A 53666-nucleotide genomic window follows, 5' to 3' on the forward strand; every position below is an offset into this window, starting at 1 on the left:
TTAGAAGAATCCCACTTTGACCTCATCGCCGCGAAACGGTTATCCACGCGCAAAAAAGCCTGTGAAAAGAGTCCAAGAATGTGACTTTTCCAGATACCAACAGGACCATCTGAATCATCAATCTTTAATTCTTCTTTAATTTTAAGATTAAGAGACTAAGGGTAGCGCCCATGACCGAACTCCTGAGCCTCACTTATCCCTGGGCAAAAGCCCTCCACATCATGGCCGTCATTTCGTGGATGGCTGGCATGTTCTATCTGCCGCGTTTGTTCGTCTATCACGCCGAACGCGGGCGCAGCGGCACCGAGCCGACGGCCTCTTTCGTCATCATGGAAGAGAAACTTCTGCGCATGATCATGAATCCGGCGATGATCGTCACCTGGATCGCGGGGCTGTGGCTCGTCGCGACGCCCGGAATCGTCGATTGGTCGTCGATCTGGCCCTGGACGAAGGCCGCGGGCGTCCTTGCAATGTCGGGCTATCACGGTTGGCTGTCGAAACAGCGCAAAGAGCTGCTCGCCGGGCGAGGGGCCTCTGGTCGGACCTATCGGATCGCCAATGAAGTGCCGACTTTGCTGATGATTGTCATCGTTCTCTCGGTGATTTTGAAGTTCTGAACCCTGAGTCGCGTTGACTCACCGGGTTTGAGTCCCTATCTGGGCAAAAACCGCCGTCCGGCGGGGATTCTCCATGCACTGATCCGACGCGCATCTTTCTGGGTGATCGCGCATATATGGGCGGAATGATGAGCGAAGAACGTTTGAACCTGTCCGATCTCAAGGCCAAGAGCCCGGCCGACCTGCTGGCGATGGCCGAGGAATGGGAGATCGAGAACGCTTCGGCGATGCGTAAGGGCGAGATGATGTTCTCGCTTCTGAAGGAACATGCCGAAGACGGGTTCGAAATCGGCGGCGATGGCGTGCTCGAGGTCGTCCAGGACGGTTTCGGCTTCCTGCGCTCGCCCGAAGCGAACTATCTGCCGGGTCCGGACGATATTTACGTCAGCCCGGACATGATCCGGCAGCATTCCTTGCGCACCGGCGACACCGTCGAGGGCGTGATCCGCGCGCCCGGCGAGAATGAGCGTTATTTCGCGCTGACCAAGGTCGAGAAGATCAACTTCGAAAGCCCGGAGAAGGCGAAGCACAAGGTTGCCTTCGACAACCTGACGCCGCTTTATCCGAATGAGCGGCTGAAGATGGAAATCGAGGATCCGACGATCAAGGACCGCTCGGCCCGGATCATCGACCTGGTCGCGCCGATCGGGAAGGGCCAGCGCTCGCTGATCGTGGCGCCGCCGCGGACCGGTAAGACGGTTCTGCTGCAGAACATCGCCAATTCGATCGAACGCAACCACCCCGAATGCTACCTGATCGTGCTTCTGATCGACGAGCGGCCGGAAGAGGTTACCGATATGCAGCGGTCAGTGAAGGGCGAGGTTGTGTCCTCGACCTTTGACGAACCGGCAAGCCGTCACGTCGCAGTCTCGGAAATGGTGATCGAGAAGGCGAAGCGGCTGGTTGAGCATAAACGAGATGTAGTCATCCTGCTCGATTCGATCACAAGACTTGGTCGTGCCTTCAACACTGTGGTGCCGAGCTCGGGTAAAGTGCTTACTGGTGGTGTTGACGCCAATGCCTTGCAGCGCCCGAAGCGTTTCTTCGGCGCCGCGCGAAACATCGAAGAGGGCGGCTCGCTGACGATCATCGCGACTGCACTGATTGACACCGGCTCGCGCATGGACGAGGTCATCTTCGAAGAATTCAAAGGGACCGGTAACTCGGAGATCGTACTTGATCGGAAAGTTGCGGATAAACGCGTCTTCCCGGCGATGGATATCCTGAAATCCGGCACCCGGAAGGAAGAGCTGCTGGTCGATTCGAAAGATCTTCAGAAAACCTACCTGTTGCGCCGCATTCTCAACCCAATGGGAACGACCGACGCGATTGAATTCTTGATTTCGAAGTTGAAACAGACCAAGTCGAACGGCGAATTCTTCGATTCCATGAACGCCTGAGGTCCGGGAGACTGAATTGGACACGATTTTTGCAGAAGCAACGCCTCCCGGCCGGGGGGGCGTTTCTGTCATTCGTGTAAGCGGGCTGCGCGCGCGCGAGGCGCTTGAATATCTGGCGGGCGAGGTTGCGGAAGCGCGCCGCGGCTATCTTCGGACCTTGCGCGACGGGGATGACGTGATTGACCAAGCGCTGGTCATCCGCTTTGAGCAAGATGCGAGTTTTACCGGCGAGAGCGTTGCCGAACTTCAGCTGCATGGCGCGCCTGTTATCGTTCAACGTGTTGAAACTGCACTGCTTTCTTTGGGATTGCGCCGTGCCGAGGCGGGTGAGTTCACGAAACGGGCGTTCATCAATGGGCGGATGGATCTTGCCGAGGCAGAGGGGCTCTCTGATCTCTTGGCCGCGGAAACAGAGGCGCAACGCAAGTTGGCAATGCGCGCGACGAGCGGTGAAATCGGGCAGTTTTCTGAACGGATGCGAGCGCTGCTAATTCGCGCCGGCGCTTTGGTTGAGGCGAGCATTGACTTTGCCGACGAGGATGTTCCGGAAGATATTCCCGCCGAGACGTTCCAGCTTTTGGCCGAAGTGCGCGCGGAGCTGGAACGGGTGTTGGCCCAGTACCCGGCGACAGAGCGGCTTCGCCAGGGTTACGAGGTCGCGATTATCGGGCCACCGAATGCCGGAAAATCAACGCTGCTAAATCAGATCGGTAAACGCAAGGTTGCGCTGGTATCAGATATTGCTGGGACGACTCGAGATGTGATCGAGTTACGCACGGATCTGAAAGGGCTCCCAGTTACATTCCTCGATACGGCCGGTCTTCGTGAAAGCGATGATCAGGTTGAGGCGATGGGCGTTGCTTTGGCACAGGAGCGCGCGGATGCTGCAGATCTGCGAATCCATCTCTCGCCAGATGGGGGTAAGCAGGCCGGCTTCCGTGACGGCGATCTTCTTGTCCGGGCCAAGAGCGATCTATCTGGCGCGGGGATCTCTGGCTTGACCGGGGAGGGGGTCGCGGATTTGCTCGAATCGGTGTATAGCGTGTTAAGGATGCGATCCTCTGGTGTCGGACTTGTTAGCCATCTTCGCCAGGCAGATGCACTAAGGCGGGCAGTATCGTCTTTGGAAATCGAGCGAGGGCTGTTACCGGAGTTTGTCGCGGAAAAAATTCGCCAGGCGATTCATGAGATGTCCTCGATGGTAGGGAAGATCGGCGCAGAAGAATATTTCGATGAGATCTTCTCGTCGTTCTGTATCGGGAAATAGGTGTTTCACGTGAAACAATATGATGTCGTAGTTATCGGTGGAGGCCATGCGGGATTGGAAGCCGCCATGGCATCAGCACGGATGGGCGTGAGTACTGCGTTGGTAACTCTCAAAATCGACGATCTCGGGACGATGTCGTGCAATCCGGCAATTGGAGGTCTCGGGAAGGGGCATCTTGTTCGGGAAATCGACGCCCTTGACGGTGTCATGGGTAGGATCGCGGACGAAGCTGGCATTCAGTTTAGGTTGCTGAACCGTCGAAAGGGGCCAGCGGTACAGGGACCGCGAGCGCAGGCTGACAGGGCGCTCTATCGTGCGGCGGCCTACAGAATGGCAACTGCGCAAAGAAATCTGGATCTTATATCCGGTGAAGTGGCCGAAATTGTGTCGGAAGGCGGCCAGGTCCGCGGTGTTCGCCTTGCAAATGGCGAGGAGATCTCGGCTCGATCCGTCATTCTCACTACGGGAACATTTCTTAACGGCGTTATTCACGTCGGCGATGTTAGCCGTCCGGCTGGACGCTGGGGCGATGCCGCCTCGGTAAGATTGGCGGAATCTTTGGCGCCCTTGGGGCTTACGCTCGGACGATTGAAAACTGGAACGCCGCCTCGATTGGATCGTGCGAGCATCGACTGGGATTCCTTGGATAAGCAGCCTGGCGATGACGATCCTGTTCTCTTTTCCTATATGAATGACCAGTTTTCCGGCCAGCAGGTCGATTGTGCCATAACCCACACGAATGAGCGGACCCATGACGTCATCCGCCGGAACCTCGAGCGTTCGGCGATGTACGGCGGGCATATTGCCGGGGTTGGACCTAGATATTGTCCCTCCATCGAGGACAAGGTCGTGCGCTTCGCCGATAAGCTGTCTCATCAGGTTTTTCTCGAGCCCGAAGGGTTGAATACCAATCTCGTTTATCCGAACGGCATATCGACGTCTTTGCCCGAGGATATTCAGCGAGAGTATGTGAAATCGATTCGAGGTCTGGAAGAGGTAGAAATTGTTCAACCAGGTTATGCGGTCGAATATGACTATGTCGATCCGCGCGCATTGAAATCGACGCTCGAAGTAAAGGCGATTGACGGTCTTTACTTCGCAGGGCAGATCAACGGTACCACTGGTTATGAGGAAGCTGCTGCGCAAGGTTTGATTGCGGGTCTGAACGCCGCGCTTTCTGCTCAGGGACGATCACCGCTGGCGATGAGCCGTTCGCAGAGTTATATCGGTGTTATGATCGACGATCTTGTCACGCGTGGGGTGAGCGAGCCTTACCGGATGTTTACCTCGCGAGCTGAATACCGGCTGTCGTTGCGCGCTGATAACGCGGATCAGAGGCTTACACCGCTTGGAATCGAAATCGGCGCCGTGTCGGAGGACCGTAAGGCGCGCTTTTCTGACAAAATGAGCCGCTATGACGCCGCGCGGCGCATTGCCCAGGGCTCCGCCTTTTCGCCATCCGAGCTTCTGTCCAGAGGCATAGAGGTTCGGCAAGATGGCGTAAGGCGCAGTGTATTTGGTCTTCTGGGACAGGGCGGCATTGCGCGCGATGAGGTCCTTAGGCTGGATTCGCGTCTTGCAGATTTCTCTAAGGAGACAATTGAGCAAGTCGCGACTGACGCGTTGTATTTTCAGTACACGGATCGGCAAGAGCGCGACGCGGAAATGCTGAGGAAGGAGGAGGGTGTAAAGATCCCGTCCGACTTTAGCTACGAAACTATTTCAGGGCTTTCTAACGAATTGAAGGATAAGCTTCAGCGTTATCAGCCGACGACATTGTCCGCTGCCGCTGTGATAGAGGGCATGACCCCAGCAGCGCTGACGCTTTTGTTGGCCGTTTTGCGCACCAGCGAGCGGCGCTCAGCATGATCGATGTTTCACGTGAAACAGCGCGTGCGCTCGCGCAATACTGCGAGCTTGTTCGAAAATGGAACCCTCGGATCAATCTCGTAGCCGCAGGTAGCCTGCTGGAATTTGAAGAGCGGCATTTGCGGGATAGCCTGCAGCTCGTCGACTTGTCCGCAAAAACAAATACGAACTGGGTGGATCTTGGTAGCGGGGGCGGCTTACCCGGCTTGGTCGTTGCAATTTCACGGCCCGATCTTGAGGTAAAACTCATCGAAAGTGATCGGCGCAAAGCAGAGTTTTTGCGGACGGTTTGTCGAGAACTTGGGCTGAAGAATTGCGCAATCGTTGCGCAGCGGATCGAAGCTGTAGATCGGCTTGATGTCGCCAACATTAGTGCACGCGCTCTTGCGGCGCTTCCGCTTCTCATGTCATATGTGAGCAGGCATCTGGCAGAAGACGGGACCGCGTGGCTGATGAAAGGTAGAAATTGGCACGCCGAGGTCGAGGAAGCGCGGAAAACATGGCGCTTTGATCTGATATCACATCCAAGTCTGACCGACGAAAATGCCGCGATCCTGGAAATTAGAAGGATAGAACATGTCTGAGGCCCGGATCATCGCGGTCGCAAACCAGAAGGGCGGGGTGGGAAAGACCACAACAGCCGTCAATCTTGGGGCATCGCTTGCGGAACTTGGCCATTCGGTCGTTGTGATTGATTTGGACCCGCAGGGAAACGCGTCTACCGGCTTGGGTGTTCCTCCTGAGGCGCGAGAAGTCAATTCGTTCGACCTGCTTCTGGGAGAAATGGCTTTCTCTGATAGCATCCAGAGTACCGAGATTGAAAACCTTCGAATTGTCCCCTCGAGCAGCGATCTCGCCGCCGCTGATTTGCAGCTCGCGTCGATTCCGGGGCGCACTCAGTTACTCCGCAAGAAGCTGCGCGCAAGCAGTGAAGCCAGCTATATCTTGATTGACTGCCCACCAGCTCTGGGATTGCTGACCGTGAATGCGATGGTCGCAGCCGATAGCGTTTTGGTTCCGCTACAGGCAGAGTTTTACGCGCTTGAAGGTCTGTCGCAATTGCTCATGACCGTACGCGAGGTCAGGCAAGGGGCCAATCCAGATCTGCGCATTGAAGGTGTGTTGCTGACAATGGCAGATAATCGTAACAATCTTTCGCAGCAGGTTGAGGCCGACGCTCGAGCGACTTTGTCCGATCTGGTTTACTCGACGGTTATTCCGCGAAATGTCCGTCTTTCTGAAGCGCCGTCGCATGCGATGCCGGTGTTGAGCTATGATTCCACGTCCAAGGGGAGCGGCGCTTACCGCGCGCTCGCCCGAGAATTTCTGAGCCGCCAGCTTGTATCTGTTTAAGAAGGAAAAAATGACGTGTCGGAAGCGAAACCAGAGAAGCGGGGACTTGGCCGGGGGCTTTCTGCACTGATGGCCGATGTCGACTTGATTCCTTCCGAGCGTCCGGCGCAGCGCCAGACGCTTCCTGTTGAACAGATTACGCCCAATCCGGACCAACCGCGGCGGAGCTTTGAGCCGGAAGCTCTGCAGGAATTGGCGCAATCTTTGCGCAGCAGGGGCATTCTTCAGCCGCTCATCGTGCGCCCGCATCCGCAGGATAAGGGGCTCTATCAGATTGTCGCCGGTGAGCGCCGCTGGCGTGCGGCGCAGATCGCGCAGCTGCATGAAGTGCCGGTGATTGTCAGCAATCTGAGCGATACCGAAGTTCTAGAGATTGCAATTGTCGAGAACATCCAGCGTTCGGATCTGAATGCGATCGAAGAGGCGGGCTCCTACAAGCAGTTGATGGAGCGGTTTGGTCATACGCAAGAGCGGCTCGCTGAGGCGTTGAACAAGAGCCGCAGCCATATCGCGAACCTTTTGCGCCTTTTGAACCTGCCGGAGCAGGTTCAGGCCTGGCTAAAAGAGGGTAAACTGACCGCGGGTCACGCCCGTGCTTTGATTACCGCGCCAAACGCCGTCGAGCTAGCCCGCAAGGTGATCGAGCGCAATCTGTCCGTTCGTGAGACGGAAGAGCTCGTTCGCCGGCAGGCAGAGCCTAGCCAGGCCAAAGCGCGGCGTCCGCGCGAAGTTGAGAAGGACGCGGACACCCGGGCTCTGGAAGGGGATCTGACGGCGCAGCTGCGGATGCCGGTGAGCATTAACCACGCTGGCCTTGATGGCGGCGAGATCGTCGTGCGCTACAAAGACCTCGATCAGCTTGATCGTCTGTGCCAACTGCTGGGCGCGGGCGCCTAGGGGTTTACGTTATCCGATCTGAGTAAATTACGCCGGAGATGTTACATCTCCGGCTTTTTTGTTCCCCTTTTTGTGCCTCTTTGCGAATGCCGCAACGAGATCAAGCGCGGAATCCCGCGTCTTTCCCTGAACATGCACCCGTTAAGGAAAAATGTCCTATTTTTTGGCGTCAGCGAATTAATATCTACCAATCCAATCGTCTTTTGGTATTATCATTTTTGCCAACGAACGAATCTGCAAGGCAAAGGAGTAGAATCATGGCTGAACTTGACCTGATCGACCGCAAAATCGTTGCCTCGCTGATGCAGGACGCGTCGCTTTCCGTCGCGCGCCTGGCCGAGCGGGTCGGGCTGTCGCAAACACCGTGCTGGAAGCGCATCCAGCGGCTTGAGAGCACGGGGATCATTACTGGCCGCGTCGCTCGGGTCGATCCGGTGAAGCTTGGGCTGGGCCTGACGGTCTTTGTCGCGGTCGAGGCCGCCGATCACAGCGCCGACTGGCGCGAGCATTTCCAGACGGAGCTCGCGCGTCACCCAGAGATCATCGAGGCGCATCGCCTTGCCGGTCCGACCGACTATCTGCTGCGTGTCGTGGTGAAAGACATGCCCGCCTTTGACGACTTCTACCGTCGTCTGACCAGCGGTGTGCCGATGCGCAATGTGACCTCACATTTCGCGATGGAGCCGGTCAAGAACGAGAATGTTCTGCCGATCGACACCCGCAATCACTGAAGCTCGTCACGCGCCGAGCCGTCGGGATGAACGTGAAGGTAATAGTCCTTCAGCTTCAGATCCTGGGCGGCGGCGCGGTCGAGAATGACCGTCGCTTTCGGATGCAGCTGTAATGCCGAGGCAGGGCAGACGGCAGCCAGCGGACCCTCGACCATCGCCGCGACCGGCGCGGCCTTGCCCGCGCCCACAGCGAGCAGAAGGCAGCCTCTCGCGTCGAGGATCGTGCCCACGCCCATGGTGATCGCAAGGGACGGGATATGCTCGTCCGCACGAAAATAGCGGCTGTTTGCCTCTCTGGTTTCGCGGGTCAATGTCTTGATCCGCGTTCTGCTTTTGAGGCTCGAGGTCGGCTCATTAAAGCCGATATGCCCGTTGTGCCCGATCCCGAGCAGCTGCAGATCAAGGCCGCCGCATTGGGCGATCGTGGCCTCATAGCGGGCGGCCTCGGCTTCGGGATCGCGGGCATCGCCGCGCGGCAGGTGGGTGCGCTGAAGGTCGATGTCGACCTGCGAAAACAGCACCCGGTTCATATAGCTGCGATAGGATTGCGGATGGCTGGGCGCGAGGCCGACATATTCGTCGAGGTTGAAGGTCGTGACCCCAGAGAAGCTGAGTTTGCCCGCGCGGTGGCACGCCACCAGCCGCTCATAGACCGGCAGCATGGTGCCCCCAGTCGCCAGCCCCAGCACCGTGCGGCTGCGTTCGCGGATCGCCTCTGAAATCATCTCTGCCGCGCGTTCCTGCGCGGCTTCTGCGGTGTCGAGAATCAGGATTTTCATGGCTTTGCCTTCCTTGGGTGCCGGGATGGTGCCGGTCTGCCCCGCAGCGTCAAGCCCCTGAATGAATTACGTCTTCGCCCGCTCGATCGCACCCGAAATGCGGGCGATGCCTTCCGCGATCCGCTCGCTTGGGATCGAGGAATATGCGAGGCGGTAGTGTTGGGGCTGGGGCTCGGGGTCGAAGAAGAAATCGGGGCCGGGCTCGATAACCACGTCCTGCGCCAAGAGATCTTGAGCGAGGCGGGTCGTATCGATCCCGGGCGGAGTGCGCATCCAAAAGCTCGATCCGCCCGCGCCACTGCCTGCGCCCGCGATCTCAAGTCGGTGCCGGGCGATGGCTTCTTCCATGACGGCGCGCCGCTCGGCATAGACCCGGCGCATGTGCTCCATCTGACGATCGGCATGACCGAGCGAGAGGAAATAGGCGACGGTGCGTTGCAGATGGCCGGGCGGGTGGCGCAGCACCAGCGCGCGCAGGGCGCGGGCCTCGGCCAGAAACTCGGTTGGCCCGACAAGGTAGCCCAGACGCAATCCGGGAAAAAGCGACTTCGAGAACGAGCCGACATAGATCACGCTCTCGGCCCGATCGAGCGATTTCAGTGCGGGCGAGGGCGCATTGGTGAAGGACATTTCGAATTCGTAATCGTCTTCGACAATCGCAAATCCCTCGTGCTGCGCGCGCTCCAGCAGATCGCGGCGGCGGGCCAAAGACATGGTGGTGTTGGTCGGGCATTGGTGGCTGGCGGTGGTGAAGACGACATCGGTGCCTTGCGGGATCTGGTCGGGCGGCAAGCCTTCGGCATCGACATCGAGCGGGCGGACATGGCAGCGGGTCTGCTCGACGATCTGGCGCAAGCCGGGGTAACAGGGGTTCTCGATCACCGCCGTCCGGCGCTGGTTCAGCAGGACCTGCGCCGAGAGCCACAGCGCATTCTGCGCGCCAAGCGTCAGCAAAACCTCCTCGGGGCGGGCGTGAATGCCGCGCCGGGGCAGAAGGTGCCGGGTGATATAGAGCACCAGCTCGGGGTCGTCGGCTTCGTAGAAATCAGCGGTCAGCAGGTTGAAATCGCTTTGACCAAGCGCCTGCCGCGAGCATTGCCGCCAGGCGGCAAGATCGAAGAGCGCGGGGTCGGCTTGACCGTAGATGAACGGGTAGCGGTAGCTCCGCCATTCCGGATTGCGAAAGCGCCCGCGGCTGGTGCTGAAGCGTTGACCGATCAGCCGCGACCAATCGGCCCTTTGCTCGGCGTCGTTGGTGGGGGGCGCGGCCGGGCGGCTCTGGACACCCTCGGCGATGAAATAGCCCGAGCGGTCGCGCGACGACAGAAAGCCTTGCGCCATCAGATCGGCATAGGCGGTGGCCACGGTCAGCCGGCTGATGCCCAGATGGCGCGCGAGCTCTCGGCTTGAGGGCAGGCGCTCGCCGGTCAGGAAGCGACGGTCAAGAATGGCCTCGACGATCTGCTGGCGCAGCTGGTGCTGCAGCGTCGCGGCGCTGGCGGGATCAAGGAAGAACAGCTCGGCTGCGATTGCCATCTTGCCCTCATCTGGCCCGGTGAGCGGGCCGGTCTGGACGTGGCGCTATCATGGCAGAGGCCCGGCAGACAAGCTACCGGGCCTCTTTGTCACACGTGAAACAATTTGTCGTTTAGATCGGCTCAGCCAAAGACGCGGGTCAGGGCCACGTCGATCGCATTGGTGATCGCGTCGATGTCGTCCGCTGTCGCGATCAGCGCGGGCGAAAGGCAGAGCGTGTTGTTCATCCCCGGCAGTGAGCGGTTGGTCACGCCAATGATGACGCCCTGCGCCGAGCATTCCGCCACGACCTTCTGCGCCAGCTTCTCATCGACCGGCTCTTTGGTCTTGCGATCCGCGACCAGCTCGGCGCCTTGGAAGAGACCGATGCCGCGCACGTCGCCGATGACCTCGTGCTTCTCCATCAGCGCCTTCAGGTTCGCGGTCAGCCGCGCGCCCATGCGCTTGGTGTTGCCCAGGAGATCCTCGTCGATGATGATGCGCATGTTTTCCAGCGCCGCTGCCGGGCCAGCCGCGCAGCCGCCAAAGGTCGAGATGTCGCGGAAGTAGCTGAGCGGATCGCTCGGGTCGTCCTTGAACTGATCGAAGACCGCCTCGGTCGTGACCATGCAGGAAATCGCCGCATAGCCCGAAGCGACGCCTTTCGCCATGGTCACGAAATCCGGCTTGATGTCGAAGTTCTGATAGCCAAACCATTCGCCGGTCCGGCCAAGGCCGCAGACGACCTCGTCGATATGCAGGAGGATATTGTACTTCTTGCAGATCTCCTGAACCCGCTCCCAATAGCCTTCCGGCGGGGTGATGACGCCGCCGCCCGCCGTGATCGGTTCGAGGCAGAGCAGGCCGACCTCGTCCGGGCCTTCGCGCAGGATCACCTCTTCGATGGCATCGGCGGCGCGGCGGCCGTAATCCTCGACATCCCATTGCTTGCGGTATTCGAGGCAATGCGGGACCTCGACGAAACCGGCGGGCAGGGGGCCGTAAAGCGCGGCGCGTTCAGGCTGGCCACAGGCGGCGAGGTTCGCGAGTGTGGTGCCGTGATAGTCGCGCTCGCGATAGAGGATCTTCCATTTCTTGCCGCCGTGATGGCGCGCCGAGATCTGGCGGACCATCTTGAAGACCTTCTCATTCGCCTCAGAACCCGAGTTCGCGTAATAGATCCGGCTCAGCCCCGGCATCTTGTCCAAGAGCGCCTCGGCAAAAAGCGAGCCGGGGATCGAGCCCGCCGATTGCGCGAAATAGTTCATCTGGATCAGCTGGTCGCGCACGGCATTGGCGATGCTCTCGCGGCCATAGCCGACGTTGACCGTCCAAACCCCGCCCGAAACCGCGTCGATGAATTCGCGCCCGGCGGCGTCCCAGACCCGGATGCCCTTGCCCTCGACGATGATGCGCGGATCGGTGGTTTCCAGCGCCTTGTGCTGAAGCAGGTGGTGCCAGATATGCGCGCGGTCGGTTTCGATGATATGGGTGAGATCATTGCCGCGAGCGGTGAGCGGATTGGCGATGTTCATGGCGGGGCCTCTTGGACGGAAGGACGGTTGTGTCGGCCACAGCCTCTCATGTCCCCGCACGCGGCAATAGTGCCAGATGCCCTGAATCGATAAGGCCAGTTGCGGGGATTTCCGACAGCTGGCCAAATCATCTTTGCAGGTCTGATCTTCTGGGATCAGCCGGGGTTCGAGCTGACGCCGACCTTGGCCGGGCGCAGCAGGCGATCGTGCAGCATGAAGCCGTTGTCCATGGTCTGGATGATCGTGCCCTTCACTGTGCCCGGGACCGGAGCCTCGAACATCGCCTCGTGCAGCTTGGGATCGAAGGTCTCGCCAAGGGCCGGGCTGATGACGGTAATGCCGTGTTTGGTGAAGATGCTTTCCAGCTCGCGCAGGGTCAGCTCGACGCCTTCGATCAAGGCGCCCGCGACAGCGCGCTGCTCTTCGGTGGCATGGGTCAGGGCGCGGGTCAGGTTGTCATGGACCGGGGCCAGATCGCGGGCGAGACGAGTGCCGCCATATTGCTCGGCATCGCGACGTTCGCGGTCGGCGCGTTTGCGGGCATTCTCGGCATCGGCGAGCGCGCGCATGAAGCGGTCGCGATATTCGTCACGTTCGGCAATGATGGCTTCGATCTCCGGGGCGGCGGTCACATCCCCAAGGTCAACATCTTCCCCGAAGATATCCTCTGGGAGATCGCTCTCGGGCAGGCGCCCGTTTTGGTTGTCTTTCGTCATCATCTCATCCTTTTCTGCCGGAGAGGACCCGCCCGACCAATTGGGCAGTGTAATCCACGATAGGCACGATGCGTCCATAGTTCAGTCGCGTCGGTCCAATCACCCCCACGGCTCCGACAATTTTCCGGTCAGCGTTCATATAGGGGGAAACCACCAGAGAGGAACCAGAAAGTGAAAAGAGTTTGTTTTCAGAGCCGATGAAGATGCGCACCCCCTCGCCATCTTCCGCCAGTTCAAGAAAACGCGCGATGTCGCGCTTTCGTTCAAGGTCGTCGAAAAGCACGCGGATCCGTTCGAGATCCTCGACCTCGTGATCCAGCAGATTGGCGCGCCCGCGCACGATCAACCGCGAGTCCGAGCCGTCGCCTTCCCAAAGCGCCAGCCCGGTCGAGACCAGCTCGGCTGCGAGCCCGTCCAGCTGCTGACGCGAGGCGGTGATCTCTTTGGTGATCGAGGCGCGCAAGTCGGTCAGCGTCCGGCCCTCGCCGATGGCGTTCAGGAAATTCCCGGCCTCGCGCATCGAAGAGGGCGTCTGTCCCAGCGGCGGGGTAAAGACGCGGTTCTCGACGCGGCCGTCGGCGAAGACCAGAACGACCAGCGCGCGGTCGGCGGCGAGGCTCACGAATTCGATATGGCGGATCGGCGCTTCCTGTTTGGGCGTCAGCACCAGCGAGGCGCCATGGGTCAGCGCCGACAGCGCGCCGCCGATCCGGTCCAGAAGCAGGCCGGTGTCCGAGGTGTCGTGACCCACGGTCTCGTCAATAGCGCTGCGGTCGGTCTCGGTCACCGGACCGGCCTCCATCAGCGCATCGACGAAAAGCCGCAGCCCGATCTGCGTCGGCAGGCGCCCGGCGGAAATATGGGGGCTGTTCAGAAGGCCCAGATGTTCGAGATCCTGCATGACATTGCGGATCGTCGCGGCACTGACCCTTTCGCTCATGTCGCGGGTCAGCGTGCGCGAGCCCACCGGCTCGCCCGTGTCGAGATATGCCTCGACCACGCGCCGGAACACCTCGCGAGAGCGGTCGTTGAGTTCGGAAAGCAGGCTGTGTTCGGGCATTTCGTCTCGGATTGGCCTTCATGGGTCGGGGCGGGGGCTGCGGTGACGGGTTGCGAACCAGGGCCGCTGGCCTGTAATTGGCAGCAACCTATCCCGAAAGGAATGTCAGATGCGCCCGTCAGGACGAAATTTAAGCGATATGCGCCCGATTTCAATTGAAACCGGGGTTATGCGTCACGCCGAGGGCTCTTGCCTGATCCGTTGCGGCGGCACCGAAGTGCTGTGCACGGCCTCGCTCGAAGAAAAATGTCCGCCCTTTCTCAAGGGTTCTGGGCAGGGCTGGGTGACGGCGGAATACGGGATGCTGCCGCGTGCGACGAACAGCCGCAACAAGCGCGAAGCTGCGCTTGGCAAGCAATCGGGCCGCTCGCAGGAAATCCAGCGCCTGATCGGTCGCTCGCTGCGCGCAGGCGTCGATCGCCGCGCGCTTGGTGAACGCCAGATCATCATCGACTGCGATGTCATTCAGGCCGATGGCGGCACCCGCTGCGCCGCGATCACCGGCGGTTGGGTCGCGCTGCGCCTTGCGGTGAACAAGCTGATGAAGGCCGGGCTGATCAACATCGACCCGATCATCGACCATGTCGCCGCGGTCTCTTGCGGGATCTATGCCGGGCAGGCGGTGATGGATCTCGACTATGCCGAGGACAGCGAAGCGGGCACCGATGGCAATTTCGTTCTGACCGGGGCGGGGCGTCTTATCGAGGTACAGATGTCGGCAGAGGGCTCGCCCTTCTCGCGCGATCAGATGAACCAGCTCATGGATCTGGCCGAGGCGGGTGTGGCCCAGCTCGTGGCTGCGCAGAAGGCTGCCATCGCATGAGAAAGCTGACTGAGAAGAAGCTGCTGATCGCGACCCACAACAAGGGCAAGCTTGACGAGATGCGCGCGATGTTCGCGCCGCATGGCATCGAGGTCACCTCGGCGGGCGAGCTCGGTCTGGCCGAGCCGGTCGAGACCGAGGACAATTTCGTCGGCAATGCCCGGATCAAGGCCCGCGCCGCGATGGAGGCGACCGGCCTGCCGGTTCTGGCCGATGACAGCGGCATCACCATCGACGGTCTGGGCGGCGCGCCCGGCGTCTATACCGCCGATTGGGCCGAGACCCCGAATGGCCGCGATTTCGATCTCGCCATGACCCGCGCCTGGACCGAGCTTGAGGCGCTGAACGCGCCCGAGCCGCGCACCGCGCAATTCCGCGCCACGCTGCTTTTACTGTGGCCGGACGGGCATGAGGAAATCTTCGAGGGCGTCGCGCCGGGGCATCTCGTCTGGCCGACGCGCGGGGCGCATGGTCACGGCTATGATCCGATGTTCATCCCGGATGGGCAGGATCGCACCTTCGCGGAAATGACCGCAGAAGAGAAAAACCAGATCAGCCACCGCGCCGATGCCTTCCGCAAATTGGAGGCCGTCCTTGCGTAAAATCTCGGGTGGATCGGCCTTCGAGGCCAAACTGGGCTACAGCCGCGCCGTGGTCAAAGGCCCGTGGTGTTTCGTGTCGGGCGTGACCGGCTATGACTACACCGCCATGGCGATGCCAGACGCCGCCGCCGATCAGGCGCGCAACTGCTTCGAGACCATCGTTGCGGCTTTGACCGAGGGCGGCTTTTCGCTCTCGGATGTCGTGCGGGTTCAATACACCGTGACCGACGCCGGGTTGGTGGATGAAATCGCGCCGGTGCTTGCCCATTATCTGGGAGAGATCCGGCCTGCGGCGACCATGGTGGTCGCGGGGCTGATCAAGCCCGAGATGAAGATCGAAGTCGAAGTCACCGCTTTGAAGGAGTGACGGCGGTCGCAGACCTGCCCTCATCCAAGACCGACCGCGTGGGCAAAGCCTGCTCTGCCCACGCCCCGCCAGCCCGTCCTCAGCCCGCCGCGTAGAAGTCCCAGATGATCCAAGACCAGATTTCGCCCGATCCGGCCGCCAATGACTGGCGCTCGGGCGGTTTCGGCCTTTACGTCCATTGGCCGTTCTGCGCCTCGAAATGTCCCTATTGCGACTTCAACAGCCATGTTGCGGGGGCGATCGACCAAAGCCGTTGGGCGCGCGCCTATGAGGTTGAGCTGGCGCGTCTGGGCCAGCAGGCGCCGGGGCGGGTGCTCAATTCGATCTTCTTCGGTGGCGGCACGCCCTCGCTGATGGCGCCGGAAACCGTGGCCTCGGTGATCGAGGCCGCGCGCGCCGCCTGGCCCTTCGCCAATGACATCGAGATCACGCTGGAAGCCAACCCCACCTCGGTCGAGATGGGGCGTTTTCGCGCCTATGCCGAGGCCGGGGTGAACCGGCTGTCGATGGGCGTGCAGGCGCTGAATGACGCCGATCTGCACAAGCTCGGGCGGATGCATTCGGTGGCCGAGGCGCAGGCGGCGTTCGACATCGCGCGCTCGGCCTTTGACCGCGTGAGCTTCGATCTGATCTATGCCCGGCAGGATCAAAGCCGCGAGGCTTGGCGCAAAGAGCTGACCGAGGCGCTGGCGATGGCGGTCGATCACCTCTCGCTTTACCAACTGACGATCGAGCCGGGCACGGCTTTTGGCGCGCGCCACGACAAGGGCGGGCTGAAGGGCCTGCCCGACGACGATCTGGCGGCCGATATGTATCTTGAGACGCAGGACATTCTGGCCGAGGCCGGGATGCCCGCCTATGAGGTCTCGAACCACGCGCGCGACGGCGCGCAAAGCCGGCACAATCTGGTCTATTGGCGCCAAGGCGACTGGGCCGCCGCTGGCCCCGGCGCGCATGGCCGCCTGACGCTCGACCGCACCCGCTACGCGACTGAGGCCCATCGCGCCCCCGGCGCATGGCTGGCCGCGCTTGAGGCCGAGGGCACCGGCGAAAGCCTGCGCGATGCGCTGACGCTCGAAGACCGCGCGCTCGAATATCTGCTGATGTCGCTGCGTCTGGCCGAGGGCATGGAGATCTCGCGCTACGAGGCTCTGGCCGGGCAGGCGTTGCCCGCCGACAAGCTTGCCGATCTGAGCCAGATGGGGCTGGTCACCCGCCGGGGCGACCGGCTGGCCGCGACCGATCAGGGCCGTCCGGTCCTCAACGCCATTCTGCGCGAGCTCGCGGCCTGATGCGGATCGTCTATCTGGGCATGGGCTGGCTGGGCGTCATCCTTGGCGCAATCGGGGCGCTTTTGCCGGTCATACCGACCGTGCCCTTCCTGATCGTCGCGGTCTGGGCGTTTTCGCGCTCCTCGCCGGAACTGCGCGACCGCATCCTGAACCACCCGACGCTCGGCCCGCCGATCCGCGCTTGGCGCGACGATGGCACGATCAAGCGCCGGGTCAAATATTTCGCGACGGCGGCGATGATCATGGGGCTCGGCTGGTCGATCTTTCTGGACCTGCCGCTTTACGTGATCATCCCGCAGGGGCTGATCTGCACGGCCATCGCTTTGTTCATCGTGACCCGGCCAGAGCCCGCCGCAAAGCCCTGAGGGCAAGGGCAGGGCGTGCCCGGCCCGCTTCCCGGCCTGGCTTCCTGCCGGGCTTGCCGCCGCCTGCCGCGCGGCTATTCTGCTGCCCGGGCAAAGGGAGCGCAGATGAAGACGATTGGCATTCTGGGCGGCATGTCCGCCGCCTCGACCCAGATCTATTACCGGACGTTGTGCGATCTGACGCGGGACCGTCTGGGCGGGCTGCATTCGCCGGAGCTGCTGATCCGCTCGCTCGATTTCGCGCCGATTGCGGCGTTGCAGGCGGCGGGCGATTGGGCCGGGGCCGGGCGGATCCTCAACCGCGAGGCGCTGGCCTTGCAGCGCGGCGGGGCCGATCTTTTGCTGCTCGCGACCAATACGATGCACAAGCTTGCGCCTGAAATGATGGCGGGCGTGACGGTCCCGCTGATCCATATCGCCGATGCGACCGCCGCCGCGATCCGCGGGCAGGGCCTGCGCCGCCCCGGCCTGATGGCCACGGCCTTCACGATGGAGCAGAGCTTTTACACCGACCGTCTGGCGGCGGCAGGGCTGGCTCCGGCGATCCCGAAGCCAGAGGACCGCGCCCAGATCCACCGCATCATCTATGACGAGCTTTGCCGCGATCTGGTCACCGACGAGAGCCGCGCGCGCTTTGAAGAGATCGCCGCAAGGCTGGTCGCGGACGGGGCGGATAGCCTGATTCTGGGCTGCACCGAGGTCGGGATGCTACTTCATCAGGGCAATGTCGTGGTGCCGGTCTTTGACACGGTCGCGGTCCATTGTCAGGCCGCGCTCGAGGCTGCCTTGGCGGGTGACCCCGCCTGAGCGTGCCGGTCCCCGGGGCGGCGCGCGCGGAATAGTTCAAGACAAAATACTGTTTATGCGGCATAGTCGGGCCTGCGACGCTCTGTCAGAGCGCGATGTCTCAGGGAACCGACGGGGGAAATCCCCTTGCGTCCGCAGGTTGAGCCCCTGCGCCGATCTTCTCTGTTTTGCAGCAATTTCAGCAGTTTTATCTTCGGGATACAACCTTTTGACCACTTGCGCCCGGTGCCCGGCACGCGTGATTTTGCGAACAGATTTAGTCCTATCGGAGGATGGACCATGGTTGATACTTCTGGCGTGAAAATTCACCCCGCCGTTGATAATGGCATCAAGCCGTCGAAGCCCGGCTTCGCTGGTGGCGAGCTTCAGTGCAAATGCGCATCGAACCCGGTCAAAGTGAAAGTTGCTTCGCAGACCGCCCACAACCACGTCTGTGGTTGCACCAAGTGCTGGAAGCCGGAAGGCGCAGTCTTCTCGCAGATCGCCGTCGTCGGCCGTGATGCCGTCGAAGTGGTTTCGGGCGCCGAGAAACTCGAGATCGTCAACAAAGACGCTCCGATCCAGCGCCACAAGTGCAAAGATTGCGGCGTTCACATGTATGGCCGCATCGAGAACAAAAACCATCCGTTCTACGGTCTCGATTTCGTGCACACCGAACTGTCGAGCACCGACGGCTGGGCCGCTCCGGAATTCGCAGCTTTCGTCAGCTCGATCATCGAATCCGGCGTCGAGCCGAGCCGCATGGACGCGATTCGCGCCCGTCTGAAAGAGCTCGGCCTCGAGCCCTATGACGCGCTGTCCCCGCCGCTCATGGATGCGATCGCGACCCATGTCGCGAAACGCTCCGGCGCCCTTCCGGCCTGAGCTGGTATCATTTAGACTAGACAACGTCGGGGGCCGGGAAACTGGCCCCCACCGCTATCGAGACCTCGACAGCAAGACATGACGAACAGGCTGGCCGGCACGGCCCGCAACATCAAGGAGAGCCCAAAATGAGAACACGCGCAGCTGTTGCCCTTGCACCCGGCCAACCTCTGGAGGTCATGGAGGTCAATCTCGAGGGCCCGAAGAAGGGCGAAGTCCTCGTTGAGATCAAGGCAACCGGCCTTTGCCACACCGATGATTTCACCCGTTCGGGCGCTGACCCGGAAGGCATCTTCCCTTGCATCTTGGGCCATGAAGGCGCGGGCGTTGTTGTCGAAGTCGGTGAAGGCGTCACCACGCTGAAAGTCGGCGATCACGTGATCCCGCTTTACACCCCCGAGTGCCGTCAGTGCCCGTCGTGCCTGTCGCAGAAAACCAACCTCTGCACCTCGATCCGCGCGACCCAGGGCCAGGGCCTGATGCCCGATGGCACCACCCGTTTCTCGATGCTCGACGGCACCCCGATCTATCACTACATGGGCTGCTCGACCTTCGCGAACCACACCGTTCTGCCGGAAATCGCTTTGGCGAAAGTCCGTGAAGACGCCCCCTTCGAAAAAATCTGCTACATCGGCTGCGGTGTCACCACCGGCATCGGCGCCGTGATCAAGACCGCAAAGGTCGAGATCGGCGCGACCGCCGTTGTCTTCGGTCTGGGCGGCATCGGCCTGAACGTGCTTCAGGGCCTGAAAATGGCTGGCGCTGACAAGATCATCGGCGTGGACCTGAACGACGGCAAAGAAGAAATGGCGCGCCACTTCGGCATGACCCATTTCATCAACCCGTCGAAAGTCGACAACGTGGTTCAGGAAATCATCAACCTGACCAAGACGCCCTTCGACCAGATCGGTGGCGCGGATTACTCGTTCGACTGCACCGGCAACGTCAAAGTCATGCGTGATGCGCTTGAGTGCACCCACCGTGGCTGGGGCCAGTCGATCGTCATCGGCGTGGCACCTGCTGGCGCCGAAATCTCGACCCGTCCGTTCCAGCTGGTCACCGGCCGCGTCTGGAAAGGCTCGGCCTTCGGTGGCGCGCGTGGCCGTACCGACGTTCCGACCTTTGTCGATTGGTACATGGACGGCAAGATCGAGATCGATCCGATGATCACCCACATCCTGACGCTGGACGAGATCAACCATGGCTTCGATCTGATGCATAAGGGTGAATCGATCCGCGCGGTGGTGGTTTACTGATCCTCAAGCACTGCTTAGGTAAAAGACGGCGGGGGCGGGGAACCGGCTCCGCCGTCAACATGAAAGGACCGATCATGGCAAAGCATTTCATTCTGGACGACGACGATGATGACGAGGACGAGCCGCGTCAGGATGCTCCCAAGGATGAGGGGCTGGGCCTGCCGGAAGGCGACAAGATCGGGAAGCTCTATTTCAAATCGCGCACGGTGATCGTCGCGGGCCAGATCAACGACAAGCTGGCGCAGCGCACCGTTGCCCATCTGCTCGCTCTGGCAGAAGAAAGCGACAAGCCGATCAATGTGCTGATCTCGTCGCCCGGCGGTCACGTCGAATCCGGCGACATGATCCATGACGTGATCAAGTTCATCAAACCGACCGTCCGCACCATCGGTTCGGGTTGGGTGGCTTCGGCTGGCGCGCTGATCTTCGTTGCGGCGAAGAAGGAAAACCGCTTCTGCCTGCCCAACACCCGTTTCCTGATCCACCAGCCCTCGGGCGGGATCGGCGGCACCTCGACCGATATGATGATCCAGGCAGAGCAGGTTCGCATCATGCGCGACCGTCTCAACCACATCTTCGCCGACGCCACCGGTCAGACGATCGAGCGGATCGAGAAAGACACCCAACGCGACTTCTGGCTGAACACGCAAGAGGCGCTGGACTACGGTCTGCTGGGCAAGGTCATCCGCTCGTCGGACGAGCTGAAATGACGACAGACAGCCGGGGCGTAGCGATACGCCCCGCTTTGGCCTCTGATGAGGAGGCCATCTGGGCGATCCTCCAGCCGGTCTATCGCGCTGGAGAGACCTATTGCATCCCGCAAGACATCACGCGCGAAGAGGCTCTGGCCGATTGGTTCGCCGCGCCCTTCACCGCCTTCGTGGCCGAGGTTGACGGGCAGGTGCTGGGCATCAGCCATGTCGGCCGCAACCGCCCCGGACCGGCCGCCCATGTCGCCAACGCAAGCTTTGCCACGGCGCCCGCCGCGCGCGGACGCGGGGTGGCGCGGGCCTTGGTCGATCATGCCAAGGACTGGGCGCGGCAGCAGGGCTTTCGCGCCATGCAATTCAACTTCGTGGTTTCGACCAATCAGGATGCCGTCCATTTGTGGCAGAAAGCCGGTTTTGAGATTGTGGGCCGGCTGCCCGCGGCATTCGATCACCCCATCCATGGCTATGTCGATGCGCTGGTCATGTTCCAGGATCTGACGAGAGGAGAGCAAGAATGACGCTGACCTATGAAACCCTGTCCGAAAACCGCAGCTTTGGCGGCACGCAGGGCGTCTACAAGCACAAGTCCGAAACCACCGGGACCGAGATGACCTTCGCGGTCTATCTGCCGCCCGAGGCTCAGTTCGGCAAGGTGCCGGTGCTGTGGTATCTCTCGGGCCTGACCTGCACCCATGAAAACGCGATGACCAAGGCGGGCGCGCAGGAATGGGCCTCGGAATACGGCATTGCGCTGATCTTCCCCGATACCTCGCCGCGCGGCGAAGGCGTCGCCAATGACGATGCCTATGATTTGGGGCAGGGCGCGGGCTTTTACGTCGATGCGACCGAGAAGCCGTGGAGCCCGCATTTCAAGATGTGGCACTACATCGCCCATGAGCTGCCCGAGCTGGTGTTCTCGAACTTCCCGCTCGACCGCGATGCGCAGGGCATCACCGGCCATTCGATGGGCGGCCACGGCGCGCTGACGCTGGCGATGACCTTCCCCGAGACCTATAAATCGGTCTCGGCCTTCGCGCCCATCGCCAACCCGAGCCAGTCCGACTGGGGCCGCAAGCAGTTCACGGCCTATCTCGGCGCTGACGAATCGAAATGGCAGGCCCATGATTCGACCGTGCTGATGCGCGAGCGCGGCTATCCGCGCGAAATCCTGATCGATCAGGGCGCATCGGATCAGTTCCTGAACCTGCTCAAGCCCGAAGCTCTGGCCCATGCGATGATGGAGCGTCGCCAGCCCGGCGTCTTCCGGATGCAGGAAGGTTACGATCACAGCTACTTCTTCGTGCAGACCTTCATGGCCGATCACGTCGCCTGGCACGCCGAGCGTTTGGGCTGATTTATCAGAGAAATTTTCCCCCGGTGAATACCGGGGGAAAGCTCACTCGCCTTATGCCGAATTTCCCTAATACTTTAGACCTAGATGAGTCCCGGTTCGATTGACGGAAGGCTTTGGCATACCAATCCTCCTATTAAGTTGATGACGTGTCCATAAGGACGCGTCGCGACACCAAGGGAGGAAAGTCATGAAAGCACTGCTGAACGGCGCTTCCATCGCGCTGCTGCTGTCAGGCACAGCTGCGCTGGCCAACGACAGCGTCACGGCCGCGATCGCTAAGCCCGAACAATGGGCAATCCAGACGGGTGATTATGCGAATACGCGCTACTCGACCCTCAATCAAATCAACAAGGATAACGTGAAGGACCTGCGGGTTGCATGGACCTTCTCGACCGGCGTGCTGCGTGGACACGAGGGCTCGCCGCTGGTGATCGGCGACATCATGTATGTCCATACGCCGTTCCCGAACAACGTCTTCGCGCTTGACTTGAACAATGACGGCAAGATCCTGTGGCGCTACGAGCCGCAGCAGGATCCGAACGTCATCGCCGTCATGTGCTGTGACACCGTCAACCGTGGTCTGGCCTATGCCGATGACACGATCTTCCTGCATCAGGCCGACACCACGCTGGTCGCGCTCGACGCGAAAACCGGCGCGGTGAAATGGTCGGTCAAGACCGGCGATCCGGCGATCGGCGAGACCAACACCGCCACCGTCATGCCCGTCAAGGACAAGCTGATCGTCGGCATCTCGGGTGGTGAATACGGCGTGCGCGGCTATGCTGCTGCCTATAACATCAAGGACGGCTCGCTGGCGTGGAAAGCCTATTCCACCGGCCCGGACAAAGAGATGCTGGTCGATCCCGAAAAGACCACCGCACTTGGCAAGCCGATCGGGCCGGACAGCTCGCTGAAGAGCTGGGAAGGCGATCAGTGGAAAATCGGCGGTGGCACGACCTGGGGCTGGTATTCCTATGACCCCGAGCTGAACCTGGTCTATTACGGCACCGGCAACCCCTCGACCTGGAACCCGTCGCAGCGTCCGGGCGACAACAAATGGTCGATGACGATCATGGCCCGCGATGCCGACACCGGCATGGCCAAATGGTTCTATCAGATGACGCCCCATGACGAATGGGACTATGACGGCGTCAACGAGATGATCCTGACCAACCAGCAGATCGACGGCAAGGATCGCAAGCTTCTGACCCACTTCGACCGCAACGGTCTGGGCTATACGCTTGACCGCGAAACCGGCGAGCTTCTGGTGGCCAAGAAATTCGACCCGGCGGTGAACTGGACGACCGGCGTCGATATGGATCCGAAATCCGAGACCTATGGCCGCCCGGCCGTGGTGGCTCAATATTCGACCAGCCAGAACGGCGAAGACGAGAACACCACCGGGGTTTGCCCGGCGGCGCTTGGCTCGAAAGACCAACAGCCGGCGGCCTTCTCGCCCAAAACCAATCTGTTCTACGTGCCGACCAACCACGTTTGCATGGATTACGAACCCTTCCGCGTCGCCTATACGGCGGGCCAGCCCTATGTTGGCGCGACGCTGTCCATGTATCCGGCCCCGAACAGCCATGGCGGCATGGGTAACTTCATCGCCTGGGACAACACCAAGGGCGAGATCAAATGGTCGCTGCCTGAGCAGTTCTCGGTGTGGTCGGGCGCTCTGGCCACCGCAGGCGATGTCGTCTTCTACGGCACGCTGGAAGGCTATCTGAAGGCAGTCGATGCCGAGACGGGCAAAGAGCTCTACAAGTTCAAAACCCCCTCGGGCATCATCGGCAACGTCATGACCTACGAGCACAAGGGCAAGCAGTATATCGGCATCCTCTCGGGCGTCGGTGGCTGGGCCGGGATCGGCCTTGCGGCTGGCCTGACCAACCCGAACGAAGGTCTCGGCGCGGTCGGCGGCTATGCGGCTCTGTCGGATTATACCGAGCTCGGCGGCCAGCTGACGGTCTTCGAAGTGCCCGGCTAAGAGGCAGTTAGGCCTCATATTCTCATACTTTAGTTCAGATTCCTGAACTGTCATCTATCCAAGGACCGCCCCGAGCCTAACCTTTGGGCGGTCCTTTCGTGCGACCAAGGGAGGGAGAACAACAATGAAATTCACCGCGACCGCAGGTGTGATCGCTTTTGGGCTGGCACTGGCAAGCGTTGCCGCCGCCCAGACGACCGACGAACAGGCAGCCAAAACCGAAGGAACTGCTCCGGCTGCTGAAAGCCAGCCCGCCTCGACCGATGCCGCACCGGCCTCGCAAGAGGGGATCACCGTCACGCCAGGGGCGACGACGCTTCCCAACGGGCAGGACATCAAAGCGGATCACATGGAAAATGGTCGCTGGTACACGGCCGAGGGCGTTCCGACCTTCAAAGTCGAGGCGGACGGCACGGTGGATTATGCCACGTTCTCGGGCTATCGCCGCTATTCGGCGGAATGCCATGTTTGCCACGGTCCCGACGGCGAGGGCTCGACCTATGCGCCTGCGCTGAAGGATTCGGTTCTCAAGATCGACTATTACGAATTCCAGCAGATCGTTGCCTCGGGGAAGCAAGATGTCAGCAAGGCCGCGAACCTGGTGATGCCGGCTTTCGGCACCAACAAGAACGTCTGGTGCTATGTGGATGACATCTACGCTTATCTGCTCGCCCGCGGCACGAATGAAATCCCGCGCGGTCGTCCGGCCAAGAAGGCCGAGAAGACGGCGGACTTCACGACGCAGGAAGATTCCTGCATGAACGGCTGATGCGCGCGCGCATCGCAGCCCTGATGCTTGGCCTCGCCGCGATGGGATCCCCCGTCGCGGCGCAGGTCGCTGATCTGCGCTCACATCACGAATTGCGCGTCTGCGCCGATCCGGGAGCCTATCCGATGTCCTCCGAGGATGGGCGCGGCTTCGAAAACAAGATCGCCACGCTTTTGGGCGAAAAGCTCAACCTGCCGGTGGTCTATACATGGTTCCCGCAAGGCATGGGCTTCATCACCAAGACCCTGCGCGCTGGGGTCTGTGACGTTGTGATCGGCTATGCGCAGGGCGATGAGATGGTTCAGAACACGAACCATTATTACACCTCGGCTTATGGAATCGTGACGCGCAAGGACAGCGCATTGGCCAAGGTCGATACGCTGAAAGACCCTGCGCTTCAGGGTCAGCCGATCGGCGTCGTCGCCGGAACGCCGCCCGCGACCCATCTCGCGAAAGCCGGGCTGGCCAAGGACATGCATGGCTTCGACCTCTTCGTCGATCGCCGCGTGCGTGATCCGGTCGGCGATATGCTGGCGCAGGTGAAGTCAGGGCAGCTTGCGGCGGCGGTGGTCTGGGGGCCGCTCGCCGGTCCTCTGGTCAAGGACGATCCCGAGCTGCAATTCGTGCCCTTGCTGAAAGATCCCGAAAATCCGAAGCTGTTTTTCCGCATCACCATGGGCGTGCGCCCGGCCGAGCAGGAATGGAAGCGTGAGCTCAACAGCTTCATTCGCCGCAATCAAACCGAGATCGACACCATTCTACGGGATGCCGGGGTGCCGTTGCTCGATGATTACGGCAAGGAGCTGAAACCATGAAGGCGCTGGCGCTTGCCCTTTGTCTGATCGCAGGAACGGTCTGGGCAGAGGGCGCGCCGTCGCCCGATGCGAATGCCGCAAGCCCGCCTGCGGCACCCGTGGCCGAGCCTGAGGGCTTTCGCAGCGATCCCTATAACGCGCCTGTGCCCCCGACCCTGACTGGGGCCGAGGTGATCGACACGGCGCAAGCTCTGGCCTTTCACGACCAGGGCATGCCCTTTGTCGATGTCTATCCGCGCCAGCTTCGCCCCGACAATCTGCCCGAGCACACGGTCTGGCGCCCCGAGCCGCATCTGACGATCCCGGACTCGATCTGGCTGTGGAACACCGGCTACGACAAGCTGAACCGGGCGGAAACGGCTCGACTTGAGGACGGGCTGAAGCAGGTCACCAAGGGTGATTTGGCGCAGCCTTTCGTCATCTTCTGCCGCGCCAATTGCTGGATGAGCTGGAATGCGGGCAAGCGCGCCGTCGCGCTCGGCTATACCAAGGTTTATTGGTATCCGCTGGGGACAGATGGCTGGGAAGCCGCGGGACGCGAGCTGGTGCGCGCTACTGTTGTCGCCCGGTAAAGAGGCCGAAGGCCCGGGGCCCGTCAGGCAGCTCGATCGACTTTCGCACGGCCAGTGTCGCGGCATCCACGATCACCATCGTGTTCGATTCCCAATGCACGATTGCCACGCCACTGCCATCGGGCAAAGTGGCGATGCCTTCGGGGTAATCCCCGGTTTCCAGCGTGGCGAGTGGCGCCAACGTCTTGGCGTCAAAGACCGAGATCGTGCCAGCATATTGATTGGTGACAAAGCCCTTGCCGCCCGCAAACGCGAGCCCATAGGGGTGGCTGCCGGTGGGGATCGTCGCCTCGACCCGCCCGAGGATCGGGTCCACGACCGTGACCGTGTCCGACTGCACGTCCGTGGTCCAGAGCCGGCCATCATAGGCCACGATCGCATAGGGATGCTTGCCGACCTTGATCGCGCGCAGCCGTCGCCCGTTCGAGGCGTCGTAAAGCGAGATCTGGTCATCGTCGCGGTCTGCCGTGGCCACCAGCGCACCGTCGCTGGTCAGCGCGACACCTGCGGGAGAGGCGCCGGTCCGCACGCTCCAGATCCGAGAGAGGCGGCCGTCGTAACGTGACAGCCGGTGCCCATACCAGTCGGTGATAAAAAGCCCGCCGTCCTGCGCAATGGCGATGCCGAATGCGCCTTCGCCCAGTTTGATGCGCCAGACATCGCGCCCGGTCTCGTTCAGCACATGCAGCACGCCGTCCTTGGCCGAGATGACATAGGCCAGACTGCGTTGCGCGTCATAGGCGACCGGCGCGGGGGCGCCGGACACCGGGGTCGAGGAGATGATCTGCCCCGAGCCAAGATCGACAATCGTCACCATATCCGCATTTTGCGAGGTCACGAAGGCCAGATCCCCGGCCAAAGCCGGGGAGAGGCCAAGGGTGCAGCACAGAAGGGCTGCCCGGATCACGGTGCCTTGCCGAATTTCTCTGCCAAAGCGTCAAAACCAGCCTGATAGATGGCCGTGACCCCTTTGGTTGCCGCTTCGTCACTGTGTTCGGGAGCGGGTTTGCCGTTCGGATCGCCGCGATAGAAGCCGCCCTTCCAGACCACCTTGGCCTTGCCGCCTTCATCCTGAACGCAAAGCGTTGCCGCATAATTCGTCACCGGCAGGACCGAGAGCTCGACCTTTTCGATCCGGTAGCCGTAGCAGCGCTTTTCCGGCTGCCATTTCGCCAGAACCTCGGTGATGGTCGGATCCCCGTCACCCTTGAGATGCAGCACGCGCTCGGATTTCTCGGGCTGATCCACTGATCCGTCCCCGCTGATCTCGGTCTTTGCGATCGCGGGATGCCAGCTCATATCGTCGAATTTGCCGATCACCGCCCAAACCTCGTCGGGCGTCGCATTCAGGACCTCGTCCATTTCGAGCTTCAATCGCACCGGGCCGTGCGCCATGGCCGTAGAGGCAAAGGCCACGACCCCGGCGACCGCGAAAGCGAACATGCGGGTCATCAGATACTCCTCCTGAGAATAGTCAGATTGTGAAGCCTGAAGGGGATACGAAAGCCTGTCGCGATCATCGACGAAGAATCCGTCTTGGCCAAGCCAAATTTCCCTCCAATGATAAGGACATCGGGGCCGATCTTCGGCACTCTGCCGTGGTTTGCGGCAGGGGTGCAGATGAAGAGCCCATCACGTCACCCGGCGAAGATGCGCCTTGCCTCGGCGCTCCGTCCATCACCCAAAAGTCATATCATGCTAAAGTTTCAGGGAAATCTCCCTGAGTTTGCAAAGGGCTTATTGCCGGGTTGGCGCAAGACGATTCGCCCGCCATGATGATTCGGGGGGAGAGTCACATGAAGAATGCAGCCGCGTTTCTATTGCTCGCCGTGGCGGGCACAAGTCCTGCCTTTGCGCAAGAGACCCCGGCCACCGGGGCCAAGGCACTGACCCAGATCCGGGCCGCGGTGCTGCGGGTCGATCGCGAGAGCTTGCCGCCGATCTCGCGGCTCGATCTGCCGCCGGCCGATCTGGGCTTTGCCGGCGCAAGGCTGGCGATCGAGGACAATGACACCACCGGCAAGTTCATGGGCCAGGATTTCGAGGCGCTTGAGGTCACCGCGACGCCCGACACCGCCAAGGCCGAGATGGACAAGATCCTCGCCGAAAAGATCCCGTTCGTCGTGGTTCTGGCCGATGATGCGACGACGCTGGCGCTGTCCGATCAGGTCGGAGACCGCGCCTTGGTGCTCAATGCCCGGGCCCGGGGCGATAATCTGCGCGGCAAGGATTGCCGGGTGAACACGCTCCATATCGCGCCAAGCTATGCGATGCTGACCGATGGGCTCGCGCAGTTTCTGATGTGGAAACGCTGGCCGAACTGGTTTCTCGTGACCGGCAGCCATCCCGAGGATCAGGCGCTGGGCGCGGCCTATCAGCGGGCGGCGACGAAATTCGGCGCCAAGATCGTCGAGAGCCGCGTCTATGAGGACACCGGCGGCGCCCGGCGCACGGATACCGGCTATGTGCAGGTGCAAAAGCAGATGCCGGTCTTCACGCAGGATGCGAAGGCCTATGATGTCATGGTCACGGCAGATGAGGCCGGGATCTTTGCCGCCTATCTGCCCTATCAGACCTGGGATCCGCGCCCGGTGACCGGCTCGGCGGGGCTGGTGCCGCAAAGCTGGGATGCGAGCTTTGAGGCTTATGGCGGGATGCAGTTCCAGAACCGCTTCGAAAAGCTGGCCAAGCGCCCGATGCGGGATGAGGACTACCAAAGCTGGCTGGCCCTGCGCATGATCGGCGAGGCCGCGACCCGAACCCAATCCGCCGATCCGGCAGCACTCAAGGCCTTCATGCTCTCGGACAAGTTCGAGATTGCGGGCTTCAAGGGCCAGAAGCTGACCCTGCGCGACTGGGACCACCAGCTGCGTCAGCCGATCCTGCTGACATCGGGCAAGATCGTCGCCTCGGTCAGCCCGCAAGACGAATATCTGCACCAAAGCTCACAGCTCGACACATTGGGCATCGACCGTCCTGAAACCGAATGCAAATTCTGAGGGAGACCATGAAAGCTGCATTGAAGACCTCTGTCGCGCTTTTGCTCTGCATGGCCGCGACTCCGGCCTTGGCGAACCGCGTCTTCGTCTCGAATGAAAAGGGCAATGACGTCACCGTCATCGACAGCGAAACGATGGAGGTGATCGGTCATTATCCGGTCGGCGCCCGCCCGCGGGGCATCACCATCAGCCCCGATGGCAAGGAGCTTTATGTCTGCGTCTCGGACGATGACCTCGTCCGGGTCTTCAACCCCGACACGATGGAGGAGATGCACACCTTGCCCTCGGGGCCTGACCCCGAGCTCTTCGTGCTCCATCCCTCGGGCAACCCGCTTTATATCGCCAATGAGGACGACAACCTCGTCACCGTGGTCGATACCAAGACCCACAAGGTTCTGGCCGAGATCCCGGTGGGCGTCGAACCCGAGGGCATGGCGGTCAGCCCGGATGGCAAGACCGTGGTGAACACCTCGGAAACCACCAATATGGCGCATTTCATCGACAGCACGACCTTCGAGATCACCGCGAATACGCTGGTCGATTCCCGGCCGCGCTTCGCCGAATTCAGCCCGGATGAGAAACATCTCTATGTCTCGGCAGAGATCGGCGGCACGGTCAGCGTCATCGACCCCGCCACCCGCGAAGTCATCAAGAAGATCACCCTCGAGATCCCCGGCGTTTTGCCCGAGGCGATCCAGCCCGTCGGCGTGCGCGTGACCAAGGACAGCAAGAAGGTCTTTGTCGCGCTCGGCCCGGCGAACCGGGTTGCGGTGATCAATGGCGAGACCATGGAGGTCGAGAAATACCTGCTGGTCGGCCAGCGCGTCTGGCAGCTCGCCTTCACGCCGGACCAGAAATACCTCTACACGACCAACGGCAATTCGAATGACGTGTCAGTCATTGATGTCGCGAAAGAAGAAGTCGTGAAATCGATCCCCGTGGGCCAACAGCCCTGGGGGGTCACCATTGCTCCCAATAAATAAATAAACGCGACAAAATAATCTCGACAAGGAGGAAGACCATGACCCGATTGCTGACCTGTCTGATGATCATGGCGGGGCTTGCCCTGCCTGCCGCTGCGCAAGAAACGGCTCCGGCTGCAAAGCCCGGCGCGAGTGCTGCGGCCGATCAGGGCGCGGCCGCGCAAAAGGATGACGATGATGACGGCGATGAGGCCAAACCGGCCGAAGCAGCTGCCGCCCCGGCAGCAGCTGCCGCCCCGGCAGCAGGTGCCGTTCAACACCACGATTTCGGACCTTCGGGCATTATGGCCAAGGCCAATCGCGAGGATCTGGCGCCGCTGACGCTCAGCGCGGGCAAGCCGGTCGCTGAGGGCCCCTATACGCTGCAATCGGGCGGCTATTACCGCATCAAGATCGTCGCGGACGGGACGCAAGAGCTTGGCCTGTCGGGCGGTGATTTCTTCCGCGCGATTTGGGTCAATGAAGTCGTCATCAACTCGATCGAGATCCGTCCGATGGGCATCCATTCGTTCGAATTCGACGAGGCCGGTGAAATCACCATGACCTTCATCGCGATCAAGCCCGGCACCTATGAGCTGTCGATCCCGCGCTCGACCGGCGAGTCGCAAAAGGCCACCTTCACCATCCGCTAATAGCGGCGTGCCAACACCGGAGGCGCTTCCGCCTCCGGTCCTGATCATCGACGGGATATCATGAACAGCCCTGCGCTTGAGATCGACAATGTCAGCCATAATTTCGGCAAGGTGAAGGCGCTGGACGATGTTTCTCTGACCGTGCCGCGCGGCAGTTTCACCGCGCTGCTCGGCGTGAACGGCGCGGGCAAGACCACGCTGTTTTCGCTGATTACGCGACTTTACACCAATAGTTCAGGCGTGATCCGGGTCGCGGGCCATGATTTGCGCCGTGATCCCGCGCAGGCTTTGGCCCGGCTGGGCGTGGTCTTTCAGTCGCGCGCGCTCGATACCGATCTGACCGTGCGCCAGAACCTCGAATACCACGCCAGCCTGCATGGGATTTCTCGCCGCATGGCCCGCGAGCGCATAGCGCAGGTGCTCGATCTGGTCGATCTGGCCGATCGCCGCGATGTCCGGGTTTCGGCGCTGTCGGGGGGCCAAAGCCGCCGGGCCGAGATTGCGCGCGCGCTGATCAACCGCCCCGAGCTTTTGCTTCTCGACGAAGCGACGGTCGGGCTGGATGTGAAATCCCGGGCCGAGGTGCTTGCGCTCACCCGCCGCCTGATCGCCGAGGAAAACGTCTCCGCGCTGTGGGCCACGCATATCATGGACGAGATCGCGCCAAGCGACGGGCTGGTGATCTTGCATCAGGGGCGGGTCCTGCGTCGCGGTCTGGCTGGCGAGATCGAGGCCGGTGGAGATCTGACGACGACATTCCTTGAACTGACGGGGCAAAGCGCATGAATGTCCGCCGCTTTCCCGCCCGCGCTTGGGCGACCGCTTTTCTGGGCATCACCAAGCGCGAGACCCTGCGCTTCATCAACCAGCGCGGCCGCTTCCTTGCCGCGCTGGTCCGGCCTCTGGTCTGGCTTTTCATCTTCGCGGCGGGATTTCGCGCCGTGCTGGGTCTCTCGATCACGCCGCCCTATCAGACCTATGTGCTCTATGAGGTCTATGTCACGCCCGGTCTGGTCGGGATGATCCAGCTCTTCAACGGGATGCAAAGCTCGCTTTCTATGGTCTATGACCGCGAGACCGGCGCGATGCGCACCCTGCTGGTCAGCCCGTTCCCGCGCTGGTTCCTGCTGGGCTCAAAACTGGTCGCCGGGGTGCTGGTTTCTCTGCTGCAAGCCTATGCCTTTCTGGCGATTGCGTGGCTCTGGGGCATCCATGTGCCGCTGTGGGGCTATGTTACGGTTCTGCCCGCGCTGTTTTTGTCGGGGCTGATGCTGGGGGCGATGGGGCTCTTTCTGTCGTCGGGCATCCGGCAGCTTGAAAACTTCGCGGGGGTGATGAATTTCGTCATCTTCCCGATGTTTTTCGCCTCGACCGCGCTTTATCCGCTCTGGCGAATGAAAGAGGCCTCGGTGCTGCTTTACCGCATCTGCGCGCTGAACCCGTTCAGCCATGCGGTGGAACTGATCCGCTTTGCGCTTTACGGACAGGTGAATTTCCTGTCCCTTGCTGTGGTGCTGGGCTGTCTTGCAGCTTTCTTTCTGGGTGCGGTCTGGATGTATGATCCATCCAAGGGGCTCTGGGCCCGGCGAAAGGGGGGAATATGAAGCGGATTCTTCTGACGGCGGCAATGGTCGGAGGCCTTGGGGCCGGGATGGCTTGGGCCGAGACGGGCACCGATCCTGATTGGCCCTGCATCCAGCGCAAGCAGCCGCATCTGTCGCTTGGGCAGGTCTGGACCGGCCCGGTGCCGACCGAGGCCCAGCAAGAGCTGGCGAAGACGCGCGACATCGCCAATCTTGCCGAGGCGCTCGAGCAAAGGCGGGTTTCGGTCGAGGATGCCGAAAAGCAGATCGGCGATTACGCCAAGACGGCCAGCAATGACCAGCTCACCGCGCTGATGGTGGCGATCTTCGACCGTCTGGACAGCCGCCGCGCCTCGCTGATCGAGGGGATCGGCCGCTATGGTCACAAGCAGGTCGCGCTCGCCCAGCAGATCGATGACCGTCGCGGCAAGATGGAAGCGATGCAGAAGGCCGACAAACCGGACTTCGATGCGATCGACAAAGAGGAAGCCGCGCTCGACTGGGACACGCGCATCTTCACCGACCGCCAGCAATCGCTGACCTATGTCTGCGAGACGCCGGTGATCCTTGAACAGCGCGCCTTCTCTCTGGGCCGGGCAATTGCCGCCGGGCTGAAATCCTGACGTTCGGTTTTTTCGAACGCGGCAATTGAAACTGACGGACTAACCGAACCATTCATCGGCTCTTAAGTTGAGTTCGACATGATTGCGTGTGATTCCCAAGGGACAGGCAAATGACCAAGGTTCTCGTTCTCTATTATTCGGCTTATGGCCATATCGAACAGATGGCGGAAGCCGTCGCTGAAGGCGCTCGCGAAACCGGCGCCACCGTCGACATCAAGCGCGTTCCCGAGCTGGTGCCGGAAGAAATCGCCAAAGCGTCCTATTACAAGATGGACCAGAAGGCACCGATCGCGACCATCGCGGATCTGGAAAACTATGATGCGATCATCATCGGCACCGGCACGCGCTTTGGCCGGATGACCGGGCAGATGTCGAACTTTCTCGATCAGGCGGGCGGTCTCTGGGCGCGCGGCGCTTTGAACGGCAAGGTCGGCGCGGCCTTCACCTCGACCGCGACCCAGCATGGCGGTCAGGAAACCACGCTGTTTTCGATCATCACCAATATGCTGCATTTCGGCATGACCGTCGTCGGGCTCGACTATGGTTTCGCCGGTCAGATGGACAATTCCAAGATCGTCGGCGGCGCGCCCTATGGCGCCACGACCATCGCGAACGGCGACGGCTCGCGTCAGCCGGGGCCGGAAGAGCTGGACGGCGCGCGCTATCTCGGTCGCCGCGCCGCGACGACGGCGGCAAAGCTTTTTGCCTAAGATCAGGGCTTAAGCCCCGCACATCAGATCAGCGAAAGGCGTCGGAGCGATCCGGCGCCTTTTTCCGTCCCCAGGGCTCAGGCTTTGCAGCTGACCTCGACCACGGTCTTGTACCAGCGCACCGGCAGCCCCTTGTCCGAGCGCACGATCATCCCGCCATCCTTGCGCGACAGCTCTTGATAGCCACGCGGGCAGAACTGGGCGGCGCGGGTTTTCACCTGCGCGTTCAGCGCGTTCTGATAGCCGATGGTCGTGGCCTTTTCCTGCACGATGAAGCTGTAGATGTTCTGGCCATTGCGGGCCTCGACCAGTGCGGCATTCTGCTGCTGGGGCACCGCGTCACAGGCTGCCAAAGCGAGAGACATCGCTCCGAGCATGGAAAGTTTGAGGGCGGTCTGTCGGATCATTCGCGTGTCCTTGCATGTCTTGAGCCACATCGGGCTGGGCGGGCTGAAATTCAATATGTCAGGCCATTCCGATTTCATCCCGACCTCAACCTTGCGGCTGGGACCGGCAGAGAGCGCTGGCCTTTCGCATGTCGCCCCGTCACAGTGAAGGGGATGCAGCCGAAAATGGTGAATATTCTGGGCCCGAAGAGCAAAAAACTCCCCGCGATCATCCTCGCCGGAGGCCGTGCCACCCGAATGGGCGGCGGCAACAAGGCGTTGCGCGTCCTCGGGGGCGAGACTTTGCTGGCCCGGGTCATCGCCCGGCTTTCGGACCAATGCGCGCCGGTGGCGATCAACGCCAATACCGATCCCGAGGCTTTCGCGGGCTATAAGCTCCCGATCATCGCCGACACGATCCCGGGCTTTCCGGGTCCGCTCGCTGGGATCTTGGCGGGGATGGAATGGGCCGCCGGGCTTGGGGCCGAGGCGGTGGTGAGCGTGTCAGTCGACACGCCCTTCCTGCCGCTCGATCTGGTGCATCGTCTGCGCGAGGCGGCGGGGCGGCACGGGATTGCGCTCGCGGCCAGCACGGACGCCGAAACGGGGCGAATGCAGGATCATCCGACCTGCTCGCTCTGGCCGGTCAGCCTGCGCGAAGACTTGGCGCAGGCGATCGAAAGCGGGCTTTTGAGGCCGGGGCAGTTCGCGGCGGCCTATGATCCGGGCCGCGCGGTCTTTGCCAGCCAGCCCTTCGACCCGTTCACCAATGTGAACACGCCCGGCGATCTGGCAGAGGCAGAGGCCCTGACCCGGACCCCCGCCGGTTCCCTGCGCGGCTTCTAGGCGCCGTAGCGCTTGAGCCCGCGGCGCAGGATGTAGGCGATCAGCTGGGCGAAGATCACGGTCATCAGCGACAGGACCAGAAGCGCCGCAAAGACCTGATCGGTCTTCATCCGGCCATTGGCGTGGATCATCAGTGCGCCCAAGCCCTTGGCCCCGCCAACCCATTCACCGACCACCGCGCCAATCGGCGCATAAACGGCGGCAAGGCGCAGCCCGGTTCCAAGCTGCGGCAAAGCGGCGGGAATGCGCAGATGCCACATCCGCCGCGCCGGAGAGGCCCCCATGACCTGCGCCAGATCGAGCGCGGCGGCAGGCGTGCGCAGCAAGCCATCGAGAAAGGCCGAGGCGACCGGGAAGAAGACGATCAGCACCGTCATCGCGATCTTGGGCTGCATCCCATAGCCCAGCCAGAGCGTCAGGATTGGCGCCAGCGCAAAGACCGGGATGGTCTGGCTGAAGGTCAAAAGCGGGTGGAGCACGCCGCTGATGCGCCGCGACGAGGCCATGATGACCGCGAGCGCCGCGCCAAGGCTCGCGCCGATCACGAAACCCAGAACGACCTCGGCCCCGGTGAAGCTGGCGGCCTGCGCGATCTCGGCGCGGTTCAGCCACAAAGATTTCACCACGGCCACGGGCGAGGGCAGCAGGAAGGGCGGCAATTGCGCGATCCAGATGATGCCTTGCCAAATCAGCAAGGCGACGATCAGGACGGGCAGGATGGCTTTCAGGGTCTTCATGCCAGCATCCTGCGCAAAAGGGCGGCCTCGGCTGCCATGACTTCGGGCGCATCGAAGGGACGCGCCTGACCCGGCGCGCGCGGGCCGGGGATCGGCTGATCCTCGAGCCCGGTTTCGGTCAAAAGCACGATCCGGTCGCCCAGACGCGCGGCCTCGGCCGGATCATGGGTCACCAAAAGCACCGTCCGCCCCTCCAACAGCCGCGCCGAGAGGCTTTGCATCCCCGCCCGCGTGCGCGCATCCAGCGCCGAGAAGGGCTCATCGAGCAGCACCAAGGGGCGATCTTCAAAAAGCGTGCGCGCCAAAGCCACGCGCTGGCGCTGCCCGCCCGAGAGGCGGTCGGGGCGGTGATCGGCGCGCTCGGCCAGACCGACGGCAGCGACCAGAGCTTCGGCGCGGGCGCGGTCGGGACGCTCGCCGCGCAGCCGCGCGCCCAGCATGACATTGCCGATGACATCGAGCCAACCGATCAGCCCCGGATCCTGTGCCATCAGTGCGACCGGCGTCTGCCGTTCCGCGATGCCCTCAAAGCGCACGCCGGTCTCGAGCCCCGCGATCAGGCGCAAGACCGTCGATTTCCCGACGCCCGAGGGGCCAAGCAGGCAGGTCCATTCGCCCGCGCGCAGGTCCAGATCGATCGGCCCGAACAAAGGCGCGTCCCCGACCCAAGCCCGACCCGCCAGATGGGCGGCCAGTTGGGGATGGGACGGGGCGCCAGACGGGGCGGCTGTGCTCATGCCCGGCCCAAGCCCCAGAAACCGACCTCGAGCCGGGTCGCGGTGGCGAAGCGTTGTGAGAGCTCGCGCCAGCGCGGCAGGCTGTGCGCATCGGGGCCCAGACGGCGGGCAATGGCGCTGTCCAAAAGCGCGCCGACCGCGTGGCAGGCTTTCTGGTAGTCCTCGCCGGCATAGGTGTCGATCCAGTCGCGATAGGGCGTGTCGGGCGCGGCCTCGCGCGCAAGGCGCAGCCCGATTTCGCCATAGCCCAGAACGCAGGGCGCAAGCGCCGCGACCACGTCGAGGAAATCGCCGGAAAAGCCGCTGTCGAGCACATAGCGCGTATAGGCAAGGTTCGGGATCGCCTCGACCGTCGCTTCCAGCGTGGCGCGCGATATTCCCGCCGCCTCGCAAATCCCGACATGAAGCGCCATTTCCCCATCCAGCAGCGTATGGACCGTGGCCGAGCAGGCGCGCATTTCCTCGAAATTGCCGGCCTTGACCACCGCCAGCGCCCAAGCGCGCGAGAAATGGATCAGGAAGACGTAATCCTGTTGCAGATAGGTCAGGAAATCGGCGCGGGGCAAAGCGCCCGAGCCGAGCCCTTCGACGAACGCATGGCGCGTGTAATCGTGCCAGTCGCTGGCGCAATCCTTGCGCCATGCGGCGAAGGCCTGCCCGTAATCTGGGCCGTAATCGGGAGAGTTCATCGGACCGCTCACGGGCGCGGCCCTTCCTGCCAGCCGATATCAATCGCCAGATCACCCACCGGGCGGATGTTGTCGATCAGCGCGGCCTCGCGCAGAAAGGCCTCGAAGCGCGCATAGCGGCCCTGATCGAGCGCGGCGGGGCTTTGCGAGAAGCGCGGCACGGTGTCTTTCCACGCCTGCGCATTCAGCTCGTCCTTGAGATCGGGCGCGGTCGCGGAAAAGAGCGCCCAGCTTTCCTCGGGATGGTTGACGATATATTGCGCGCCGCGCTCGACCGCATGGAGGAAGCGGCGGGTTTCGTCGCGGTCGAGCTTCAACGGATTGGCGACGAAGATCAGCTCGTCATAGGTCGGAACGCCTTGTTCTTCCACGAAAAGGCAACGACCCTCGCCGCCCTCAATCTTCATCTGGGTCAGCTCGAAATTGCGATAGCCGCCGATGGTGGCATCGACCTGACCGGTCATTAGCGCCGGCGTCAGAGACCAGTTGACATTGACCATCTCGATGTCATTCGGGGTCAGTCCGGCTTGGGCGAGCATCGCATTGATCAGCGCGGTTTCGACGCCCGAGACCGAATAGCCGATCTTCTTGCCCTTGAGATCCGCCACGGTCTGGATCGGGCCATTGGCATTCACCATCAGGCAGTTGAGCGGCGTTGCGATCAGCGTGCCGACACGGACCAAGGGCAGGCCCTCATGGACTTGCAGATGCAGCTGCGGCTGATAGCTCACCGCCAGATCGGCCTGACCGGCGGCGACCATTTTGGGCGGATCGGCGGGATCGGCGGGGGCGATGATTTCGAGATCGAGCCCCTCGTCTTTGAAGAAACCCTTTTCCTGCGCGACGATGATCGGGCCATGATCGGGGTTCACGAACCAGTCGAGCATCAGGGTCAGCTTGTCAGCGGCCAGCACCGGCTGGGCGATCAGGGCGAAGGCGCCCGCGAGCAACGTATGTTTCATTCGGTTTCTCCTTGAAGGGCCAGAAGCGCGATATCTCCGCTCCAACGGCCGGTCAGTCGGTTGGCGGCCCGCCAGGCGCGAAGCCCCGAGCGGCAGGCAATGACGATGCGGCGGCCCGGATCGGGCAGGAGGCCGGTCGCGCCGTAATCGGGCAGGCGCAGGGCATCGGGGGTGGCGGCGACGGGCGCCTCATCCTCGGGGCGCAGGTCGATGACGAGATCGCTGGCGCGCAGATCGGCGCGGGCGATAAAGCGCGGGCCGGGGCTTTCCGGGGCGCGGTCAAAGCGGAATTGCGAAAAGCGCAGATCGGCATCCATGCGGATGAAAAGGCCAAGCGGCGAGGGCGCGATCCCCAAGAGCACGCGCAGCGCCATCTGGGCCTGCAAGGCGCCAAGCGTGCCGACGACCGGGCCAAGCACGCCCGCCGTGGCGCAGGTCGCGCCATTGCCCGAGGGGTCGGGAAAGACCGCCCGCAGCGAGGGCGCACCGCCGCAATAGCCGCCGACATAGCCCTCGAGCCCCAAGGCCGAGGCCGAGATCAGCGGCTTTCCCGCAGCAAAACAGACGTCCGAGAGGATATAGCTCGCCGCATAGCTGTCGGCGCAATCGAGCACCAGATCGGCGCGCGTGACGAGATCCGCCGCATTGGCGGGCGTTAGCCAGTCAAGGAGCGGCGTCACGCGGACCTCGGGATTGAGCCCGGCCATGACCTCGGCCGCGACCTCGGCTTTCGGGCGGCCAATGTCCGCCATGCGGTAAAGCGGCTGGCGGTGGAGGTTCGTGGCCTCGATCCCGTCGGCATCGACCAGCGTGATCTGTCCGACGCCCGCGCCGGTCAGATATTGCAGCGCCGGGACGCCAAGCGCGCCCGCGCCGACGATCAGCACATGGGCCGCGCCCAGCCGGGCCTGCCCTTCCGGGCCGACCTCGGGCAGGATCATCTGGCGGGCATAGCGGCTCATGCGGGGGCCTTGGCTGTGGCGCAGACCGCCAGCCAGTCGCGGATGCGGGCCTCGGGGTCGGCGTTCAGCGTGATATCGGTCACGACCGAGACCACATCCGCCCCCGCCGCAAAGGCTTGCGCGCCGCGCTCGGGCGTCATGCCGCCAATCGCGATCAGAGGAATATCGCCGATCAGCCGCTTCCATTCGGACACGCGGTCGAGCCCCTGCTGCTCCCATTTCATCTTCTTCAGGATCGTCGGCCAGACCGGCCCCAGTGCGATATAATCGGGCGCAAAGGACAGCGCGCGGTCAAGCTCGGCATGATCATGGGTCGAGATGCCGACGCGGATGCCGGCGCGGCGGATCGCGGGCAGGTCGGCCTCGTCAAGATCTTCCTGACCAAGGTGGACGTAATCGCAGCCGAGATCAATCGCCTCGCGCCAGTAATCATTCACGACCAATTGCGCCCCCGCCGCCGCGCAAAGATCGCGGGCGCGGGTCAGCTCAAGGCGCAGATCCTCGGGTGTGCGGTCCTTGGCGCGGATTTGCACCAGCTTGACGCCAAGTGGCAAAGCGCGGGGCAGCCAATCGGCCGTGTCGAAGATCGGATAGAACCGGGGAAGCGTCATGCCAGCACCGCCATGCCCATCAGGGGCGTTGAGGGAGAGGCCATGTCCCGGGCCTCGATCGGGTCGGCGGCGCGGGCGAGCGCGCCCGCCTCGATCGCCAAAGCCATGGCGCGCGCCATCGCCACCGGATCGCCCGCCTTGGCGACGGCGGTGTTCAAAAGCACGGCATCATAGCCCAGCTCCATCGCTTGCGCCGCATGAGAGGGCAGGCCGATCCCGGCATCCACCACCAGCGGCACATCAGGATAATGGGCCCGCAAGGTCTTCAGCCCATAAATGTTGTTTAGACCACGACCTGAGCCAATAGGAGCCCCCCAAGGCATCAAGACCTTGCATCCGGCGTCCAAAAGCCGCTCGCAGATCGAGAGATCTTCGGTGCAATAGGGGAAGACTTCGAAGCCTTCACTACAAAGGATACGCGCCGCCTCGATCAGAGCAACAACATCTGGTTGCAGTGTGTCGTGATCGCCGATCACCTCCAGCTTGATCCAGGGCGTGTCGAAAAACTCGCGTGCCATATGGGCGGTGGTCACCGCTTCCTTGACGCCATGACAGCCTGCGGTGTTCGGCAAGACCGCGACATTCAGCTCGCGGATGAGCTGGTGAAAGGCCGCGCCCTCGCCGCCCTCGCGCCGCAGCGAGACCGTGGCGATCCCGGCGTGCGAGGCGCGAAAGGCCTCGGCCAGAATGGCGGGCGAGGGATATTGCGCCGTCCCGAGCATCAGCGGGCTGGTGATTTCTTTCCCGTAAAAGACAGGCATGTCAGCCCCCTTGCATCGAGGAGAGCGCCTCGAGCGCGTCTCCGTCCGAGATTGCGGTTGTGGCGCGCAGACCGGCGGGCAGGAACTCGCCATTGAGCGCGGTGGCGACTTTGACCTCGCCCAGACCGATTTCGGCCAGCACATCGGCGACAGTCGGGCCGCTGACCGCGCGGCGGGTGCCGTTAAGGATTATGTTCATCCATGAACTCCGGGATCTGGCCCGTCTGAAGGTGATCGGCAGCCATGCGGGCCACGGCGGGGGCCAGAAGATAGCCGTGGCGGTAAAGGCCGTTTGCGAAAAGCGTGCTGCCGCGACGACGCAGGCGGGGCAGGTTGTCGGGGAAGGCCGGGCGGGCATCGGCGCCGAGCTCGAGGATCTCGGCCTCGGCAAAACCGGGGTGGAGCGCATAGGCCGAGGAGAGCATCTCGACCGCCGCCCGCGCTGTGACCCGGCTTTTCGCGCCGCTTTCCAGCATGGTCGCGCCCAGCATATAGACGCCCTCGCCGCGCGGGACGATGTAAAGCGGGATGCGCGGATGCAGCAGGCGAATGGTGCGGGTGAGCGTGACCTCGGGGCAGCGGATCATCAGCATCTCGCCGCGTACGCCGCGCAGATCGGGCAGGGCATCGCGCGCCGCAAAGCCGCGCGCATCGACGACCAGCCCTTCGGGCGTGCCTTCGGTTTCAATCTCGATGCCCTTGGCGGCCAGCCCGTCGCGCAAGGCGGTCAGGGCCTGTCGCGGGGTCAGGTGGCTTTCGCTGGCGTAGAAAAGACCACGGCGGAATCGGCTTTCCAGCTCGGGCTCCAGCGCGGCGATCTTGGGCGCGGTGACGGTTTCATGGGTGCGGGTGCGGCGGGCGAAGCGGTCGAGCTCGGCCTGATCGCGGCCAAGCGCGAGGACGAGCGTGCCGGTCGGGTGGACCGTGGCGCCATGGCGCGCCCACCAATCGGCGGCATCAAGGCCAAGGCGAACGACCGCAGGCTCGGCGCTTTCCTCCTCGCAATAGGGGGCGAGCATTCCGCCCGCCCACCAGCTGCACCCCTGCGGGCCGGGGCCGCCTGCCGGGTCGATGATCCGCAGGGGGATGCCCCGTGCGGCGAGCTCGGTCGCGATGGCAAGGCCAAGCACGCCCGCGCCAAGGACGGTGACGGGCGTGGTCATTCGGCGGCCTCGCGGGTTTTCGCGGGCCAGAAGGCGTGGAAGTGATGGACCGGGCCGTGGCCTTGGCCGATTTGCAGGTCATCGGCGGCGCGGATCGCCTGTTGCAACCAGCGATGCGCGGCCTTGACCGCCTCGGGCACGGCCAAGCCCTGCGCGAGCCCCGCCGCAATGGCGGAGGACAGTGAGCAGCCGGTGCCATGGGTGTTTTTTGTGATCACACGCGGGGCGGTCAGGGTCAGGATCTGGCTGCCGACCAGCAGATCGGTGCAGATCTCGCCGCGCCCATGCCCGCCTTTCATCAACACAAAGCGCGGCCCTTTGGCGCGCAGGGTCTGGCCTTGCAGCGCCATGTCTTGCGGCGAGGTGGCCTCGGCCATGTTCAGCAAAGCGGCGGCTTCGGGCAGGTTCGGCGTCAGGACGGTGGCGAGCGGCAGCAGATGCCGCAGCATCGCGGTGATCGCATCGGCAGGCAGCAAAGCGTCGCCGGATTTCGCAATCATCACCGGGTCGAGCACGACCGGGATCGGCCGGACGGCGAGATGGTGGCGCAGACGCTCGGCGACAGTTGTGATCACATTCGCGCCGCCGATCATCCCGATCTTGACCGCATCAACGCGCAGATCGTCGAAAACCGCGTCGATCTGGGCCGCGACCATCGCCGGAGAGACCGCCTCGATCCCCGTCACCGCGCGGGTGTTCTGCGCGGTGATCGCTGTGATCACAGAAGCGCCATAGGTTCCCAGCGCGGAAAATGTCTTGAGATCGGCCTGAATCCCCGCGCCGCCGCCGCTGTCAGAGCCCGCAATGGTCAAAGCTATGGCCTGCGCCATGTCCCGCCTTTCTTGCCCGGATCACCAGCAAAGGGGGAGATTGTGCGCAGGGATGGGGGCCGAAGCCCCTGCCGCGTCACTCTACCCTTCCCTCCGCCGGTATGAGCCGGATCAGGTTCGATGGGTCGGTGCCGCGCACCTCTCAGCCCCGTTGCGGGGCCCCCCAAGTGTATGAGTCGGGCTAAAGGCTAGGCCCCTCGGCGGGGCTTGGCAAGGGGGGAGCGCGCTTAGACGCCGTAATAGCTGCGATACCAATCGACATAGGCGCGGATGCCGTCGGTGACGCTGGTCTGCGGCTGATAACCGGTCAGGCTTTGCAGCAAAGTGGTATCGGCCCAGGTCGCGGGCACATCGCCGGGCTGCATCGGCAGCATCTCTTTGACCGCCTCGCGCCCGGTGGCGGCCTCGATCGCGGCGATGAATTCCATCAGCGGGACCGGCGCGCCATTGCCGATATTGACCACCCGCCAAGGCGCGACGGGCGAGAGGCTGTCCTCGGGCCCGACCGGCGCGCCCTTGACCGGAGGCCGGTCCATCAGCAGCCGGATCCCCCGCACGATATCGCCGACATAGGTGAAATCGCGCTGCATCTTGCCGTGGTTAAAGACCTTGATCGGACGGCCTTCGGTGATCGCGCTGGTGAAGAGCGCGGGCGCCATATCGGGGCGTCCCCACGGGCCATAAACCGTGAAGAAGCGAAACATTGTCACAGGTAAATCAAAGAGATGCGCGTGCGAATGGGCCATCGCTTCGGCCGCTTTCTTGCTGGCGGCATAGAAGGACATTTGGCTGTCGGCCTTGTCGATCTCGCGGTAGGGCATGGCGGTATTCGCGCCGTAAACCGAAGAGGTCGAGGCCATGAGAAGATGTGGCAGGTGATGGGCGCGCGCGGCTTCGAGCAGCTCGAAACTGCCCGCGATATTGGCCTCGAGATAGGCGCGCGGGTTGTCGATCGAATAGCGCACCCCCGCCTGCGCGGCGAGATGAACGGCATGGCTTGGCCGGTGCTCGGCGATCAGCGACGCGAGAAGGCCCGGGGTCTCGACCTTGCCTTGCGTGAAGCGAAAGCCCGGATGCGCCGCCAGCCGAGCCAGCCGCGCCGCCTTCAGCGCGGGGTCGTAATAGTCATTCAGACTGTCCACGCCGATGACGGTGCAGCCCTCTGCCAGCAGCAACTCGCTGAGATGAAAGCCAATAAAGCCCGCAGCGCCCGTGACCAGAACCGTCGTCATCAATCGACCCCGAACAGATCGCGGGTATAGACCTTGTCCTTCACGTCGATCAGGTCAGAGGTCAGGCGGTTGGCAAGGATCAGGTCGCTTTCCGCCTTGAAGGCAGTCAGATCGCGGATGACGCGGCTGTTGAAGAAATGGTCTTCGTTCAGGACCGGTTCATAGACGATGACCTCGATCCCCTTGGCCTTGATCCGCTTCATAATCCCTTGGATGGAGCTGTCGCGGAAATTATCCGAGCCCGCTTTCATCACCAGCCGGTGCACGCCGACGACTTTGGGGCGCTTCGCAATGATCTGGTCCGAGATGAAATCCTTGCGCGTCCGGTTCGATTCCACGATCGCCTGAATGAGGTTCTGCGGCACGTTGTCGTAATTCGCCAGAAGCTGCTTGGTGTCCTTGGGCAGGCAATAACCGCCATAGCCGAAGGAGGGGTTGTTGTAATGCGCCCCGATGCGCGGATCGAGGCCGACGCCGTCGATGATCTCGCGCGTGTCGAGCCCGCGCGCCATGGCGTAGCTGTCGAGCTCGTTGAAATAGGCGACGCGCATAGCGAGATAAGTGTTTGAAAACAGCTTGATGGCCTCGGCCTCGGTCGAGCCGGTGTAAAGCACCGGCATGTCCTTGCGGATCGCGGCTTCGACCAGCAGTTCGGCAAAGCGCTGCGCCTCGGGGCCGTGATCGCCGACCACGATGCGCGAGGGGTGCAGGTTGTCGTAAAGCGCCTTTCCTTCGCGCAGGAACTCGGGCGAGAAGAGGATCTTCTCGCTGCCCATCTCGGCGCGCAGATCGTCGGTGCAGCCGACATAGATCGTTGATTTGATGACGATCGTTGCATCGGGGGCAAGGGCGCGGGCCTGACGGATGACCTGCTCGACGCTTGAGATGTCGAAGCGGTTGCTGCGCGTGTCGTAATTCGTCGGCGTGGCGACGATGATGTAATCGGCCCCGGCAAAGGCCTCGGCGGGGTCGGTGGTCGCGGTCAGATCCAACGGCTTCGTGGCCAGCCAATCGCGGATTTCGGCATCCTCAATCGGCGGCTCGCGGCGGTTGACCTTGGCAACCCGGTCGGCGTTGACGTCAAGCGCGCGGACCTGATTGTGCTGAGACAAAAGGACCGCCAGCGACAGCCCGACATACCCCAGTCCAGCAACTGCGATTTTCATCATTCCTGCGCCTTCTTTCGTTCGATTCCTTGGCGTAACACAGCTGCCCGGCGCAGTGAACAGTCGACATATTCAGCCGACATGAAGTATACACAGCCAAAGCGGCTGCGGCCGAAGCTGAGACCGGGCCTGCCGGAGATCGACGCCGGCAAGGCTCAAACGCGACATGGGAAAGGGCAGGACATGGGTTGGACACCAAAGGGAACGCATCTGATCGCAGGCGAGTGGCTGGGCGGCGCGGAGCAATTCCGCTCGACGCCCGCGCATGGCCCGGCGCATGACTTCGCGCTTGGCTCGGTCGATCTGGTTGATCGCGCCTGCGCCGCCGCCGAAGAGGCCTTCTGGGACTATGGCTGGACCAGCCGGGCGGCGCGCGCGGATTTTCTCGACGCCATCGCCGATGAGATCGAGGCCCGCGCCGAGGCGATCACCGAGATCGGCACGCAGGAAACCGGCCTGCCCGCCGCGCGGTTGCAAGGCGAGCGGGGCCGCACCACCGGCCAGCTGCGGCTGTTCGCCGATCATATCCGCAAGGGCGATTATCTTGACCGGCGGGTCGATGCGGCGCTGCCCGATCGCCAGCCCGCGCCCCGGCCCGAGATCCGCATGATCGAACGTCCGATTGGTCCGGTCGCGGTTTTTGGTGCCTCGAACTTCCCGCTCGCCTTCTCGACGGCGGGCGGCGATACGGCGGCGGCTTTGGCTGCGGGCTGTCCGGTCGTGGTGAAGGGCCATCCCGCCCATCCCGGCACGGCCGAGATCATTGCCGAGGCCGTGCTGGCCGCAATCGACAAGACCGGGATGCCGAATGGCACCTTCAGTCTGGTGCAGGACGGCGGCGCGGCGGTCGGGGCGGCGCTGGTCCAGCATCCGCTGATCAAGGCGGTGGGCTTTACCGGCTCGCTGGCCGGGGGGCGCGCGCTCTTTGATCTCTGTGCTGCGCGACCCGAGCCGATCCCCTTTTTCGGCGAGCTTGGCTCGGTCAATCCGATGTTCCTGCTGCCTGAAGCGATGAAGGCGCGGGCCGAGGATCTGGGCAAGGGCTGGGCCGGGTCTCTGACCATGGGCGCGGGCCAGTTCTGCACCAATCCGGGCATTTCGGTGGTGCTCGATGGCGCCGATGCCGACCGCTATACCGCCAGCGCCAAAGCCGCGCTGGAGGCGGTCGCGCCGCAAACCATGCTGACCGAGGGCATTGCCAAGGCCTATCAGGCGGGCAAGGCTCGGTTCGAGGCGCGCAATTCGGTGAAGCCGGTCCTGACGACGGAGCAGGCCGGGCGCGAGGCCAGTCCGAACCTCTATGAGACGACCGGCGCGAATTACCTGCAAGATCATAGCCTTGGCGAAGAGGTCTTCGGACCTCTGGGGCTGATCGTGCGCGTGGGCTCGGTCGCGGAAATGGTGACGCTGGCGCGCGGCTTCGAGGGCCAACTGACCGCGACCATCCAGATGGAGCCGGGCGATCTGGCCGATGCGCAAAAGCTTCTGCCGGTGCTGGAGCGCAAGGCGGGCCGGGTGCTGGTCAATGGCTTCCCGACCGGCGTCGAGGTGGTCGATGCCATGGTCCATGGCGGGCCCTATCCGGCCTCGACCAATTTCGGCGCGACCAGCGTCGGCACTTTGGCGATCCGCCGCTTCCTGCGCCCGGTCAGCTATCAGAACCTGCCTACAGAGCTTCTGCCCGAAGACCTGCGCTGATCTGGCGTTCAGCGAAAGGGGGCGCGCACAGGAAAGCGCGCCTCTTTCGCGGCGCTAGAGCTTCGTCGCGATGCTGGTCACGGCCTGCAAATTGCCGAGGGTCTGGCGATTGGCCTGACGCGCCTCGGAGGCCTCTTTCTGCATACAGGCCGCTTTTTCCGGCGTGCCGTTCTTGAAGCCATAGGCCGCGCAGGTCGCCGCGTATCGCGACATGGATTGCTGCGGCGACTCGCAAGCGGCGAGGGCAAGGACAACCAGCAACAGGGTCTTTTTCATCGCAAACTCCATCTGCCTCTCGCAACTGTGTCGCGGGAGGCTGTGGTGATCAAGACCCGATCAAGACCGGATGCGGGGCGCCTCTAGCGCCAGCCGGTGGGCGCCGAGGGGATCGGGCTGGCCTCGACCTTGCGCAGCAGCGCGATCATCGCGTCAATCTGGTGATCGCAGATCGCGCGGCCCTTGTCGGCGGTCGAGTCCGCCGCGTCGCCGACCGTGCCCGAGGCGTGCAGATCGGCCGAGATCCAGCCATAAGACACCGGGCCGATCGGGCTGATCAGGCTGTCCTCGGCGCTCGAGATAAAATTCTCGGCCTTGGACATATCGACCAGCTCGGGGTGGAAGGCCAGCATCAGCGAGGTTTCGTCATCGCCGCCGTGGATGCCGTATTTCGCCTGCCTTTCCGAGAACGAGCCCTCGGGCGCGCCAAAGCCCATCCACTGGCATTTCACCGCCAGCATTCCGGCCTGCACCCGCAGCTCTCGCGTGAGGATCGAGACCAGATCGAGATTGCCGCCATGGCTGTTCACGACCACGATCTTTTTGACGCCCGCCCGCGCGACCGAGAGGCCGATCTGCGTCCAGGCCGCCAGCGCAGTCGGGGCATCGAGCGTCAGCGTGCCCGCCGCCCAAAGATGCTCGGTCGATTTACCGACGGCCTGCGCGGGCAGGATGCGGATGTCGAGATCCTCGGGGCATTTCTCACGCAGGCGCTTCAGCATCCCTTCGGCGATCAGCGTATCGGTGCCGACCGGCAGATGGGGGCCGTGCTGCTCGATCGCGCAGGTCGGCAGGATCGCGATGGTCTTCATCGGGTCGAGACCGGCGAATTCCGGGGCGCGGAAATCGGCCCAGTTGAAGCGGCGAGTCATGTCTTTTCCTTCTTCAAAGGCGCGAGCAGGCGGGTCATGGCGCGGTCCACCCGTTTGAGGTGGCGCTTGCGGCTGCGCGGGGTCGAGCTGTCCATTTTGTAATGCGCCGCAAAGATGCTGCGGCGCTGCGGGGCGCAAAGATAGCCGACGCCGCGCAGCAAGGTGCGCCGTCCCGGTGCGCCGACCAGCGCGGTCAACCAGCGACTGGCGCCGCAGGTGGTGAAGACGCCGATCCGGGTGATCTGGGTCAGGCCGGGGCGGATGTCCTTGTTTTGTGCGTCGGGCATCAGAAAGGCCGCCTCGGGCAAAAGCACGCGGTCGAGCCAGCCTTTCAGCATGGCGGGCAGGCCATACCACCAGGTCGGATAGGTGAAGATCAGCGTGTCGCACCAAGCCAGCGCGGCCACGTGATCTTCGACCCCCGAACGGTTCGCGGGCGCGTCCAGATAGCCGCGCCACTCCGGCCCCGAGAGCACCGGATCAAAGCCCTGCGCGTAAAGATCCATCACCCGGATCTCGGCTCCGGCCCGGGTAAGGTGATCCAGTACCCGGTCGCGGACGGCCGCGGTGAAGCTTTCGGCCTCCGGGTGGCAATGGATCACCAAGGCCTTCATGCGCGGCGCAGGCCCGGATAGGCATACATCGTCTTGAAGTCCCAGTTCGGATCCTCCCAAGCGATCATCTTGCCGGGGTTGAGGATGCCTTTGGGATCGGCCTCGCGCTTGAAGTTGAGCTGACGGTCATCGACGATCTGACGCCCACCTTCTTCCAGCGTGTAGCGATGCGGGTTGAAGATCATGCAGCCCATATCCTCGTGGATCTGGACGATTTCGTTCAGCCGCTCTTCGGTCGTGAACCGCACCAAGGTCAGCCCCGCCGCCGTCATCACCCCGTTTTCCTTGAGGAATTCGATGTGCTGGATCAGCTCGTCACCGAAATGCGCGCGGATCGCGTCGATCTTGTCGAGGAAACCCTCACCGGCATAGCGGACCTGAAGATAGGTGATCTCGGGCTCAACCTTCAGCGCGCGCAACGTCGTGTGGTTCCAGCCATATTCATAGGCCGGGCCGGGGTCGCGCGGCCAGTCGTTGGCATCGCTGCGATAGATCAGCTTCGCCTCGGGGTCATGGCCAAGGAAGGTCAGGAAACCGTCCATCGACTGCGGCGCGATCATCAGAGCGATCACTGAATCCGTCTCGGAGACATGGTCCTTGAAGCGCTGGAAATAGCGCGCGGCAATCGGCGCCTCGCAAACCGTGTCGAGCTTCATCGCGATCCCGTCTTGCAGCGAGATCTGATGCGCGAGCCGGCTCGCCTTGGCGAAATCGGGATGGGTCACGAAGACATGGACCCAGTCATAAGCGGGCGCGAGCGGCAGCTCGATTTCGGTGACGATGCCGTTGGTGCCGTAAGCATGGCTGACGCGGGCGAGGTCCTCGCCGGTGAAGTCCAGAACGCGCGGCTCGGCCTCGGCGGTGACGACGCGGATGCGGATGATATTGCCGTAATCGCGCAGCACGCCCCAGCGGACCGAGCCAACCCCGCCCGAGCCGCCGCAGATGAAGCCACCGATGGTCGCGGTCGCGGCGGTCGAGGGCGTCATGCGCAGCTCTTGGCCGGAATGCGCGCGGGTCTGGCGGTCGAGATCGCGGATGACCAGCCCCGGCTCGACCACGATGCGGCCGGGGGCGATCTCATGGATCTTGTTCATGTTCTGCATATGCAGGATGCAGCCGCCTTTCAGCGGCATGGCCTGACCGTAATTGCCGGTCCCCGCGCCGCGCACCGTGACCGGCACGTCATGGGCGTGACAGATGCGCAGAACCTCGATGACCTCGTCCTGCGAGCGCGGCATGACCACGAAATCGGCACAAACCCCGTCGAGGCGATCCTTCAGGACCGGCGAATACCAGAAGAAATCCCGGCTTTTCGCCTTCACCGAGGGCGGGTTGTCGTCGATGTCGAGATGGGCGAGGGCGGCTTTGGCGGCGTCGATGTTCATGGGCAATCCATCAGATGGTCGAGTTCGGCGTAATCGGGCAGGGTGCGGTCGATCTGGCGACCGTCCCGGATCACGATCCGGTCGGATTGGGGGCGGGCAAAAAGCTCGGTCCAAGAGCGGGCGCGGCAGATCACCAGATCCGCAGGCGCCCCGGGGGCAAGGCTCGGCGCGGCAAAGCCTGCGGCTTTGGCCGGATTGGTCAGGAAGGCGTGGCTCCAGTCGCTGCGCGAATGGTCAAGATGCGCGATCCGGGTCGCCTCGCGCATGACCTCGATCATGTCGAGATCGCCGTAGGCATAGAAGGGGTCGCGGGTGTTGTCCGAAGCGAAGCTCACATTGATCCCGCGCGCCGCCATCTCATGGACCAGCGTGACGCCCCGCCAGCGCGGGGTGCGCGCAGGCGCGGTCTGGGCCACGCGATCTTGCAGGTAAAGGTTGCACATCGGCAGGCTGACGACATGCAACCCCGCCTTGGCGACCAGATCGAGCGTGCGCAGGGCCTCGGCCTCGGGCTGGACCGCCAGCGAGCAGCAATGGCCGACCGTCACCGGCGCGTCGAAGCCGGTTTCCAGCACGATCTCGGCAATCTCGCGCAGGGTCGCGACCGAGGCATCGCCGGTTTCATCGGTGTGGAAATCGGCATGAAGCCCGCGATTGGCGGCATGGGCGAAGAAGGCGCGCAGCCGGTCGCGGATCTGCGCATCGGGGAAGGTGACGCAGCCCAGAACCGAGCCGGTTTGCGCGACGAGATCCGCCAGCGCGCCGAAATCGCCGCCATTGTAGGGATCAATCAGGTCGATCGTCGTCAGGCAGGCCGCTTGCAGGTCGATCCGGCCCGCCCATTCCTCGCGCAGTTTGACGAATTCGCCAAAGCTGATCTCGGCCTGCGGCGGGATCGCGTCGAGATGGGTGCGGATCGCGCGGGTGCCATGCGCATAGGCAGAGCGCAGCGCGAAATCCATGCGCGCCCGCACATCGGCACCCGACCAGTTCGCGGTGCGGTCGGCATCGACGGTCGTCAGCGCCCCCATAAAGCTGCCGTCCGGGTTGGAGGCACGGGGCCAGATATGGCCCTTGTCGAGATGGGTGTGCATGTCGATGAAAGCGGGAAAGACCATCGCGCGGTTCATCTCGACCACCGGCAAGGTGGGATCGGGGGCCGCGATCTTGCCGTCGCGGATCGTCAGATCAATCTGCGCCAGATCTCCGGGTTCGCCGATCAGACAGGCGGGGACGGTCAGGCCTTTCAGCGTGACCGCGCCTTGCGGAAGTGTCCGGAAATCCATCACATTTCCCTTTTGATCGCGCTTTCATGCCATTTGCGCAGTGCCAGATGTGAAATCAGCGAGAGCACGGCAAAGATCATCACGCCCAGCAATGCGATCAGCACGAGGGCCGCGAACATGCGCGGAATATTGAGGCGATAGCTCGCTTCGAGGATGCGGAAAGCCAGCCCCGAGCCGATGCCGCCGGTGCCCGCGACATATTCCGCGACCACGGCGCCGATCAGCGAGAGACCGCCCGCAATGCGCAGACCGCCGAGGAAATAGGGCAAAGCCGAGGGCAGTTGCAGGTGGATCAGCCTTTGCCAGCGGTTCGCGCCATAGATGCGGTAGAGGTCCGAGAGGTTGTGATCGACCGAGCGCAGGCCAAGCGTCGTGTTCGACAGGATCGGGAAAAAGGCCACGATCCAGGCGCAGAGCAAGAGCCCCGCCATCTTGTTCTCGACATAGATGAAGATCAGCGGCGCAATCGCCACGACCGGCGTCACCTGCAAGATGACCGCGAAGGGATAGAAGGACATCTCGGCCCATCGGCTGAGGCTGAAGAGCACCGCAAGCCCGACGCCGCCGATGATCGCGACGGCCAGCGCCATCAGCGTGATCTTCATCGTGACCAGCGCGGCGGGGCCAAGAATGGCCCAGTCCTTAACAAGAGTTTGTAGAACGAGCCCCGGGCTTGGCAAGATATAGTGGGGGATCTTGTACCAAGCCACAACGCGGTCCCAGAGCACCAGCGCGATGACAAGGGCCAGAACCGGCATGAGCCAGCGCCCGATCTTCTCGGCGCGCTTGCGCCGCATCCGGGCGGCTTCTTCGGGGTCGATGGCGGAGGAAAGATCGGTCACGCCTGTTCTCCCATAGCGTCAGAAAGCGCATCCGAGGCCGCGCGGCAGAGCGCCGCATATTCGGCCGAGGTGCGGAAGTCTTCGTCGCGCGGTCCCTCCACATCGACGCGCAGCTCATGGGCGACGCGACCGGGGCGGGGGGCCATGACCACGATGCGGTTGGACAGGAACACGCTTTCAAAGACCGAATGGGTCACGAAAATCACCGTGCAATTCAGGGTCTTTTGCAGATCCATCAGATCGCGGTTCATCTTGTTGCGGGTGATCTCGTCCAGCGCGGCGAAGGGCTCGTCCATCAGGATCAGCCGCGGTTTCGTCACCAGCGCACGGGCGATCGAGACCCGCATTTTCATCCCGCCGGAAAGCTCGCGCGGATAGGAATTCGCGAAGTTTTCCAACCCGACCATCTTGAGCGCATCATGAATCTGGGCCTCGACATCGCCGAATTTCACGCCGCGTAGCCGCATCGGCAGCCAGACGTTCTTGGCGACCGTGGCCCAGGGCATCAGCGTTGCTTCCTGAAAGACGACACCGAGGTCTCCGGCCTGCTGGCTGCCCTCCCATTGCACGCGACCGGCGGTCGGATGCATCAGCCCGGCGATCAGCCGCAAGGCGGTCGATTTCCCGCAGCCCGACGGGCCGAGCAGCGAGATGAAATCGCCCTGCCGGACGGTGAGGTTCATGTCCTTGAGCGCGGTGACGCCCCCGGCGAACACCTTGCTGACCCCCTCCATCCGCAGGACGGTGGGGGCCGTCATATCGCTTGCCTGTGTCATTTACTTCTTCAGATCCAGTCCGACGCCCTTGCCGACGAATTGCAGCGTATAGGCCTGTGAGTAATCGAGATCGGCCGGGACCAGCTCGGCCTTGACCATCTTGTCGTAGAAATCCTTGATCCGGGTTTCGGTCATCACGCCGATGCCTTTTTCCAGCGTGTCGCCGGAATCGACAATGCCGTTGTCTTTCAATGCCTTGATCGAGAAGGCGATCTGTTCATCGGTCAGATCCGGGTTGTCGGCTTTGATCTTTTCGATGGCTTTGGAATTGTCGCCGTAAAGGTAGTTATACCAGCCCTTGGCGGTGCCATCGACGAAGCACTGAACCACCTCGGGTTTCGAGGCGACGGTGTCCGCCATGGCTTCGATGATCGTCGAATAGGTCGACCAGCCGGCATCGGCGAGCAGCTGGACATCGGGTTTGAAGCCGGCCTCTTTCTCGATCATCAGCGGCTCGGAAGAGATGAAGCCCTGAATGGCGCTGTCTTCGTTCTGGATGAAGGGCGCGACGTTGAACGTATAGACCTCGCGCTGTTCGTCGGTGAAGCCGAAGTCCTTCTTCATCCATTGGTAAAAGGTCGCGAAGCCCTCGTCAGAGATCATCAGCTTGAGATTTTTCAGATCCTCGAAGGTCTTGGCCTTGCCGGGATGGGCGAGGATGACCTGCGGGTCTTTCTGGAAGACACCCATGACCGCCACGACCGGCACGTTTTCCGCCGCCGAGCTGAAGGTCCCGAGCAGGTTGCCCGCCATGTTGAAGTCGATCTTGCCCGCCAGCATCATCGCGCGGTTGTTCACCTGCGGGCCGCCCGGCACGATGGTCACGTCAAGGCCGCAAGCCGCATAGGTGCCGTCCACGACCGCCTGATAATAGCCGCCATGCTCCGCCTGAGCGACCCAGTTGGTGCCGAATTTCACGGCTTCATTCGCGCTGGCGCCGGTGGCGATCAGGCCGAAGGTTGTGCTCAGGGAAATGA

At 62.7% G+C, this 53666-nt stretch carries 60 protein-coding genes and 1 riboswitch (1 of these 61 running past the window's edge); of the genes, 32 read left to right on the forward strand and 28 right to left on the reverse strand.

All coding sequences use genetic code 11. The features are described 5' to 3' along the window. Positions 1–170: 170 nt before the first annotated feature. The 8 genes from JCM7686_RS00005 to JCM7686_RS00040 all read left to right on the forward strand — a co-directional run bounded on the left by JCM7686_RS00005 (position 171) and on the right by JCM7686_RS00040 (position 8134). Positions 171–617, forward strand: coding sequence for a CopD family protein (locus JCM7686_RS00005; protein WP_020948817.1), 447 nt, complete (start codon positions 171–173; stop codon positions 615–617). Between the two features lie 128 nt (positions 618–745). Further along, positions 746–2017 (forward strand): transcription termination factor Rho, encoded by a 1272-nt coding sequence (rho, locus tag JCM7686_RS00010; protein WP_041527445.1) that lies wholly within the window; start codon positions 746–748, stop codon positions 2015–2017. A 16-nt stretch (positions 2018–2033) separates the two neighbouring features. Continuing rightward, a complete protein-coding gene (gene mnmE, locus JCM7686_RS00015) occupies positions 2034–3284 on the forward strand; it encodes a tRNA uridine-5-carboxymethylaminomethyl(34) synthesis GTPase MnmE (protein WP_020948819.1) in 1251 nt (416 codons plus the stop codon). Next, on the forward strand, positions 3285–5153 hold the full coding sequence (gene mnmG / locus JCM7686_RS00020; protein ID WP_236635857.1) for a tRNA uridine-5-carboxymethylaminomethyl(34) synthesis enzyme MnmG: 1869 nt from the start codon (positions 3285–3287) through the stop codon (positions 5151–5153). Continuing rightward, positions 5150–5737 (forward strand): 16S rRNA (guanine(527)-N(7))-methyltransferase RsmG, encoded by a 588-nt coding sequence (gene rsmG, locus JCM7686_RS00025; RefSeq protein WP_041527014.1) that lies wholly within the window; start codon positions 5150–5152, stop codon positions 5735–5737. Before mnmG ends, rsmG begins: the two co-directional genes overlap by 4 nt. Then, positions 5730–6506, forward strand: coding sequence for a ParA family protein (locus JCM7686_RS00030; protein ID WP_020948822.1), 777 nt, complete (start codon positions 5730–5732; stop codon positions 6504–6506). The genes rsmG and JCM7686_RS00030 overlap by 8 nt, the downstream gene beginning before the upstream one ends. Positions 6507–6521: 15 nt before the next feature. After that, on the forward strand, positions 6522–7403 hold the full coding sequence (locus JCM7686_RS00035; protein ID WP_041527015.1) for a ParB/RepB/Spo0J family partition protein: 882 nt from the start codon (positions 6522–6524) through the stop codon (positions 7401–7403). A 257-nt stretch (positions 7404–7660) separates the two neighbouring features. After that, complete coding sequence (locus JCM7686_RS00040; RefSeq protein WP_020948824.1) at positions 7661–8134, forward strand: Lrp/AsnC family transcriptional regulator; 474 nt, start codon at positions 7661–7663, stop codon at positions 8132–8134. Here JCM7686_RS00040 and nagB read toward each other — a convergent pair. The 5 genes from nagB to hrcA all read right to left on the reverse strand — a co-directional run bounded on the left by nagB (position 8128) and on the right by hrcA (position 13739). After that, a complete protein-coding gene (gene nagB / locus JCM7686_RS00045; protein WP_020948825.1) occupies positions 8128–8913 on the reverse strand; it encodes a glucosamine-6-phosphate deaminase in 786 nt (261 codons plus the stop codon). The two genes, JCM7686_RS00040 and nagB, sit on opposite strands and share 7 nt — an antisense overlap. A 66-nt stretch (positions 8914–8979) precedes the next feature. Beyond that, the gene (pdxR, locus tag JCM7686_RS00050) at positions 8980–10449 is read right to left on the reverse strand and encodes a MocR-like pyridoxine biosynthesis transcription factor PdxR (RefSeq protein ID WP_020948826.1); all 1470 of its coding nucleotides are present in this window, start codon (positions 10447–10449) and stop codon (positions 8980–8982) included. A 122-nt stretch (positions 10450–10571) separates the two neighbouring features. Continuing rightward, positions 10572–11963 (reverse strand): aminotransferase family protein, encoded by a 1392-nt coding sequence (locus tag JCM7686_RS00055; protein WP_020948827.1) that lies wholly within the window; start codon positions 11961–11963, stop codon positions 10572–10574. 155 nt (positions 11964–12118) lie between these two features. Continuing rightward, positions 12119–12679, reverse strand: a complete 561-nt coding sequence (locus JCM7686_RS00060) for a nucleotide exchange factor GrpE (RefSeq protein ID WP_041527447.1) — start codon at positions 12677–12679, stop codon at positions 12119–12121. A gap of 4 nt (positions 12680–12683) precedes the next feature. After that, on the reverse strand, positions 12684–13739 hold the full coding sequence (gene hrcA / locus JCM7686_RS00065) for a heat-inducible transcriptional repressor HrcA (RefSeq protein ID WP_020948829.1): 1056 nt from the start codon (positions 13737–13739) through the stop codon (positions 12684–12686). 109 nt (positions 13740–13848) lie between these two features. On the opposite strand from hrcA, the gene rph reads away from it, so the two are divergent. The 15 genes from rph (at position 13849) to JCM7686_RS00140 (ending at position 26325) form a co-directional block, all read left to right on the forward strand. Then, positions 13849–14562 (forward strand): ribonuclease PH, encoded by a 714-nt coding sequence (rph, locus tag JCM7686_RS00070; RefSeq protein WP_020948830.1) that lies wholly within the window; start codon positions 13849–13851, stop codon positions 14560–14562. Next, the gene (gene rdgB / locus JCM7686_RS00075) at positions 14559–15164 is read left to right on the forward strand and encodes an RdgB/HAM1 family non-canonical purine NTP pyrophosphatase (RefSeq protein WP_020948831.1); all 606 of its coding nucleotides are present in this window, start codon (positions 14559–14561) and stop codon (positions 15162–15164) included. The genes rph and rdgB overlap by 4 nt, the downstream gene beginning before the upstream one ends. Then, positions 15157–15531, forward strand: a complete 375-nt coding sequence (locus tag JCM7686_RS00080) for a RidA family protein (protein WP_041527016.1) — start codon at positions 15157–15159, stop codon at positions 15529–15531. Before rdgB ends, JCM7686_RS00080 begins: the two co-directional genes overlap by 8 nt. Positions 15532–15635: 104 nt before the next feature. Beyond that, the gene (gene hemW / locus JCM7686_RS00085) at positions 15636–16823 is read left to right on the forward strand and encodes a radical SAM family heme chaperone HemW (protein WP_020948833.1); all 1188 of its coding nucleotides are present in this window, start codon (positions 15636–15638) and stop codon (positions 16821–16823) included. Then, positions 16823–17188: a YbaN family protein gene (locus JCM7686_RS00090; protein ID WP_020948834.1), complete on the forward strand. Its 366-nt coding sequence runs from the start codon at positions 16823–16825 to the stop codon at positions 17186–17188. Before hemW ends, JCM7686_RS00090 begins: the two co-directional genes overlap by 1 nt. 105 nt (positions 17189–17293) lie before the next feature. After that, positions 17294–17995, forward strand: coding sequence for an aspartate/glutamate racemase family protein (locus JCM7686_RS00095; RefSeq protein ID WP_020948835.1), 702 nt, complete (start codon positions 17294–17296; stop codon positions 17993–17995). Positions 17996–18274: 279 nt separating this feature from the next. After that, entirely contained in the window at positions 18275–18859 is a 585-nt protein-coding gene (gene gfa / locus JCM7686_RS00100; protein WP_020948836.1) for an S-(hydroxymethyl)glutathione synthase, read from the forward strand. 128 nt (positions 18860–18987) lie between these two features. After that, positions 18988–20115 (forward strand): S-(hydroxymethyl)glutathione dehydrogenase/class III alcohol dehydrogenase, encoded by a 1128-nt coding sequence (locus JCM7686_RS00105; protein WP_020948837.1) that lies wholly within the window; start codon positions 18988–18990, stop codon positions 20113–20115. Positions 20116–20189: 74 nt separating this feature from the next. After that, complete coding sequence (locus JCM7686_RS00110; protein WP_020948838.1) at positions 20190–20825, forward strand: ATP-dependent Clp protease proteolytic subunit; 636 nt, start codon at positions 20190–20192, stop codon at positions 20823–20825. After that, on the forward strand, positions 20822–21343 hold the full coding sequence (locus tag JCM7686_RS00115) for a GNAT family N-acetyltransferase (RefSeq protein WP_020948839.1): 522 nt from the start codon (positions 20822–20824) through the stop codon (positions 21341–21343). The genes JCM7686_RS00110 and JCM7686_RS00115 overlap by 4 nt, the downstream gene beginning before the upstream one ends. Beyond that, the gene (gene fghA, locus JCM7686_RS00120; RefSeq protein WP_020948840.1) at positions 21340–22179 is read left to right on the forward strand and encodes an S-formylglutathione hydrolase; all 840 of its coding nucleotides are present in this window, start codon (positions 21340–21342) and stop codon (positions 22177–22179) included. The genes JCM7686_RS00115 and fghA overlap by 4 nt, the downstream gene beginning before the upstream one ends. Before the next feature lie 187 nt (positions 22180–22366). Beyond that, positions 22367–24169: a methanol/ethanol family PQQ-dependent dehydrogenase gene (locus JCM7686_RS00125; RefSeq protein WP_020948841.1), complete on the forward strand. Its 1803-nt coding sequence runs from the start codon at positions 22367–22369 to the stop codon at positions 24167–24169. A gap of 124 nt (positions 24170–24293) precedes the next feature. After that, the gene (locus JCM7686_RS00130; RefSeq protein WP_020948842.1) at positions 24294–24938 is read left to right on the forward strand and encodes a c-type cytochrome, methanol metabolism-related; all 645 of its coding nucleotides are present in this window, start codon (positions 24294–24296) and stop codon (positions 24936–24938) included. Further along, positions 24938–25753, forward strand: a complete 816-nt coding sequence (locus JCM7686_RS00135; RefSeq protein WP_020948843.1) for a substrate-binding domain-containing protein — start codon at positions 24938–24940, stop codon at positions 25751–25753. The genes JCM7686_RS00130 and JCM7686_RS00135 overlap by 1 nt, the downstream gene beginning before the upstream one ends. After that, the gene (locus JCM7686_RS00140) at positions 25750–26325 is read left to right on the forward strand and encodes a rhodanese-like domain-containing protein (RefSeq protein ID WP_020948844.1); all 576 of its coding nucleotides are present in this window, start codon (positions 25750–25752) and stop codon (positions 26323–26325) included. Before JCM7686_RS00135 ends, JCM7686_RS00140 begins: the two co-directional genes overlap by 4 nt. Here JCM7686_RS00140 and JCM7686_RS00145 read toward each other — a convergent pair. Together JCM7686_RS00145 and JCM7686_RS00150 are read right to left on the reverse strand one after the other, a co-directional pair. After that, complete coding sequence (locus tag JCM7686_RS00145; protein ID WP_041527017.1) at positions 26306–27232, reverse strand: YncE family protein; 927 nt, start codon at positions 27230–27232, stop codon at positions 26306–26308. The genes JCM7686_RS00140 and JCM7686_RS00145 overlap by 20 nt on opposite strands. Continuing rightward, a complete protein-coding gene (locus JCM7686_RS00150) occupies positions 27229–27777 on the reverse strand; it encodes an SRPBCC family protein (protein ID WP_020948846.1) in 549 nt (182 codons plus the stop codon). Before JCM7686_RS00150 ends, JCM7686_RS00145 begins: the two co-directional genes overlap by 4 nt. Before the next feature lie 344 nt (positions 27778–28121). On the opposite strand from JCM7686_RS00150, the gene JCM7686_RS00155 reads away from it, so the two are divergent. The 7 genes from JCM7686_RS00155 (at position 28122) to wrbA (ending at position 33855) form a co-directional block, all read left to right on the forward strand. Further along, the gene (locus JCM7686_RS00155) at positions 28122–29324 is read left to right on the forward strand and encodes an ABC transporter substrate-binding protein (RefSeq protein ID WP_020948847.1); all 1203 of its coding nucleotides are present in this window, start codon (positions 28122–28124) and stop codon (positions 29322–29324) included. Positions 29325–29332: 8 nt separating this feature from the next. Then, on the forward strand, positions 29333–30307 hold the full coding sequence (locus JCM7686_RS00160) for a YVTN family beta-propeller repeat protein (protein WP_020948848.1): 975 nt from the start codon (positions 29333–29335) through the stop codon (positions 30305–30307). Positions 30308–30345: 38 nt separating this feature from the next. After that, positions 30346–30939, forward strand: coding sequence for a cupredoxin domain-containing protein (locus JCM7686_RS00165; protein ID WP_020948849.1), 594 nt, complete (start codon positions 30346–30348; stop codon positions 30937–30939). 60 nt (positions 30940–30999) lie between these two features. Continuing rightward, positions 31000–31725 (forward strand): ABC transporter ATP-binding protein, encoded by a 726-nt coding sequence (locus JCM7686_RS00170; RefSeq protein WP_020948850.1) that lies wholly within the window; start codon positions 31000–31002, stop codon positions 31723–31725. After that, positions 31722–32543 (forward strand): ABC transporter permease, encoded by an 822-nt coding sequence (locus tag JCM7686_RS00175; RefSeq protein WP_020948851.1) that lies wholly within the window; start codon positions 31722–31724, stop codon positions 32541–32543. Before JCM7686_RS00170 ends, JCM7686_RS00175 begins: the two co-directional genes overlap by 4 nt. Further along, positions 32540–33145, forward strand: a complete 606-nt coding sequence (locus tag JCM7686_RS00180) for a hypothetical protein (RefSeq protein WP_020948852.1) — start codon at positions 32540–32542, stop codon at positions 33143–33145. Before JCM7686_RS00175 ends, JCM7686_RS00180 begins: the two co-directional genes overlap by 4 nt. Positions 33146–33255: 110 nt before the next feature. Continuing rightward, complete coding sequence (wrbA, locus tag JCM7686_RS00185; RefSeq protein ID WP_020948853.1) at positions 33256–33855, forward strand: NAD(P)H:quinone oxidoreductase; 600 nt, start codon at positions 33256–33258, stop codon at positions 33853–33855. Positions 33856–33932: 77 nt separating this feature from the next. Here the strand turns inward: wrbA and JCM7686_RS00190 are convergent, their stop codons facing one another. Beyond that, positions 33933–34262, reverse strand: coding sequence for a hypothetical protein (locus JCM7686_RS00190; protein ID WP_041527018.1), 330 nt, complete (start codon positions 34260–34262; stop codon positions 33933–33935). A gap of 165 nt (positions 34263–34427) precedes the next feature. On the opposite strand from JCM7686_RS00190, the gene mobA reads away from it, so the two are divergent. After that, positions 34428–35087 (forward strand): molybdenum cofactor guanylyltransferase MobA, encoded by a 660-nt coding sequence (gene mobA / locus JCM7686_RS00195; protein ID WP_020948855.1) that lies wholly within the window; start codon positions 34428–34430, stop codon positions 35085–35087. Here the strand turns inward: mobA and JCM7686_RS00200 are convergent. From JCM7686_RS00200 to JCM7686_RS00255, 12 genes are all read right to left on the reverse strand, one after another. Further along, positions 35084–35824 (reverse strand): ABC transporter permease, encoded by a 741-nt coding sequence (locus tag JCM7686_RS00200; RefSeq protein ID WP_020948856.1) that lies wholly within the window; start codon positions 35822–35824, stop codon positions 35084–35086. The two genes, mobA and JCM7686_RS00200, sit on opposite strands and share 4 nt — an antisense overlap. Then, a complete protein-coding gene (locus JCM7686_RS00205) occupies positions 35821–36561 on the reverse strand; it encodes an ABC transporter ATP-binding protein (RefSeq protein WP_020948857.1) in 741 nt (246 codons plus the stop codon). The genes JCM7686_RS00200 and JCM7686_RS00205 overlap by 4 nt, the downstream gene beginning before the upstream one ends. Further along, entirely contained in the window at positions 36558–37250 is a 693-nt protein-coding gene (tenA, locus tag JCM7686_RS00210) for a thiaminase II (RefSeq protein ID WP_020948858.1), read from the reverse strand. Before tenA ends, JCM7686_RS00205 begins: the two co-directional genes overlap by 4 nt. A gap of 8 nt (positions 37251–37258) precedes the next feature. Continuing rightward, positions 37259–38212, reverse strand: a complete 954-nt coding sequence (locus JCM7686_RS00215) for an ABC transporter substrate-binding protein (RefSeq protein WP_020948859.1) — start codon at positions 38210–38212, stop codon at positions 37259–37261. Continuing rightward, positions 38209–39174, reverse strand: a complete 966-nt coding sequence (locus JCM7686_RS00220) for a HesA/MoeB/ThiF family protein (RefSeq protein WP_020948860.1) — start codon at positions 39172–39174, stop codon at positions 38209–38211. The genes JCM7686_RS00215 and JCM7686_RS00220 overlap by 4 nt, the downstream gene beginning before the upstream one ends. Further along, the gene (locus JCM7686_RS00225) at positions 39171–39785 is read right to left on the reverse strand and encodes a thiamine phosphate synthase (RefSeq protein WP_020948861.1); all 615 of its coding nucleotides are present in this window, start codon (positions 39783–39785) and stop codon (positions 39171–39173) included. The genes JCM7686_RS00220 and JCM7686_RS00225 overlap by 4 nt, the downstream gene beginning before the upstream one ends. Next, positions 39782–40546, reverse strand: a complete 765-nt coding sequence (locus JCM7686_RS00230) for a thiazole synthase (protein WP_020948862.1) — start codon at positions 40544–40546, stop codon at positions 39782–39784. Before JCM7686_RS00230 ends, JCM7686_RS00225 begins: the two co-directional genes overlap by 4 nt. Position 40547: 1 nt before the next feature. Further along, positions 40548–40745 carry a sulfur carrier protein ThiS gene (gene thiS / locus JCM7686_RS00235; RefSeq protein WP_020948863.1) on the reverse strand — a complete coding sequence of 66 codons (198 nt, stop codon included), beginning with the start codon at positions 40743–40745 and terminating at the stop codon, positions 40548–40550. Beyond that, positions 40729–41709 (reverse strand): FAD-dependent oxidoreductase, encoded by a 981-nt coding sequence (locus JCM7686_RS00240; RefSeq protein ID WP_020948864.1) that lies wholly within the window; start codon positions 41707–41709, stop codon positions 40729–40731. The genes thiS and JCM7686_RS00240 overlap by 17 nt, the downstream gene beginning before the upstream one ends. Beyond that, a complete protein-coding gene (gene thiD / locus JCM7686_RS00245) occupies positions 41706–42539 on the reverse strand; it encodes a bifunctional hydroxymethylpyrimidine kinase/phosphomethylpyrimidine kinase (protein ID WP_020948865.1) in 834 nt (277 codons plus the stop codon). The genes JCM7686_RS00240 and thiD overlap by 4 nt, the downstream gene beginning before the upstream one ends. A gap of 71 nt (positions 42540–42610) precedes the next feature. After that, positions 42611–42715, reverse strand: a riboswitch (TPP riboswitch). Between the two features lie 51 nt (positions 42716–42766). Continuing rightward, entirely contained in the window at positions 42767–43771 is a 1005-nt protein-coding gene (locus JCM7686_RS00250) for an NAD-dependent epimerase/dehydratase family protein (RefSeq protein WP_020948866.1), read from the reverse strand. Then, the gene (locus tag JCM7686_RS00255) at positions 43771–44937 is read right to left on the reverse strand and encodes a nucleotide sugar dehydrogenase (protein WP_041527453.1); all 1167 of its coding nucleotides are present in this window, start codon (positions 44935–44937) and stop codon (positions 43771–43773) included. Before JCM7686_RS00255 ends, JCM7686_RS00250 begins: the two co-directional genes overlap by 1 nt. A 183-nt stretch (positions 44938–45120) precedes the next feature. Here JCM7686_RS00255 and JCM7686_RS00260 point away from each other — a divergent pair, with 183 nt between their 5' ends. Then, positions 45121–46635 (forward strand): aldehyde dehydrogenase (NADP(+)), encoded by a 1515-nt coding sequence (locus tag JCM7686_RS00260; RefSeq protein ID WP_020948868.1) that lies wholly within the window; start codon positions 45121–45123, stop codon positions 46633–46635. Positions 46636–46689: 54 nt separating this feature from the next. Here the strand turns inward: JCM7686_RS00260 and JCM7686_RS00265 are convergent, their stop codons facing one another. The 8 genes from JCM7686_RS00265 to JCM7686_RS00300 all read right to left on the reverse strand — a co-directional run. Then, entirely contained in the window at positions 46690–46911 is a 222-nt protein-coding gene (locus tag JCM7686_RS00265; RefSeq protein WP_020948869.1) for a hypothetical protein, read from the reverse strand. An 83-nt stretch (positions 46912–46994) separates the two neighbouring features. Next, positions 46995–47783, reverse strand: a complete 789-nt coding sequence (locus JCM7686_RS00270) for a creatininase family protein (protein ID WP_020948870.1) — start codon at positions 47781–47783, stop codon at positions 46995–46997. Further along, positions 47780–48397 (reverse strand): NAD(P)H-dependent oxidoreductase, encoded by a 618-nt coding sequence (locus tag JCM7686_RS00275; RefSeq protein ID WP_020948871.1) that lies wholly within the window; start codon positions 48395–48397, stop codon positions 47780–47782. The genes JCM7686_RS00270 and JCM7686_RS00275 overlap by 4 nt, the downstream gene beginning before the upstream one ends. Then, positions 48394–49785, reverse strand: coding sequence for an FAD-binding oxidoreductase (locus JCM7686_RS00280; RefSeq protein WP_020948872.1), 1392 nt, complete (start codon positions 49783–49785; stop codon positions 48394–48396). The genes JCM7686_RS00275 and JCM7686_RS00280 overlap by 4 nt, the downstream gene beginning before the upstream one ends. After that, on the reverse strand, positions 49782–51071 hold the full coding sequence (locus tag JCM7686_RS00285; protein WP_020948873.1) for a cytosine deaminase: 1290 nt from the start codon (positions 51069–51071) through the stop codon (positions 49782–49784). The genes JCM7686_RS00280 and JCM7686_RS00285 overlap by 4 nt, the downstream gene beginning before the upstream one ends. After that, positions 51071–51868: an ABC transporter permease gene (locus tag JCM7686_RS00290; protein ID WP_051201596.1), complete on the reverse strand. Its 798-nt coding sequence runs from the start codon at positions 51866–51868 to the stop codon at positions 51071–51073. Before JCM7686_RS00290 ends, JCM7686_RS00285 begins: the two co-directional genes overlap by 1 nt. Positions 51869–51909: 41 nt before the next feature. Further along, entirely contained in the window at positions 51910–52671 is a 762-nt protein-coding gene (locus tag JCM7686_RS00295; protein WP_041527454.1) for an ABC transporter ATP-binding protein, read from the reverse strand. An 18-nt stretch (positions 52672–52689) separates the two neighbouring features. Continuing rightward, positions 52690–53666: the 3' portion of an ABC transporter substrate-binding protein gene (locus JCM7686_RS00300; RefSeq protein WP_020948876.1), read on the reverse strand. It continues 16 nt past the right edge of the window; 977 of the gene's 993 nt are visible here — the last part of the coding sequence; its start codon lies beyond the right edge, outside the window; the stop codon is at positions 52690–52692.

It is taken from the genome of Paracoccus aminophilus JCM 7686 (assembly GCF_000444995.1).
Classification (GTDB): Bacteria; Pseudomonadota; Alphaproteobacteria; order Rhodobacterales; family Rhodobacteraceae; genus Paracoccus; species Paracoccus aminophilus.

Excerpts from the sequence above, each read along its gene's own strand:
- rdgB (WP_020948831.1), top strand. The coding sequence starts at position 14,559 with ATGAGAAAGCTGACTGAGAAGAAGCTGCTGATCGCGACCCACAACAAG.
- JCM7686_RS00030 (WP_020948822.1), top strand. The coding sequence starts at position 5,730 with ATGTCTGAGGCCCGGATCATCGCGGTCGCAAACCAGAAGGGCGGGGTG.
- JCM7686_RS00110 (WP_020948838.1), top strand. The coding sequence starts at position 20,190 with ATGGCAAAGCATTTCATTCTGGACGACGACGATGATGACGAGGACGAG.
- JCM7686_RS00285 (WP_020948873.1), bottom strand. The coding sequence starts at position 51,071 with ATGGATTTCCGGACACTTCCGCAAGGCGCGGTCACGCTGAAAGGCCTG.
- JCM7686_RS00220 (WP_020948860.1), bottom strand. The coding sequence starts at position 39,174 with ATGAGCCGCTATGCCCGCCAGATGATCCTGCCCGAGGTCGGCCCGGAA.
- JCM7686_RS00215 (WP_020948859.1), bottom strand. The coding sequence starts at position 38,212 with ATGAAACATACGTTGCTCGCGGGCGCCTTCGCCCTGATCGCCCAGCCG.
- JCM7686_RS00005 (WP_020948817.1), top strand. The coding sequence starts at position 171 with ATGACCGAACTCCTGAGCCTCACTTATCCCTGGGCAAAAGCCCTCCAC.
- JCM7686_RS00155 (WP_020948847.1), top strand. The coding sequence starts at position 28,122 with ATGAAGAATGCAGCCGCGTTTCTATTGCTCGCCGTGGCGGGCACAAGT.
- nagB (WP_020948825.1), bottom strand. The coding sequence starts at position 8,913 with ATGAAAATCCTGATTCTCGACACCGCAGAAGCCGCGCAGGAACGCGCG.
- rsmG (WP_041527014.1), top strand. The coding sequence starts at position 5,150 with ATGATCGATGTTTCACGTGAAACAGCGCGTGCGCTCGCGCAATACTGC.
- JCM7686_RS00135 (WP_020948843.1), top strand. The coding sequence starts at position 24,938 with ATGCGCGCGCGCATCGCAGCCCTGATGCTTGGCCTCGCCGCGATGGGA.
- mobA (WP_020948855.1), top strand. The coding sequence starts at position 34,428 with ATGGTGAATATTCTGGGCCCGAAGAGCAAAAAACTCCCCGCGATCATC.
- thiS (WP_020948863.1), bottom strand. The coding sequence starts at position 40,745 with ATGAACATAATCCTTAACGGCACCCGCCGCGCGGTCAGCGGCCCGACT.
- JCM7686_RS00180 (WP_020948852.1), top strand. The coding sequence starts at position 32,540 with ATGAAGCGGATTCTTCTGACGGCGGCAATGGTCGGAGGCCTTGGGGCC.
- JCM7686_RS00055 (WP_020948827.1), bottom strand. The coding sequence starts at position 11,963 with ATGAACATCGCCAATCCGCTCACCGCTCGCGGCAATGATCTCACCCAT.
- pdxR (WP_020948826.1), bottom strand. The coding sequence starts at position 10,449 with ATGGCAATCGCAGCCGAGCTGTTCTTCCTTGATCCCGCCAGCGCCGCG.
- JCM7686_RS00150 (WP_020948846.1), bottom strand. The coding sequence starts at position 27,777 with ATGACCCGCATGTTCGCTTTCGCGGTCGCCGGGGTCGTGGCCTTTGCC.
- JCM7686_RS00175 (WP_020948851.1), top strand. The coding sequence starts at position 31,722 with ATGAATGTCCGCCGCTTTCCCGCCCGCGCTTGGGCGACCGCTTTTCTG.
- JCM7686_RS00255 (WP_041527453.1), bottom strand. The coding sequence starts at position 44,937 with ATGAAAATCGCAGTTGCTGGACTGGGGTATGTCGGGCTGTCGCTGGCG.
- JCM7686_RS00240 (WP_020948864.1), bottom strand. The coding sequence starts at position 41,709 with ATGACCACGCCCGTCACCGTCCTTGGCGCGGGCGTGCTTGGCCTTGCC.
- rho (WP_041527445.1), top strand. The coding sequence starts at position 746 with ATGAGCGAAGAACGTTTGAACCTGTCCGATCTCAAGGCCAAGAGCCCG.
- JCM7686_RS00170 (WP_020948850.1), top strand. The coding sequence starts at position 31,000 with ATGAACAGCCCTGCGCTTGAGATCGACAATGTCAGCCATAATTTCGGC.
- JCM7686_RS00090 (WP_020948834.1), top strand. The coding sequence starts at position 16,823 with ATGCGGATCGTCTATCTGGGCATGGGCTGGCTGGGCGTCATCCTTGGC.
- JCM7686_RS00270 (WP_020948870.1), bottom strand. The coding sequence starts at position 47,783 with ATGACTCGCCGCTTCAACTGGGCCGATTTCCGCGCCCCGGAATTCGCC.
- JCM7686_RS00040 (WP_020948824.1), top strand. The coding sequence starts at position 7,661 with ATGGCTGAACTTGACCTGATCGACCGCAAAATCGTTGCCTCGCTGATG.
- JCM7686_RS00125 (WP_020948841.1), top strand. The coding sequence starts at position 22,367 with ATGAAAGCACTGCTGAACGGCGCTTCCATCGCGCTGCTGCTGTCAGGC.
- JCM7686_RS00105 (WP_020948837.1), top strand. The coding sequence starts at position 18,988 with ATGAGAACACGCGCAGCTGTTGCCCTTGCACCCGGCCAACCTCTGGAG.
- JCM7686_RS00260 (WP_020948868.1), top strand. The coding sequence starts at position 45,121 with ATGGGTTGGACACCAAAGGGAACGCATCTGATCGCAGGCGAGTGGCTG.
- JCM7686_RS00295 (WP_041527454.1), bottom strand. The coding sequence starts at position 52,671 with ATGACGGCCCCCACCGTCCTGCGGATGGAGGGGGTCAGCAAGGTGTTC.
- JCM7686_RS00190 (WP_041527018.1), bottom strand. The coding sequence starts at position 34,262 with ATGATCCGACAGACCGCCCTCAAACTTTCCATGCTCGGAGCGATGTCT.
- fghA (WP_020948840.1), top strand. The coding sequence starts at position 21,340 with ATGACGCTGACCTATGAAACCCTGTCCGAAAACCGCAGCTTTGGCGGC.
- hemW (WP_020948833.1), top strand. The coding sequence starts at position 15,636 with ATGATCCAAGACCAGATTTCGCCCGATCCGGCCGCCAATGACTGGCGC.
- JCM7686_RS00225 (WP_020948861.1), bottom strand. The coding sequence starts at position 39,785 with ATGACGCTTCCCCGGTTCTATCCGATCTTCGACACGGCCGATTGGCTG.
- wrbA (WP_020948853.1), top strand. The coding sequence starts at position 33,256 with ATGACCAAGGTTCTCGTTCTCTATTATTCGGCTTATGGCCATATCGAA.
- thiD (WP_020948865.1), bottom strand. The coding sequence starts at position 42,539 with ATGGCGCAGGCCATAGCTTTGACCATTGCGGGCTCTGACAGCGGCGGC.
- JCM7686_RS00265 (WP_020948869.1), bottom strand. The coding sequence starts at position 46,911 with ATGAAAAAGACCCTGTTGCTGGTTGTCCTTGCCCTCGCCGCTTGCGAG.
- JCM7686_RS00140 (WP_020948844.1), top strand. The coding sequence starts at position 25,750 with ATGAAGGCGCTGGCGCTTGCCCTTTGTCTGATCGCAGGAACGGTCTGG.
- JCM7686_RS00280 (WP_020948872.1), bottom strand. The coding sequence starts at position 49,785 with ATGAACATCGACGCCGCCAAAGCCGCCCTCGCCCATCTCGACATCGAC.
- tenA (WP_020948858.1), bottom strand. The coding sequence starts at position 37,250 with ATGAACTCTCCCGATTACGGCCCAGATTACGGGCAGGCCTTCGCCGCA.
- JCM7686_RS00290 (WP_051201596.1), bottom strand. The coding sequence starts at position 51,868 with ATGCGGCGCAAGCGCGCCGAGAAGATCGGGCGCTGGCTCATGCCGGTT.
- hrcA (WP_020948829.1), bottom strand. The coding sequence starts at position 13,739 with ATGCCCGAACACAGCCTGCTTTCCGAACTCAACGACCGCTCTCGCGAG.
- JCM7686_RS00205 (WP_020948857.1), bottom strand. The coding sequence starts at position 36,561 with ATGAGCACAGCCGCCCCGTCTGGCGCCCCGTCCCATCCCCAACTGGCC.
- JCM7686_RS00165 (WP_020948849.1), top strand. The coding sequence starts at position 30,346 with ATGACCCGATTGCTGACCTGTCTGATGATCATGGCGGGGCTTGCCCTG.
- JCM7686_RS00250 (WP_020948866.1), bottom strand. The coding sequence starts at position 43,771 with ATGACGACGGTTCTGGTCACGGGCGCTGCGGGCTTTATTGGCTTTCAT.
- JCM7686_RS00130 (WP_020948842.1), top strand. The coding sequence starts at position 24,294 with ATGAAATTCACCGCGACCGCAGGTGTGATCGCTTTTGGGCTGGCACTG.
- rph (WP_020948830.1), top strand. The coding sequence starts at position 13,849 with ATGCGCCCGTCAGGACGAAATTTAAGCGATATGCGCCCGATTTCAATT.
- JCM7686_RS00200 (WP_020948856.1), bottom strand. The coding sequence starts at position 35,824 with ATGAAGACCCTGAAAGCCATCCTGCCCGTCCTGATCGTCGCCTTGCTG.
- JCM7686_RS00060 (WP_041527447.1), bottom strand. The coding sequence starts at position 12,679 with ATGACGAAAGACAACCAAAACGGGCGCCTGCCCGAGAGCGATCTCCCA.
- JCM7686_RS00160 (WP_020948848.1), top strand. The coding sequence starts at position 29,333 with ATGAAAGCTGCATTGAAGACCTCTGTCGCGCTTTTGCTCTGCATGGCC.
- JCM7686_RS00095 (WP_020948835.1), top strand. The coding sequence starts at position 17,294 with ATGAAGACGATTGGCATTCTGGGCGGCATGTCCGCCGCCTCGACCCAG.
- JCM7686_RS00115 (WP_020948839.1), top strand. The coding sequence starts at position 20,822 with ATGACGACAGACAGCCGGGGCGTAGCGATACGCCCCGCTTTGGCCTCT.
- JCM7686_RS00230 (WP_020948862.1), bottom strand. The coding sequence starts at position 40,546 with ATGCCTGTCTTTTACGGGAAAGAAATCACCAGCCCGCTGATGCTCGGG.
- JCM7686_RS00275 (WP_020948871.1), bottom strand. The coding sequence starts at position 48,397 with ATGAAGGCCTTGGTGATCCATTGCCACCCGGAGGCCGAAAGCTTCACC.
- gfa (WP_020948836.1), top strand. The coding sequence starts at position 18,275 with ATGGTTGATACTTCTGGCGTGAAAATTCACCCCGCCGTTGATAATGGC.